Origin of the sequence: Tropicibacter sp. S64, from assembly GCF_049803835.1 — a bacterium.
Lineage (GTDB): Bacteria > Pseudomonadota > Alphaproteobacteria > Rhodobacterales > Rhodobacteraceae > Pacificoceanicola.
The window spans coordinates 168,721-224,419 of record NZ_JBNAGK010000008.1 but is presented as its reverse complement, the minus strand read 5'-3'; the positions used below and the strand labels follow the sequence as shown (position 1 = coordinate 224,419).

The 55,699-nt window shown below is 66.6% G+C and carries 52 protein-coding genes and 2 pseudogenes (2 of these 54 running past the window's edge); 36 read left to right on the top strand and 18 right to left on the bottom strand.

Going from position 1 to position 55,699, the window contains the following annotated elements; all coding sequences use genetic code 11:
* The 8 genes from tolQ to ftsH all read left to right on the top strand — a co-directional run.
* Positions 1-68, top strand: the end of a protein-coding gene (gene tolQ, locus ACP159_RS14520; RefSeq protein ID WP_425100452.1) for a protein TolQ. 628 nt of this gene lie to the left of the window's left edge; the window shows 68 of its 696 coding nt (coding positions 629-696); its start codon lies beyond the left edge, outside the window; it ends in the stop codon at positions 66-68.
* A gap of 3 nt (positions 69-71) precedes the next feature.
* A complete protein-coding gene (tolR, locus tag ACP159_RS14515; protein ID WP_425100451.1) occupies positions 72-554 on the top strand; it encodes a protein TolR in 483 nt (160 codons plus the stop codon).
* A gap of 8 nt (positions 555-562) precedes the next feature.
* On the top strand, positions 563-1,738 hold the full coding sequence (locus tag ACP159_RS14510) for a cell envelope biogenesis protein TolA (protein WP_425100450.1): 1,176 nt from the start codon (positions 563-565) through the stop codon (positions 1,736-1,738).
* A gap of 140 nt (positions 1,739-1,878) precedes the next feature.
* Entirely contained in the window at positions 1,879-3,207 is a 1,329-nt protein-coding gene (tolB, locus tag ACP159_RS14505) for a Tol-Pal system beta propeller repeat protein TolB (RefSeq protein WP_425100485.1), read from the top strand.
* Positions 3,208-3,282: 75 nt separating this feature from the next.
* Complete coding sequence (gene pal, locus ACP159_RS14500; RefSeq protein ID WP_425100449.1) at positions 3,283-3,807, top strand: peptidoglycan-associated lipoprotein Pal; 525 nt, start codon at positions 3,283-3,285, stop codon at positions 3,805-3,807.
* A gap of 2 nt (positions 3,808-3,809) precedes the next feature.
* Entirely contained in the window at positions 3,810-4,643 is an 834-nt protein-coding gene (locus ACP159_RS14495; protein WP_425100448.1) for a tetratricopeptide repeat protein, read from the top strand.
* Between the two features lie 7 nt (positions 4,644-4,650).
* The gene (gene tilS, locus ACP159_RS14490) at positions 4,651-6,006 is read left to right on the top strand and encodes a tRNA lysidine(34) synthetase TilS (RefSeq protein ID WP_425100447.1); all 1,356 of its coding nucleotides are present in this window, start codon (positions 4,651-4,653) and stop codon (positions 6,004-6,006) included.
* A 76-nt stretch (positions 6,007-6,082) separates the two neighbouring features.
* On the top strand, positions 6,083-7,999 hold the full coding sequence (ftsH, locus tag ACP159_RS14485) for an ATP-dependent zinc metalloprotease FtsH (protein ID WP_425100446.1): 1,917 nt from the start codon (positions 6,083-6,085) through the stop codon (positions 7,997-7,999).
* Positions 8,000-8,150: 151 nt separating this feature from the next.
* On the opposite strand, the gene ACP159_RS14480 is transcribed toward ftsH, so the two are convergent.
* Complete coding sequence (locus tag ACP159_RS14480) at positions 8,151-8,357, bottom strand: SlyX family protein (RefSeq protein WP_425100445.1); 207 nt, start codon at positions 8,355-8,357, stop codon at positions 8,151-8,153.
* Between the two features lie 131 nt (positions 8,358-8,488).
* On the opposite strand from ACP159_RS14480, the gene hisS reads away from it, so the two are divergent.
* From hisS to folD, 7 genes are all read left to right on the top strand, one after another.
* Positions 8,489-9,961 carry a histidine--tRNA ligase gene (gene hisS, locus ACP159_RS14475; protein ID WP_425100444.1) on the top strand — a complete coding sequence of 491 codons (1,473 nt, stop codon included), beginning with the start codon at positions 8,489-8,491 and terminating at the stop codon, positions 9,959-9,961.
* The gene (locus tag ACP159_RS14470) at positions 9,958-11,040 is read left to right on the top strand and encodes an ATP phosphoribosyltransferase regulatory subunit (RefSeq protein ID WP_425100443.1); all 1,083 of its coding nucleotides are present in this window, start codon (positions 9,958-9,960) and stop codon (positions 11,038-11,040) included. Before hisS ends, ACP159_RS14470 begins: the two co-directional genes overlap by 4 nt.
* The gene (gene hisG / locus ACP159_RS14465) at positions 11,037-11,732 is read left to right on the top strand and encodes an ATP phosphoribosyltransferase (protein WP_425100442.1); all 696 of its coding nucleotides are present in this window, start codon (positions 11,037-11,039) and stop codon (positions 11,730-11,732) included. The genes ACP159_RS14470 and hisG overlap by 4 nt, the downstream gene beginning before the upstream one ends.
* A 330-nt stretch (positions 11,733-12,062) precedes the next feature.
* Positions 12,063-12,857, top strand: coding sequence for a methyltransferase domain-containing protein (locus tag ACP159_RS14460; protein ID WP_425100441.1), 795 nt, complete (start codon positions 12,063-12,065; stop codon positions 12,855-12,857).
* A 27-nt stretch (positions 12,858-12,884) separates the two neighbouring features.
* Positions 12,885-13,472, top strand: a complete 588-nt coding sequence (locus ACP159_RS14455) for an MOSC domain-containing protein (RefSeq protein ID WP_425100440.1) — start codon at positions 12,885-12,887, stop codon at positions 13,470-13,472.
* A 183-nt stretch (positions 13,473-13,655) separates the two neighbouring features.
* Positions 13,656-15,332 (top strand): formate--tetrahydrofolate ligase, encoded by a 1,677-nt coding sequence (locus ACP159_RS14450; protein WP_425100439.1) that lies wholly within the window; start codon positions 13,656-13,658, stop codon positions 15,330-15,332.
* A gap of 178 nt (positions 15,333-15,510) precedes the next feature.
* Complete coding sequence (gene folD, locus ACP159_RS14445) at positions 15,511-16,410, top strand: bifunctional methylenetetrahydrofolate dehydrogenase/methenyltetrahydrofolate cyclohydrolase FolD (RefSeq protein WP_425100438.1); 900 nt, start codon at positions 15,511-15,513, stop codon at positions 16,408-16,410.
* 163 nt (positions 16,411-16,573) lie between these two features.
* Here the strand turns inward: folD and ACP159_RS14440 are convergent, their stop codons facing one another.
* From ACP159_RS14440 to ACP159_RS14425, 4 genes are all read right to left on the bottom strand, one after another.
* A complete protein-coding gene (locus ACP159_RS14440) occupies positions 16,574-16,978 on the bottom strand; it encodes a PaaI family thioesterase (protein ID WP_425100437.1) in 405 nt (134 codons plus the stop codon).
* Between the two features lie 140 nt (positions 16,979-17,118).
* Positions 17,119-17,778 carry a ligase-associated DNA damage response endonuclease PdeM gene (gene pdeM / locus ACP159_RS14435; protein WP_425100436.1) on the bottom strand — a complete coding sequence of 220 codons (660 nt, stop codon included), beginning with the start codon at positions 17,776-17,778 and terminating at the stop codon, positions 17,119-17,121.
* 39 nt (positions 17,779-17,817) lie between these two features.
* Positions 17,818-18,285 (bottom strand): DUF1203 domain-containing protein, encoded by a 468-nt coding sequence (locus tag ACP159_RS14430; RefSeq protein WP_425100435.1) that lies wholly within the window; start codon positions 18,283-18,285, stop codon positions 17,818-17,820.
* Between the two features lie 81 nt (positions 18,286-18,366).
* Positions 18,367-20,775, bottom strand: a complete 2,409-nt coding sequence (locus tag ACP159_RS14425) for a ligase-associated DNA damage response DEXH box helicase (RefSeq protein ID WP_425100434.1) — start codon at positions 20,773-20,775, stop codon at positions 18,367-18,369.
* 181 nt (positions 20,776-20,956) lie between these two features.
* On the opposite strand from ACP159_RS14425, the gene ACP159_RS14420 reads away from it, so the two are divergent.
* Together ACP159_RS14420 and ACP159_RS14415 are read left to right on the top strand one after the other, a co-directional pair.
* Entirely contained in the window at positions 20,957-22,033 is a 1,077-nt protein-coding gene (locus tag ACP159_RS14420; protein ID WP_425100433.1) for a CaiB/BaiF CoA transferase family protein, read from the top strand.
* Positions 22,030-22,701, top strand: coding sequence for a nitroreductase (locus tag ACP159_RS14415; RefSeq protein WP_425100432.1), 672 nt, complete (start codon positions 22,030-22,032; stop codon positions 22,699-22,701). The genes ACP159_RS14420 and ACP159_RS14415 overlap by 4 nt, the downstream gene beginning before the upstream one ends.
* Here the strand turns inward: ACP159_RS14415 and ACP159_RS14410 are convergent, their stop codons facing one another.
* Positions 22,702-23,637 carry an aldo/keto reductase gene (locus ACP159_RS14410; protein ID WP_425100431.1) on the bottom strand — a complete coding sequence of 312 codons (936 nt, stop codon included), beginning with the start codon at positions 23,635-23,637 and terminating at the stop codon, positions 22,702-22,704.
* On the opposite strand from ACP159_RS14410, the gene ACP159_RS14405 reads away from it, so the two are divergent.
* Positions 23,636-24,355: a vWA domain-containing protein gene (locus tag ACP159_RS14405; protein ID WP_425100430.1), complete on the top strand. Its 720-nt coding sequence runs from the start codon at positions 23,636-23,638 to the stop codon at positions 24,353-24,355. The two genes, ACP159_RS14410 and ACP159_RS14405, sit on opposite strands and share 2 nt — an antisense overlap.
* A gap of 53 nt (positions 24,356-24,408) precedes the next feature.
* Here ACP159_RS14405 and yghU read toward each other — a convergent pair whose 3' ends face one another.
* Entirely contained in the window at positions 24,409-25,266 is an 858-nt protein-coding gene (yghU, locus tag ACP159_RS14400) for a glutathione-dependent disulfide-bond oxidoreductase (protein ID WP_425100429.1), read from the bottom strand.
* Here yghU and ACP159_RS14395 point away from each other — a divergent pair.
* Positions 25,265-25,831, top strand: coding sequence for a YdcF family protein (locus ACP159_RS14395; protein ID WP_425100428.1), 567 nt, complete (start codon positions 25,265-25,267; stop codon positions 25,829-25,831). The two genes, yghU and ACP159_RS14395, sit on opposite strands and share 2 nt — an antisense overlap.
* A gap of 43 nt (positions 25,832-25,874) precedes the next feature.
* Here ACP159_RS14395 and ACP159_RS14390 read toward each other — a convergent pair whose 3' ends face one another.
* Positions 25,875-26,306, bottom strand: coding sequence for a DUF1489 family protein (locus ACP159_RS14390; protein WP_425100427.1), 432 nt, complete (start codon positions 26,304-26,306; stop codon positions 25,875-25,877).
* A 134-nt stretch (positions 26,307-26,440) separates the two neighbouring features.
* On the opposite strand from ACP159_RS14390, the gene ACP159_RS14385 reads away from it, so the two are divergent.
* On the top strand, positions 26,441-28,939 hold the full coding sequence (locus tag ACP159_RS14385; protein WP_425100426.1) for an adenosylcobalamin-dependent ribonucleoside-diphosphate reductase: 2,499 nt from the start codon (positions 26,441-26,443) through the stop codon (positions 28,937-28,939).
* Positions 28,940-28,983: 44 nt separating this feature from the next.
* On the opposite strand, the pseudogene ACP159_RS14380 reads toward ACP159_RS14385, so the two are convergent.
* From ACP159_RS14380 to ACP159_RS14360, 5 genes and pseudogenes are all read right to left on the bottom strand, one after another.
* A pseudogene (locus ACP159_RS14380) lies at positions 28,984-29,463 on the bottom strand (IS481 family transposase); the annotation flags it as partial.
* A 188-nt stretch (positions 29,464-29,651) separates the two neighbouring features.
* A pseudogene (locus ACP159_RS14375) lies at positions 29,652-29,855 on the bottom strand (hypothetical protein); the annotation flags it as partial.
* A 217-nt stretch (positions 29,856-30,072) separates the two neighbouring features.
* Positions 30,073-31,089 carry a LacI family DNA-binding transcriptional regulator gene (locus ACP159_RS14370; RefSeq protein WP_425100425.1) on the bottom strand — a complete coding sequence of 339 codons (1,017 nt, stop codon included), beginning with the start codon at positions 31,087-31,089 and terminating at the stop codon, positions 30,073-30,075.
* A gap of 66 nt (positions 31,090-31,155) precedes the next feature.
* A complete protein-coding gene (locus ACP159_RS14365; protein WP_425100424.1) occupies positions 31,156-32,145 on the bottom strand; it encodes an ABC transporter permease in 990 nt (329 codons plus the stop codon).
* A gap of 10 nt (positions 32,146-32,155) precedes the next feature.
* On the bottom strand, positions 32,156-32,896 hold the full coding sequence (locus ACP159_RS14360; RefSeq protein ID WP_425100423.1) for an ATP-binding cassette domain-containing protein: 741 nt from the start codon (positions 32,894-32,896) through the stop codon (positions 32,156-32,158).
* Positions 32,897-33,043: 147 nt separating this feature from the next.
* Here ACP159_RS14360 and ACP159_RS14355 point away from each other — a divergent pair, with 147 nt between their 5' ends.
* The 5 genes from ACP159_RS14355 (at position 33,044) to ACP159_RS14335 (ending at position 38,794) form a co-directional block, all read left to right on the top strand.
* On the top strand, positions 33,044-34,024 hold the full coding sequence (locus ACP159_RS14355) for an NAD-dependent epimerase/dehydratase family protein (RefSeq protein ID WP_425100422.1): 981 nt from the start codon (positions 33,044-33,046) through the stop codon (positions 34,022-34,024).
* A 43-nt stretch (positions 34,025-34,067) separates the two neighbouring features.
* Complete coding sequence (locus ACP159_RS14350) at positions 34,068-35,060, top strand: substrate-binding domain-containing protein (RefSeq protein WP_425100421.1); 993 nt, start codon at positions 34,068-34,070, stop codon at positions 35,058-35,060.
* A gap of 145 nt (positions 35,061-35,205) precedes the next feature.
* Complete coding sequence (locus ACP159_RS14345; RefSeq protein ID WP_425100420.1) at positions 35,206-36,150, top strand: sugar-binding protein; 945 nt, start codon at positions 35,206-35,208, stop codon at positions 36,148-36,150.
* Between the two features lie 87 nt (positions 36,151-36,237).
* Complete coding sequence (locus ACP159_RS14340; protein WP_425100419.1) at positions 36,238-37,728, top strand: sugar ABC transporter ATP-binding protein; 1,491 nt, start codon at positions 36,238-36,240, stop codon at positions 37,726-37,728.
* A 25-nt stretch (positions 37,729-37,753) separates the two neighbouring features.
* Positions 37,754-38,794 (top strand): ABC transporter permease, encoded by a 1,041-nt coding sequence (locus ACP159_RS14335; RefSeq protein ID WP_425100418.1) that lies wholly within the window; start codon positions 37,754-37,756, stop codon positions 38,792-38,794.
* A 111-nt stretch (positions 38,795-38,905) separates the two neighbouring features.
* Here the strand turns inward: ACP159_RS14335 and ACP159_RS14330 are convergent, their stop codons facing one another.
* On the bottom strand, positions 38,906-39,100 hold the full coding sequence (locus ACP159_RS14330) for a heavy-metal-associated domain-containing protein (RefSeq protein WP_425100417.1): 195 nt from the start codon (positions 39,098-39,100) through the stop codon (positions 38,906-38,908).
* 160 nt (positions 39,101-39,260) lie between these two features.
* Between ACP159_RS14330 and ACP159_RS14325 the strand changes: the two genes are divergently transcribed.
* The 3 genes from ACP159_RS14325 to ACP159_RS14315 all read left to right on the top strand — a co-directional run bounded on the left by ACP159_RS14325 (position 39,261) and on the right by ACP159_RS14315 (position 43,521).
* Positions 39,261-41,771: a heavy metal translocating P-type ATPase gene (locus ACP159_RS14325; RefSeq protein ID WP_425100416.1), complete on the top strand. Its 2,511-nt coding sequence runs from the start codon at positions 39,261-39,263 to the stop codon at positions 41,769-41,771.
* 16 nt (positions 41,772-41,787) lie between these two features.
* On the top strand, positions 41,788-42,192 hold the full coding sequence (gene cueR / locus ACP159_RS14320; protein WP_425100415.1) for a Cu(I)-responsive transcriptional regulator: 405 nt from the start codon (positions 41,788-41,790) through the stop codon (positions 42,190-42,192).
* 87 nt (positions 42,193-42,279) lie between these two features.
* On the top strand, positions 42,280-43,521 hold the full coding sequence (locus ACP159_RS14315) for an aminopeptidase (protein WP_425100414.1): 1,242 nt from the start codon (positions 42,280-42,282) through the stop codon (positions 43,519-43,521).
* Here ACP159_RS14315 and ACP159_RS14310 read toward each other — a convergent pair.
* The gene (locus ACP159_RS14310; RefSeq protein WP_425100413.1) at positions 43,518-43,952 is read right to left on the bottom strand and encodes an RbsD/FucU family protein; all 435 of its coding nucleotides are present in this window, start codon (positions 43,950-43,952) and stop codon (positions 43,518-43,520) included. The genes ACP159_RS14315 and ACP159_RS14310 overlap by 4 nt on opposite strands.
* 380 nt (positions 43,953-44,332) lie before the next feature.
* Here ACP159_RS14310 and ACP159_RS14305 point away from each other — a divergent pair, with 380 nt between their 5' ends.
* Positions 44,333-44,809, top strand: coding sequence for a DUF2938 domain-containing protein (locus ACP159_RS14305; RefSeq protein WP_425100412.1), 477 nt, complete (start codon positions 44,333-44,335; stop codon positions 44,807-44,809).
* Positions 44,810-44,956: 147 nt separating this feature from the next.
* Here the strand turns inward: ACP159_RS14305 and ACP159_RS14300 are convergent, their stop codons facing one another.
* Positions 44,957-45,163 carry a cold-shock protein gene (locus ACP159_RS14300; protein WP_425100411.1) on the bottom strand — a complete coding sequence of 69 codons (207 nt, stop codon included), beginning with the start codon at positions 45,161-45,163 and terminating at the stop codon, positions 44,957-44,959.
* A 243-nt stretch (positions 45,164-45,406) separates the two neighbouring features.
* Entirely contained in the window at positions 45,407-46,357 is a 951-nt protein-coding gene (locus ACP159_RS14295) for a GlxA family transcriptional regulator (protein ID WP_425100410.1), read from the bottom strand.
* A gap of 75 nt (positions 46,358-46,432) precedes the next feature.
* On the opposite strand from ACP159_RS14295, the gene ACP159_RS14290 reads away from it, so the two are divergent.
* The 6 genes from ACP159_RS14290 to ACP159_RS14265 all read left to right on the top strand — a co-directional run bounded on the left by ACP159_RS14290 (position 46,433) and on the right by ACP159_RS14265 (position 53,515).
* A complete protein-coding gene (locus tag ACP159_RS14290) occupies positions 46,433-47,593 on the top strand; it encodes an acyl-CoA dehydrogenase family protein (protein WP_425100409.1) in 1,161 nt (386 codons plus the stop codon).
* Positions 47,593-49,614: an acetate--CoA ligase family protein gene (locus tag ACP159_RS14285; protein ID WP_425100408.1), complete on the top strand. Its 2,022-nt coding sequence runs from the start codon at positions 47,593-47,595 to the stop codon at positions 49,612-49,614. Before ACP159_RS14290 ends, ACP159_RS14285 begins: the two co-directional genes overlap by 1 nt.
* Entirely contained in the window at positions 49,611-50,396 is a 786-nt protein-coding gene (locus ACP159_RS14280) for a carnitinyl-CoA dehydratase (protein WP_425100407.1), read from the top strand. Before ACP159_RS14285 ends, ACP159_RS14280 begins: the two co-directional genes overlap by 4 nt.
* Before the next feature lie 61 nt (positions 50,397-50,457).
* Complete coding sequence (locus tag ACP159_RS14275; protein WP_425100406.1) at positions 50,458-51,369, top strand: 3-keto-5-aminohexanoate cleavage protein; 912 nt, start codon at positions 50,458-50,460, stop codon at positions 51,367-51,369.
* Positions 51,366-52,118 (top strand): SDR family oxidoreductase, encoded by a 753-nt coding sequence (locus tag ACP159_RS14270; protein ID WP_425100405.1) that lies wholly within the window; start codon positions 51,366-51,368, stop codon positions 52,116-52,118. Before ACP159_RS14275 ends, ACP159_RS14270 begins: the two co-directional genes overlap by 4 nt.
* The gene (locus ACP159_RS14265) at positions 52,115-53,515 is read left to right on the top strand and encodes a carnitine 3-dehydrogenase (RefSeq protein WP_425100404.1); all 1,401 of its coding nucleotides are present in this window, start codon (positions 52,115-52,117) and stop codon (positions 53,513-53,515) included. Before ACP159_RS14270 ends, ACP159_RS14265 begins: the two co-directional genes overlap by 4 nt.
* Positions 53,516-53,639: 124 nt before the next feature.
* Here ACP159_RS14265 and ACP159_RS14260 read toward each other — a convergent pair whose 3' ends face one another.
* On the bottom strand, positions 53,640-54,494 hold the full coding sequence (locus ACP159_RS14260; RefSeq protein WP_425100403.1) for a LysR family transcriptional regulator: 855 nt from the start codon (positions 54,492-54,494) through the stop codon (positions 53,640-53,642).
* 107 nt (positions 54,495-54,601) lie between these two features.
* Here ACP159_RS14260 and ACP159_RS14255 point away from each other — a divergent pair, with 107 nt between their 5' ends.
* Positions 54,602-55,699 carry the 5' portion of a GcvT family protein gene (locus ACP159_RS14255; protein WP_425100402.1) on the top strand. The gene runs 1,350 nt beyond the window's last position, so only the first 1,098 of its 2,448 coding nucleotides appear in the window; it begins with the start codon at positions 54,602-54,604; its stop codon lies beyond the right edge, outside the window.

Here is a 55,699-nt window from a genome sequence, read left to right as displayed (position 1 = left end):
TCCTCGGCGGCTACGAGGCCTTCGCCGATGAGTTCTCCACCATCCTCTCGCGCCAGCTGGACAGCTGAGCCATGGGTGCTGGGGTCATCAAATCCGGGGGCGGGGGCGGAAGCCGCCGCAGGCGTCGCCGCAGGAGCGGGGGCAGCCAGCCGATGTCCGAGATCAACGTCACGCCCTTCGTGGACGTGATGCTGGTGCTGCTGATCATCTTCATGGTGGCCGCGCCCTTGCTCACGGTCGGGGTGCCGGTTGAACTGCCGAAGACAGCCGCGCAGGCCTTGCCGCAGGAGACGGAGGAGCCGCTGACGGTGACCATCGCCGCCGATGGCTCGGTGCTGCTGCAGTCGACGCAGATCGAGCGCGGCGAACTGGTGTCGCGGCTGCGGGCGATTGCCGCCGAGCGCAGCGATGACCGGGTGTATCTGCGCGCCGATGGCGTGGTGCCCTATGAAGAGGTGGCGCAGGTGATGGGCGCGCTGAACGCGGGCGGGTTCTCGTCGATCGGTCTTGTCACCGACATCGGTGGACCGGCCCTGAACGGCTCGGGTCAATAGGGCGCGACGTGACGACGGGTCAGTCCATATCCGCCGGGGCACACGGCCTTCTGCTGCTGTGGCTGCTGGTCGGCGGCGTGTTCAGCGCCGATCCTCCGGACGTGGAAGTCGCGGATGTGTCGATCATTTCCGAAGCCGAATTCGCGGCGCTGACGCAGCCTGCGGCGCCGGGTCTGTCGGAGCCTGCGCCGGAGCCGGAGCCTCAGCCGGACCCCGAGCCTCAGCCGGTACCGGAGCCTGAACCGGAGCCGACGCCGCCCGCGCCTGAACCGGAACCCGCGCCTGTACCCGAGCCGGAGCCGGTTCCCGTGCCGGACCCGGAGCCTGCACCTGTGCCGGAGCCGACCCCGGCGCCACAGCCGGAGCCCGCGCCGACGCCGGTGGAACCGGCGCCGCCCGTGGCTGCCTTGCCGCCTGTTCTGGCGCCGAACGAATCCCCGCGTCCGAAGCCGCGCCCGGCGCAGCGCGTCGCGCCGGAGCCGGTGGCGCCGCCGGAGCCGGACACAACCGTGGCGGAGGAGGTTCAGCGGGCCGCCGATCCGGATGCGCAATCGCCCGAACAGGCGGAAGCGCAACAGGAGGCCACCGCACCCGAAGAAGCCGCGACGGAGATCGTGACCGAAGCCGAGGAGCCTGCGGGATCGCGGGCCCCGACGGCAAGCGTGCGGCCCAAGACGCGGCCTGCCAATGCCCGGCCAGCCGCCCCGGCGGAGGAGACGCCGACGCAGACCGCCGAGCCGAAGCCCGAGACCAGGCCCGCGCCGAAACCGGCCGAGGAGGACACCGCCGACGCGGTGGCCGCCGCTCTGGCCGAGGCGCTGTCAGGTGGCAGCGAGCCGGACGCCCCCGCCGGGCCGCCGCTGACGCGCGGCGAGCGCGAGGGGCTGCGGCTGGCGGTGCAGAAGTGCTGGCAGGTGGACGTGGGTAGCCAGGCGGCGAACGTGACGGTGACCGTTGGCTTCGAGTTGGGACAGGACGGCAAGGTGATCGGTTCGGACATCCGCATGCTGGCGGCGAGCGGCGGCAGCGGCGCGGCGGTCGAGACGGCGTTTCAGGCGGCGCGTCGCGCGGTGCTGCGCTGCCAGGTCGAGGGCCGCGACGGCTATGACCTGCCGGCGGAGAAATACGACCAGTGGAAAGAGATCGAGATGACCTTCAACCCGGCGGAGATGCGGCTGAGATGAGCAGAGATTTGCCCAAATTCCCCGTGACCCGTGGTGTGACAGGTGTTTTGCAATTCGTTAATGGTGCATATGGTGACGCGGGCAGGCCCGAAAGCGGGTTTTGGAGGCGGCAAGACGCCTTCGGGAAGGGAAACGGAATGATTTTGCGGATTGTCAGCGTGGTGACCCTGGCTTTGGCCATAGTCGTCGCCTCTCATTCGACGGTGTCGGCGCAGACCGGGCCACTCCGGATCGAGATCACCGAGGGCGTGGTCGAGCCGATGCCCTACGCGGTGCCGAAATTCGTGGCCGAGTCTCCGGATGCGGCGCAATTTGCCGAGGACATCAGCCGCGTGGTGGCCGACGACCTGACCGGCACCGGCCTGTTCCGCGAGATCCCACGCGACGCCCATATCTCCACCATCGCCAGTTTCGGCGCGCCGGTGCAGTTTGCCGACTGGAAGGCGATCAACGCGCAGGCGCTGATCACCGGGGCGGTGAGCCTCGACGGATCGGGCCGCGTGATCGTCAAGTTCCGGGTCTGGGACGTCTTCGCCGGAACCGAGTTGGGCGACGGCATGCAGTTCACTGCCACGACGGACGGCTGGCGGCGGCTGGCGCACAAGGTGGCGGACCAGGTCTATTCCCGGCTGACCGGCGAGCAGCCCTATTTCGACAGCCGCGTGGTCTTTGTCTCCGAGACCGGGCCGAAGAACGCCCGGGCCAAGCGCCTGGCGATCATGGATTACGACGGCGCGAACGTGCAGTACCTGACCGGATCGGATGCCATCGTGCTGGCCCCGCGGTTCTCGCCCAACGGCGACCGGGTGCTGTACACCTCCTATGCCACCGGATCGCCGCGTATCCACGTGCTGAACGTGGGCGACGTGCAGAGCCGGGTTTTCCAGGCGGATCAGGGGGTGATGAGCTTCGCGCCGCGCTTCTCGCCGAACGGGCAGACGGTGATCTACTCGCTGACCAATGGCTCCAACACCGACATCTGGGCGATGGACATCGGTTCGGGCGCGGTGCGGCAGCTGACCTTCACCCCGGCGATCGAGACCGCCCCGAGCTATTCGCCGGACGGCAGCCAGATCGTTTTCGAAAGCGACCGCAGCGGCTCGCAGCAGCTGTATGTCATGCCGGCGCAGGGCGGCGAGGCGACGCGGATCAGTTTTGGCGAGGGCCGCTACGGCACGCCCGTCTGGTCGCCGCGCGGCGACCAGATCGCCTTCACCAAGCAGAACGCGGGGCGGTTCCACATCGGCGTGATGAAAACCGACGGCTCCGAGGAGCGCCTGCTCACGGCCTCGTTCCTTGACGAGGGCCCGACCTGGGCGCCGAATGGCCGTGTCGTGATGTTCGCCCGCGAGACGCAGGGAGCGGACGGGGCCTCGGCGCTCTACTCGGTGGATATCTCGGGGCGCAACCTCAAGCGGGTGCGCACGCCGGCGGGCGGCTCGGACCCGAGCTGGGGACCGCTGCAGTAAGCCCGGAGCTTTGAAACGGCCGGCGGCTGTGGTAGCCTGCCGGGCAAAACACACAAGAATGAGCAGGACAGACAGATGACACACATGACCAAGGCGATATTGCTGATCGCGGCGCTGGCCGTATCGGCCTGTACCAACCCGAACCGCTTCGGCGCGGGCGATGGCGCGAACGGCGCGGGCGCCAACGGCGGCATCACCTCCGACATCATCCCCGGCAGCGCCAACGACCCGCGCTCCCCGGCGTACTTCAGCCAGACCGTGGGCGACCGCGTGTTCTTTGCCGTCGACCAGTCGACGCTGTCGCCGGAGGCGCAGGCGACGCTGAACGCGCAGGCGCAATGGCTGATGACCAACTCCGATTACCTCGCGGTGATCGAGGGCCACGCGGACGAACAGGGCACCCGCGAGTACAACATCGCCCTCGGCGCACGCCGCGCCAACGCGGTGATGGAGTACCTGACCTCCAAGGGCGTCTCGCCGACCCGGTTGAAGTTCATCTCCTACGGCAAGGAACGCCCGGTCGAGGTGTGCTCGGTCGAGGCCTGTTACGCCAAGAACCGCCGCGCGGTGACCGTGATCTCGATGGGCTCGGGGGTCTGACAATGCTGCGCCGCGCTGCCTTTGCCGTTGCGCTGATGCTGGTGGCGGGGACCGCCCCGGCACAGCAGGCCGAGACCCTTGCCGACATCCGGCAGGACATCGCGCTGATGCAGGGCGAGCTGGCGCGGCTGAAACAGGAGCTGAACACCACCGGCATGGGGTCCGTGCAGGTGGGCGGCTCCGTGCTGGACCGGGTGAACGCCATCGAGGCGGAACTGGTCCGCATGACGTCGAAGACGGAGCAGTTGCAGAACCGCATCGACACCATCGTCAGCGACGGCACCAATCGTCTCGGGGACCTGGAATTCCGGGTCTGCGAGGTGCAGCCGGGCTGTGACATCGGCAACATTGCCGCGACGCGGCCTCTCGGCGGCGAGGCGGTGGCAGCGACCCCCGCACCGGCCACGCAGGCGCCGGTTTCGGACGGTCTTCCGCCGCATCAGGGCGAGCTGGCGGTGGGGGAGGAGGCCGATTTCCGCGCCGCGCAGAAAGCGTTGAGCGACGGCGATTACACCGGCGCGGCGCAGCTGTTCGCCAAGTTCCGCGACATCTATCCCGGCGGCCCGCTGGAAGCGGCGGCGCTGGTGGGCGAGGGCAAGGCGCTGGACGCGCAGGGCGACACCCGCGAGGCCGCGCGGCGGTATCTGAACGCCTATTCCGGATTTCCGGAGGATGCGGTTGCGCCGGAGGCGCTGTGGCTGCTGGGGGTCTCGCTTGGCAAGCTGGGCAGCGCACCGGAGGCCTGCGTGACGCTGGGCGAGGTGGCCGGTCGGTATCCGGCGTCTGACTACGTGCAGAAAGCCTCGGCGAGCCGGTCGGACCTTGGCTGCCAGTGACGCTGGAATGAGCGCGGCGGCGGAGTCGCTCGACCAGCGCTTCGCCGATGCCATGGGCCAGCTTCTCGGCCCGGATTTCCCCACAGACATCGCGCTCGCCGTCTCCGGCGGCGGCGACAGCATGGCGATGCTGACGCTGGCGCACAACTGGACGCGGCGCTGGGGCGTCAAACTCTGGGTGGTGACGGTGGATCACGCCCTGCGCCCGGAGAGCGCGGATGAGGCGCGGATGGTGGCCGAGGACTGCGCCGCCCTGGGCCATCCCCATGCCACGTTGCGTTGGGACTGGGACGGAAAGGGCAATGTGCAGGCGGAGGCGCGGCGCGCAAGGCTGGCGCTGATCGACCAGTGGCGCGGGTCCCTGCGGCATGTGCTCATGGCGCACACCCGCGACGACCTGGCAGAGACCTTCCTGATGCGGCTCAAGCGTGGCTCCGGCATCGACGGGCTGGCCGCCATGCGGCCGGCGCGTCCGGTGTCGCGGCAACCGCGCGTGCCGGGAAAGCTGAGCGGCGCGACGCCGCCGCACCGCCAGACCGGCGACACCGGCTTCACCATCCTGCGCCCCTGCCTCGGGATGCGGCGCACGGAGCTGCGACACTACCTGACCACGCTCAAGGGGCGCTGGGTCGACGATCCGTCGAACGAGGATCACGGATACGAGCGGGTGCGGATGCGGAGCCTGCTGGCGGAACTCGCCCCGAACGGGCTTGGCGTCGACACCATCGCCAAGACCGCCGCGCGCATGGCCCGTAGCCGCGAGGTCCTGCAACGCCGCGCGGCAGAGGTCTGGGACCAGATCGGGCAGGAGACCCGGGCGCTGGACGTGCCGACGGGCGAGATCGTCTTCGACCGCGACGGGTTCTTTGCCATCGAGCCGGACACCCAGCGCCGCTTGCTTGCCGCGGCGCTTCACTATGTCGCCTCCGCCGATTACGCGCCGCGCGCGGACGCGGTGGAGCAGGCGCTCGACCTGCTGTTTTCCGGCGGGGTGACCACGCTGCACGGTTGCGAGTTGCGCTGCGAGAAGACGCAGGTGCATGTCTTCCGCGAGTACCGCGCCGTACGGGATCGTATCGAACCGGCCGACGGCGAGACGCTCTGGGATGACCGCTGGCGGGTTTTCCCCCAGGATATGAGGCGTTTGAGCGTCCGCGCCCTGGGCGATGCCGGCTGGCAGCAGATCCCTGTCCGCACACCCGGGACGCCGCCGCACCTGACCGCCCGCAGCCTGCCGTCACTCTGGGATGGCAACAAGCTCGTCGCCTGCGCCGCGATGGGCTTCGGACCGACGCACGCCGTGCAGCTTCTGCCGATGCGCCAGGGCGTGCCGGATTTCCGCGGATTTCTTCTTTCGCATTGAACCGGCGCTCATGATGTCTATGTTACGCTGAAACGCGCCCGCTCAGGCGTTTTTCCGTATTTGAAGGAGTTTCCCCTTGGGTAATGCTCGCAATATCGCCTTCTGGGTCGTGCTGTTCCTGCTGATCCTGGCGCTGTTCAACCTGTTTCAGGGCGGTGGTTCGACCCTGCAAAGCCGCGAGGCCAGCTACTCTGATTTTGTCCGCGCGGTGGACGACAATTCGGTGAGCAACGTGGTGATCGACGGCGAGCAGGTGCGCTTCCGCACCAACGACGGGCAGGACTTCGTGACCATCAAGCCCGAGGATGCCGAAGTCACCAAGATGCTGATCGAAAAGGATATTCCGGTCCGTGCCGAGCAGCAGGAGCAGTCCGGCTTCCAGTCGTTCCTGCTGTCTCTGCTGCCCTTCCTGCTGTTGATCGGGGTCTGGATCTATTTCATGAACCGCATGCAGGGCGGCGGCAAAGGTGGCGCGATGGGCTTCGGCAAGTCCAAGGCCAAGCTGCTGACCGAGAAGCATGGCCGCGTGACGTTTGACGACGTGGCGGGCATCGACGAGGCCAAGGAAGAGCTCGAGGAGATCGTCGAATTCCTGCGCAATCCGCAGAAATTCAGCCGTCTTGGCGGCAAGATCCCCAAAGGCGCGCTGCTTGTGGGCCCTCCGGGCACCGGTAAGACGCTGCTGGCGCGTGCCATCGCGGGCGAGGCGGGCGTGCCCTTCTTCACCATCTCCGGTTCCGACTTCGTCGAGATGTTCGTCGGCGTCGGCGCGAGCCGTGTCCGTGACATGTTCGAGCAGGCGAAGAAGAACGCGCCCTGCATTGTCTTCATCGACGAGATCGACGCCGTGGGCCGCGCCCGAGGTCAAGGCTATGGCGGTGGCAACGACGAGCGCGAGCAGACGCTGAACCAGCTGCTGGTCGAGATGGACGGTTTCGAGGCCAACGAGGGTGTCATCATCGTCGCGGCCACCAACCGCCGCGACGTTCTGGACCCGGCGCTGCTGCGTCCCGGCCGTTTCGATCGTCAGGTTACCGTGCCGAACCCGGACATCAAGGGCCGCGAGAAGATCCTCGGCGTGCATGCCCGCAAGACCCCGCTCGGCCCGGATGTCGACCTGCGCATCATCGCACGCGGTACCCCCGGCTTCTCTGGTGCGGAACTGGCGAATCTCGTGAACGAGGCGGCGCTGATGGCGGCGCGCGTGGGCCGCCGTTTCGTGACGATGGAGGATTTCGAACAGGCCAAGGACAAGGTCATGATGGGCGCGGAGCGCCGCTCCATGGTGCTGACCGACGACCAGAAGGAAAAGACCGCCTATCACGAAGCCGGTCACGCGGTTGTCGGCCTGACGCTGCCGCAGTGCGATCCGGTCTACAAGGCGACGATCATCCCGCGCGGCGGTGCCCTCGGCATGGTGGTCTCGCTGCCGGAGATCGACCGTCTGAACTGGCACAAGTCCGAGTGTGAGGAAAAGCTGGCGATGACCATGGCGGGCAAGGCCGCCGAGATCATCAAGTACGGCGAAGGCAATGTCTCGAACGGCCCGGCAGGCGACATCCAGCAGGCTTCCGGTCTGGCGCGGGCGATGGTGCTGCGCTGGGGCATGTCGGACAAGGTCGGCAACATCGACTATTCCGAGGCGCATGAGGGCTATTCCGGCAACACCGCGGGCCTGTCCGTGTCGGCGCATACGAAGGAGCTGATCGAAGATGAGGTGAAGCGCTTCATCCAGGAGGCCTACGAACGCGCGTTCCAGATCCTGACCGACCGCAAGGAGGACTGGGAGCGCCTGGCGCAGGGACTTCTGGAGTACGAGACGCTGACCGGCGAGGAGATCGTGCGGGTGATGCGTGGCGAGGCCCCGAATGCCGGTGACGACGACGATGGCACCGGCGCGGCGGAGGAAACCCCGAGCATCACCGCCATCCCGAAGACCAAGCCGAAGACGAAGCCGAAGGACGGCGGTCTGGAGCCGGAACCGATGGCGTAAGCGGCCGTTTCGATGACAAAGCAAAGGCCGGCCCGGATGGGTCGGCCTTTTTCGTTGTTGGGCAATGCGGTGCGGGCCTGTGTAGGGTGGGTTTCCAACCCACCCTTGCGGAGCGGTGGGTTGGAAACCCACCCTACCGCGGTGATCTGCGTCAGTAGTGCGGCGGCCTCTCGTCGGCGAAATACGCGCCGCCCCCGGCATCCGCCTCCCGCGTGGCCTCGCGCTGCATCAGCATGGCAACCTGCCGCGTCAGGCGCTCCAGATCGCCCGCCTGCCGCGCAACGACGTCCGAGAGGTCTTCCACCATGCGTTCGAGATGCGCGATGCGTTCCTGAAGGGCTTCGGTCTGGTCAGTCATGGCGGGCCTCCGGTGGCGTCTGTTTCCGACCTAGGCGCATCGGCCGCCGCCGTCCAGCCCGCACCTTGCTTGCCCCCGGCAGTCCAAATGGGTAGAGGGAGCGCGACACGTCCAGTGCGGGAACCAGACCCATGGCCAAAGAGAAGAAAGCCCCCCGTCCCAAGGCCCAGACGCCGAAGGGATTCCGCGATTATTTCGGCGCGGAGGTCACTGAGCGCACCGAGATGCTGCGGGCCATCGCGGAGGTCTATCATCGCTACGGCTTCGACGCGCTGGAATCCTCGGGGGTTGAGACCGTCGAGGCCCTGGGCAAGTTCCTGCCCGATGTGGACCGCCCGAACGAGGGGGTCTTTGCCTGGCAGGATGAGGACGAGCAGTGGATGGCGCTGCGCTACGACCTGACCGCGCCTTTGGCCCGGGTCTATGCCCAGCACCGCAACGACCTGCCGCTGCCCTACCGGCGCTATGCCATGGGCCCGGTCTGGCGAAACGAGAAGCCGGGACCGGGGCGTTACCGGCAGTTCTACCAGTGCGACGCGGACACCGTTGGCGCGGCAAGCGCGGCGGCGGATGCGGAAATCTGCGCCATGCTGTCGGACACGTTGGAGACCGTGGGCATTCCGCGCGGCGACTACCTGATCCGGGTGAACAACCGGAAGGTTCTGAACGGGGTTCTGGAAACCATGGGCCTCGTGGGTGAGGCGCAGGCTGCGGATGTGCTCCGGACCATCGACAAGTTCGACAAGGTCGGGGAGAGCGGCGTGCGCGAGCTTTTGGGCAAGGGCCGCCTGGACGCCTCCGGTGCCTATATCGACGGGGTTGGCCTCACCGACGATCAGGCCGCACCGGTGTTGGCGTTCCTGACGTCGAAAGGCGCGGATGCAGCGAAGACGCTGGCGAACCTGCGGGATGCCATCGGTGCATCGCAGATCGGCGCGACCGGGGTGGACGAGCTAGAAGAGATCGCCGAGCTGCTGAACGCACAAGGATATGGCCCCGAGCGCATCGACATCGACCCGTCCGTGGTGCGGGGCCTCGGGTATTACACCGGGCCGGTCTACGAGGCGGAACTGACCTTTGAAATCCTCGACGAGAAGGGCCGCAAACGGCAGTTCGGCTCCGTCTCCGGCGGTGGGCGCTATGACGATCTGGTCAAGCGGTTCACCGGGCAGGAGGTGCCTGCCACGGGCGTGTCCATCGGCGTTGACCGTCTGCTGGCGGCGCTGCGCGAGAAGGGGCGTATCCAGTCCCATGCGCAGGGGCCGGTGGTTGTGACCGTGATGGACAAGGCCCGTATGGCTGATTACCAGGCGATGGTCGCGGAACTGCGCAACGCCGGTATCCGGGCGGAGGTCTATCTCGGCAATCCGAAGAACTTCGGCAACCAGCTGAAATACGCGGACAAGCGTGAAAGCCCGGTGGCGGTGATCGAAGGCGGCGACGAGAAGGCGAAGGGGGTTGTGCAGATCAAGGACCTGATCCTTGGCGCGAAACTGGCCGCCGATGCCTCGCTCGAGGAGTGGAAGGACCATCCGAGCCAGTACGAGGTGCCGCGCGGCGATCTCGTTGCCAAGGTGCGGCAGCTTCTGGACCTGCACAAATGAGCCTTTCCGCGATCAAGGCGAAGGCGGCCAGCCTTCTGGCCGGATTCGAGGCTCTGGGCGCCATGCCCGTGGATTGCGCCATCCTGCAACCGGCCGAAACCCTGCTTGACCTCTACGGCGAGGACATCCGCACGCGGGCCTATGTCACCCATGACCCGGCGCTCGGCGAGGTGATGCTGCGCCCGGATTTCACCGTGCCGGTGGTCGAGATGCACATGGCGGAGGGCGCGGAGCCGGCGCGGTATACCTATGCGGGAGAGGTGTTCCGGCGGCAGGAGACGCATCCTGACCGGGCGTCGGAGTATTTCCAGGTGGGGTTCGAGGTTTTCGACCGGACCGATCCGGAGGCCGCCGACGCGGAGGTTTTCGTCCGGTTTGCGGAGATCCTCGCGCCTTATGGCCTGCGGGCCGTGACGGGTGATATCGGCATCCTGACGGCGGCGGTTGCCGGGCTGAACACCTCGGATGCCCGCCGCTCCGCCCTGATGCGGCACATCTGGCGGCCCCGGCGGTTCCGGGCACTGATGGACCGCTATTCCGGCAAGACGCCGATGCCCGCGACCCGCGCCGCGCTGCTGGAACGGGACGATCCGCTGGCGGGCTGTGCGCCGGTGATCGGCCTGCGCTCGGAGGCGGAGATCGCCGCCCGCATCGAGGCCTTGCGGGCCGACGCAGCCGAGCCGTTCATCGCGGCGGAGGAAGTGGCGCTGATCGACGCGCTGCTGAAGGTATCGGAGACCTGCCCCTTCGCGCTCGAACACCTGCGGGACCTTGCCGTGGACATGCCCGCGATTGCGACCGCGGTCGAGCGCCTTGGCCGGCGCTGCGACGCGCTGGAGGCGCGGGGGATCGACATCGGCACGCTGGCCTTCGAGGCGAGCTACGGGCGCAGTTCGATGGAGTATTACGACGGCTTCGTCTTTGGCTTCCTGGCGCCGGGACGACCGGACTGGCCTTCGGTCTCCTCGGGCGGGCGCTATGACGCGCTGACCCGGCAGCTGGGACGTGGGCGCGAGATCCCGGCGGTGGGCGGGGTGCTGCGGCCGGGCTTGCTTGTCGCGATGGAGGCGGCGCAATGACGATCAAGCTGGGCGTGCCGTCCAAGGGGCGGCTGATGGAGAAGACCTTCGACTGGTTCGGGGCGCGGGGCGTCGGCCTTGCCCGGACCGGCTCGGAGCGGGAGTATTCCGGCGCGGTGACCGGGGTGGAGGGCGTCGAACTGGTGCTGCTCTCGGCGGGAGAGATCCCGCGAGAGCTGGCGGCGGGGCGCATCCATCTGGGGGTCACGGGGACGGACCTCGTGCACGAGAAGCTGGTGCAGTGGGAGCAGAAGGTGCAGCCGCTGGCGGAACTGGGCTTCGGCCATGCGGACCTGATCATCGCCGTGCCCGCGGCCTGGGTGGACGTGGACACGCTGGACGATCTCGATGCCGCGGCCTCGGCGTTCCGGGCGGCGCATGGCTTCCGGATGCGGATTGCGACGAAGTATCACCGTCTGGTGCGGGCCTATCTGCACGAGGGCGGTGTGGCGGATTACCAGTTGGTCGACAGCCAAGGCGCGACGGAGGGAACCGTGCGGAACCTGACGGCGGAGGCGGTGGCGGACATCACCTCCACGGGGGAGACCTTGCGGGCGAACCACCTGAAGGTGCTGAGCGAGGAGCCGGTGCTGCGTTCGCAAGCGACGTTGTTCAAGTCGCGGGTGGCGCAGAAGACCGACGACGAGCGCCGCGCCCTCGAGACGTTGTGCGACATGCTCAAGGTGGGGTGAGCCCCGGTCCGCGAAGCGGCAAACTCTCCGGTGGAGAGTTTGAGGGGCGAACGGGCGGAGCCCCGGGGTTGCCCCGGTCCGGCGCAGCCGGCAAACTCTCCGGTATGAGATGCGCCCGCAAAAGCAAGGCTATTGCAGCATCGAACGTGCGCAGCACGGTTTGAGGGGCGAACGGGCGGGGCCCCGGGGTTGCCCGGTCCGTCGCGGTCCCGGGACTGCGACGCGCTGAGAGTCCTGTCACGGCGATGTTTCCCCGCTTCTCGCTTGCACGCTCTGCCGCCTTGGCATTCAGTAAAGTGCAAACGCTCCCCGACTTTCAGGAACCGCCCGATGACCACCCAGACCGATTGGAATCCCGGCCTCTACGCGGAATACGCGGGGCTCAGGCTGCGGCCTGCGCTGGACCTGCTGGCGCGGGTGCCAAAGGTGCCGGACAACGCCACGACCTATGACCTTGGATGCGGCAACGGGCCGGCGGGGCCGGTCCTGCGGACGCGGCTCGGGGCGGGTCGGCTGGTGGGCGTCGACACCTCGCCCGCGATGCTGAAGAAGGCGCTGGACACCGGGGCCTATGACGCGCTGATCGAGGGCGATATCGCCGACTGGGCGCCGGTGCCCGAAGCGCCCGCCGGGCTGATCTTTTCCAACGCAGCGCTGCAGTGGCTGAAAGGGCACGAGACGCTTCTGCCGCGGCTGGCGGGACTGCTGGCCCCCGGCGGCACGTTGGCGGTGCAGGTGCCGCATCAGAACCGCGCGCCCTCGCACCGGCTCTGGCTGAGTCTCGCGGATGAGCTGTTCCCCGGGCGGATCGACCACGACAGCCTTCCCGCCGTGCTGCTGCCCGCCGAGTATCATCATCTGCTGCGCGGGCTTGGCGCGTTCGATCTTTGGGAAACCGAGTATTACCAGCCGCTGCCGCCGAGCGAGGAAGGCCACCCGGTGCGGCGGTTCTCGGAGAGCACCTTTGCGCGGCCGATCCTGTCCGCGCTGGAGCCGGACGAACAAGCCACGCTGATCGCCGCCTATGAAGAGGTCATTGGCAAGGCCTATCCGTCCGGTCCGGATGGCGGCGTGCTGTTTCCGTTCCGCCGGATGTTCTTTACCCTCACCACGGATGCGGGGTGAAACCCCGCCCTACCAACCGGAGCGCCCATGCCTGCCCTGATTGCCACCGATTACACCGCTGAAGTCACCTGGCTCGGCGTCGTCACCACCATGGACCGCGAGGAACTGCTGTCGGAGGTGCGGGACGCGCTCGATCTGCGCTTCGACGGCATCGCGGGGTCGGTGCATGGCGGGCTGACGCGGGCGTCCTGTAGCCGGGTGAAGACGCAATATCCGAAGGGGACGGAGATCCGCAACGAGCGGCAGCTCAGCATCGTCTCCGAGGAGGAACTCGCCGTCATCGCCGGGACCATGGGGGTGGATGCGCTCGATCCGGCGCGGCTCGGGGCGTCCATGGTCATTCGCGGTATCCGCGATTTCAGCCATGTGCCGCCGTCCTCCCGGCTGCAGGCACCCTCCGGCGCGACGGTCGCCATCGACATGCTCAACCAGCCCTGCCAGTTCCCCGCGAAGAGCCTGCGGCATGTGCTTGGCGATCCAGCCAAGGGGTTCAAGCCTGCGGCGGAGGGGCATAGGGGTGTAACTGCCTGGGTGGCGCGCGAAGGGCGTGTTGCGGTGGGGGACATCCTCACGCTGCACATCCCCGGGCAGAGGCACTGGCAGCCGCACGGCTGAGCGCTGTCCTGTCTCATCAGCGCGACCGGCGTTTCCGAAAGGCGCAATTCCGCGCCTGCCCGGAACGTCCCGCGCCGCACATTGCGCGAGAAAGGTCGGATTCGCAGAGACATCGGGAGAAACGGGCGGGTAAGCCTTCGCGTGAACACCGCCCAACCCCTACCCAACAGGACTGCACCCAGAATGGCCTTCAAGACCGACATCGAAATCGCCCGCGAAGCCACCAAGCTGCCGATCAAGGAGATCGGCGAAAAGCTCGGCATCGCCTACGAGAACCTCGTCCCCTACGGCCATGACAAGGCGAAGGTGAACCAGGATTTCATCAACTCCGTCAAAGATCGCCCGAATGGCAAGCTGATCCTCGTCACCGCGATCAACCCGACGCCGGCGGGCGAGGGCAAGACCACGACCACCGTGGGCCTCGGCGACGGTCTGAACCGCATCGGCAAGAAAGCGGCGGTCTGTATCCGCGAAGCCTCGCTCGGACCGAACTTCGGCATGAAGGGTGGCGCGGCTGGCGGCGGCAAGTCGCAGATCGTACCGATGGAGGACATGAACCTCCATTTCACCGGCGACTTCCATGCCATCACCGCCGCGCACAACCTGCTCTCGGCGATGATCGACAACCACATCTACTGGGGCAACGAGCTGCAGATCGACGAGCGCCGCGTGACCTGGCGCCGGGTGCTCGACATGAACGACCGCGCGCTGCGTGACGTTGTGACCTCACTCGGCGGCGTCGCCAACGGCTTCCCGCGCCAGACCGGCTTCGACATCACCGTGGCTTCCGAGGTCATGGCGATCCTGTGCCTGTCCAACGATCTCGAGGACCTCGAAAAGCGTCTTGGCGACATGATCGTGGCCTACCGCCGCGACCGCTCGCCGATCTATTGCCGCGACATCAAGGCGGACGGCGCGATGACCGTTCTGCTGAAGGACGCGATGCAGCCGAACCTCGTCCAGACGCTTGAGAACAACCCGGCCTTCGTGCACGGCGGCCCGTTCGCCAACATCGCGCATGGCTGCAACTCCGTCATCGCGACCACGACGGCGCTCAAGCTGGCCGACTACGTGGTGACCGAAGCCGGCTTCGGCGCGGACCTCGGGGCCGAGAAGTTCATGAACATCAAGTGCCGCAAGGCCGGGCTGGCGCCCGACTGCGTGGTGCTGGTCGCCACGGTGCGCGCGATGAAGATGAACGGCGGCGTTGCCAAAGCCGACCTCGGCGAGGAGAACGTCGACGCGGTGAAGGCGGGCTGCGCCAACCTCGGCCGTCACATCGGCAACCTCAAGCAGTTCGGCGTGCCGGTGGTCGTGGCGATCAACCACTTCGTCAAGGACACCGAGGCGGAGATCCAGGCGGTCAAGGATTACGTCAAGGGCCAGGGCTCCGAAGCAATCCTGTCGCGGCACTGGGAGCTCGGCTCGGAAGGCTCGCAGGAGCTGGCAACCCGCGTGGCACAGATCGCCGACAGCGGCGTGAGCCAGTTCGCGCCGCTCTACGCCGACGACATGCCGCTCTTCAAGAAGATCGAGCGCATCGCGAAGTCGATCTACCACGCGGACGAGGTGCTGGCGGACGGCAAGATCCGCACGCAGCTCAAGGAATGGGAAGACGCGGGCTTCGGCAACCTGCCGATCTGCATGGCGAAGACGCAGTACAGCTTCACCACCGACCCGAACCGCCGCGGCGCACCGACCGGCCACTCGGTGCCGATCCGCGAAGTGCGGCTCTCGGCGGGCGCGGGCTTTGTCGTGGTGATCTGCGGCGAGATCATGACCATGCCGGGCCTGCCGCGCGTGCCCGCGTCGGAGACGATCCGCCTCAACGACGCAGGGCTGATCGAAGGCCTGTTCTGACGAACACGGGCCGGGACGGGCAGGCGCTCGTCCCGGCTTTTTCAAATCCGGAACATCGCCCCGCCCACCGTCCCGCCTCGCGCGCTTGATCGGCGTTGCGTGGGCGGGTAGGTCGGATCGCGACATTTGGACAGAGACGAAGCAGGGGCGCGCTCCCCGGCAAGGAAGGAATGAACGCATGACGGCAACGGTGATCGACGGAAAGGCCTTCGCGGAGTCCGTGCGCGAGAAGGTGGCGGGCCATGTGGCGCGGCTCAAGGACGCGCATGGCATCACCCCGGGCCTGGCGGTGGTGCTGGTCGGAGAGGACCCGGCCAGCGAGGTCTACGTGGCGGCCAAGCACAAGCAGACCGTCGAGGTCGGTATGGCCTCCTTCGAGCACAAACTGCCCGCGGATGTCTCCGAGGCAGACCTGTTCGCGCTGATCGACCGGCTGAACGCGGACCCGGCGGTGCATGGCATCCTGTGCCAGTTCCCGGTCCCGGATCATCTCGACGAACGGGCCGTGGTGGCCCGGATCGACCCGGCCAAGGATGTGGACGGTCTCAGCGTGGTGAACGCCGGGCTGCTGGCCAGCGGCGAGAAGGGGCTGGTGTCCTGCACGCCGCTGGGCTGCCTGATGCTGCTGCGCGACCGGATCGCCGATATGTCCGGGATGGAGGCCGTGGTCGTCGGGCGCTCCAACCTCTTCGGAAAGCCGATGGCGCAGCTCTTGCTGCAGCAGAACTGCACCGTGACCATCGCCCACTCGCGCACCCGCGATCTGGCGGCGGTGTGCCAGCGGGCGGACATTCTCGTCGCGGCGGTCGGCCGGGCCGGGATGGTCAAGGCCGAATGGGTGAAGCCGGGCGCCACGGTGATCGACGTCGGCATCACCCGGGTCCCGCACCCGGACAAACCCGGCAAGACGCAGCTGCTGGGCGATGTGGACTTTGCCGGCGCCCGCGAGGTTGCGGGGGCGATTACCCCGGTTCCGGGTGGCGTGGGTCCGATGACCATTGCCTGCCTGCTCGCCAACACGCTCACCGCCTGCTGCCGTGCCCACGGGTTGCCGGAACCGGAAGGTCTGACCGTCTGAACCCTGCGGGACGTCGCGGAGCGATGCGGCGTCCCCTGTTTCTTCTCTTTGGAAAATACTCCCGGGGAGAGGCCCGCAGGGTCTCGTGGGGGCGGAGCCCCCGAGGGCGCGGCTCCGGCAGGAGACGCGCCCTTTGTCGACGCCCGCAGGGCGGCGAAACCCCTCAGACCGGCACGGGCACCATCGTCCCGGTCAGCAGCGCCACCTGTTTTTCCGCGCCGTCGCGCAGCGCGAAAACCTCCGCGGTGACCACCACCAATCGCCGCCCCGGCTTCACCACGCGCCCGCGTGCCACCAGACGCTCCCCGATCGCGGGTGACAGCAGGTGGATCTTGATCTCCGAAGTCACCACCTCGAACCCCTCCGGGATCACGCTCAGCGCGGCGTAGCCCGCCGCCGTGTCGCCGAGGGCGAAACTCAGCGCCGCGTGGCCGAAGCCCTGCTGCTGCGAGGTCCCGGGCGTGATCGGCGCGGAAAGGGTGACGGCCCCGGGCTGCACCGCGTCGATCCGCGCGCCAAGCGTGGCCATCATGCCCTGCCGGGCGAAACTCTGCTGTATCCGGTCCATGCCGCCATACGCGCACGCCGCCGCGCCCTTGGCAAGCCTGCAGCGTCCCGCCATTTACCTGAAACAACCTGCGCCAAAAATGTCCCGATCGCACCGCAGGTGCGACGGGTATTTGTAGCGCAGGTTCAAGGCGGGGCGCTTTATCGCGGCATCGGGATCGCCACGACCCGCGCCCCCGTCAGGATCGCCTGAGCCCCGTCGCCCATCAGTCCCGCCAGCGGCGCCCGGCTGCAGCACAGCCCGCCGGTATAGGACCCGAACGCGGGCAGGATCAGCCGCGTCGCATCGACGAGGAAACAGGGCCGCGACAGGCTCCGCCCGCGCAGCGCAAGCCGGGCCTTGGGGTGGTAATGCCCGGACACCTCGCCGGGCGTTTCGCCCGCGACATGCCGGAAGGTGAGCGGTCCGAGGACCACCGCCTCCCGATGCGCCCCTCCGAGCGCCACCGGGCCGGGATCGTGGTTGCCCTCGATCCAGGTCCAGTCCCGCCCGGCCTGCAGCCGCGTGATCCAGAGCCGCTCTTCTTCGGGCAGGGCACTCTCGATTTCCGGCGCATCGAAGCTGTCGCCGAGGCAGATCACCCGCCGTGCCCCCGTCGCCTCGATGTCGCGCTCCAGCCGCTGCAGCGTGTCGCGGCCTTCGTAGGGCGGCAGCTGTGCGCCGCCGACGGCCGACAGGCGGGCGCTTTTGCCCAGATGCAGGTCCGACACCACCAGCAGGCGCTCCTCCGGCCAGAACAGGGCACCGGAGGGCAAGGCGACCAGCGCCGCGCCGTGGAAACTGAAGGCATGGGTGTTCATGCCTTGTTCCTTGCCACGGCTGAGGCGGCGCGGCAAGGGTCAGGTGCGCGTCACCCGGGCGGCGTAGCATCCGGGCTTGGCGTAGTGCAGGTGCACGACATCCACCGAACGGTCGTCGAATACCTTGGGCAAAGCATCAGCCAGGGCCGTACCCTCCAGCACCTCCGCCACGACCATCATGCCATCGGTGTCGAACCCGCGCAGCGAGATCAGGCGCCGCTGCAGGACGTCCGGCACCGCGCCGCGCGGCGGCTGTGCCTGCACCGCGGTCTCGCGCACGTAGATCGCGTGGAACGCGCGATAGGGCGAGGCGACATCCAGGTGGCAGTGGTTCACGAGCAGCACCGTCTCGCCGACCTCCGCATCGGCGAGGCTCACGCGGCAGGGCACGCCGGGATGTTCGTTGACGGTCATCCGGCGGGCATTCCGCGCGGCCAGCGCGGTGTCGTCGAGGGTAAAGAGCGGCGCGAATTGCGCTGCGGGAAGGGCGTGGATCTGGAAAGGCATGTGGGTCGGCTCCTGACGTGTTGTCCGCCCACCTGAGCCTGTCGCGCCGCCCGGTTCAGCCCGTTTCCTGCGCAATCCGTATCACCCGACACCGGCCAGCCCGCTTTCCTTCAGAAGCCGCGTGACCTCCTCGTCCAGCAGTCGCTCATCCGCGCCGCCGTTCACCGGCACCCGCCCCGGTTCCAGGAACAGCGGAGCCGACAGCGGCGAAATCCGGGTCAGAGGCACATGGTCGATCCGGTCGCCAACCCGGGCGCACATCTCCCGGATACGGGAGAAATCCACCAGGCCCCGCATCGCCTCCATGCGCGTCACACGCATCATCAGGTGTTCGGGATCGTATTTCAGAAGCGTGTCATAGAGGATGTCGGAGGACATGGTCGCCTGCCGCCCGGTCTTCTTTTGGCCGCCCAGGCGCCGCTCGATCAGCCCGGCGATGGTCGCCGAGGCCCGGAAGGTGCGCTTCATGACGGCGTTTCCCGCGAGCCAGCCGTCCAGTCCCGCTTCCAGCGCTTCCAGGTCGAACAGCCCGGCAGGGTGCCCCACCGCATCCAGTCCCCAGATCAACGTCGCGTAGTCTGTGCTGACGAATCCCATGGGCGCGAGGCCCAGTTCCTCCATGCGCTTCGTCAGCAGCAGACCCAATGTCTGCTGCGCATTCCGCCCGGCAAAGCCATAGACGACCATGTTCTCGCGTCCGTCATGCAGGAAGGTCTCGATCAGCAGACGCCCGGGCACCGGCAGCTTGCTCACGTCCGACTGCAGCCGCAGCCAGTCCGCCGTATGTCCCGGGAGCCGCCCGAAGTCGCGCGCCTGAAACATCCGCAGGATGCGTTCGGAGAGCTGTGTGGAAGTGGAGAACTTCGTGCCGTTGAACACCGCGATCTTGGGCTTCTTCGCCACGTCCCGCGTCACCTCCACCACCATTTCGCGCAGCCGGTCATAGCGCACGATCTGCCCGCCGATCAGGAAGGTGTCACCCGGCGTCAGGCTGGCGGCAAAGCTCTCCTCCACCTCGCCTAAAGGCGCCCCGCCACGCCCCTTCCAGCGCACTTTCAGGGTGTCGACGTCCTGAATGGTGCCGATGTTCTGGCGGATGCGCAGGGCGGAGCGCGGGTCACGCAGCTGCCACAGTCCGTCCGGGCGCTGCAGCAGCCGCTTCCACTGATCATAGGCGCGCAGCGCATAGCCGCCGGTGGCGCAGAAATCGAGGCAGGCGTCGAAGGTCGCCCGGTCGAGCGCGGCGTAAGGTCCGGCGCTGCGCATCTCGTCGTAGAGGTCCGATGCCTCGAACGGGCCGGAGCAGGCCGCGATCAGGATATGCTGGCACAACACGTCCAGCGGCCCGGGCCCGCGCGGCTCGCCATCCAGATCCCGGGCCTTGACCGCTTCCAGCGCCGCCACGCATTCGACCACCTCGAAGCGGTTCGCCGGCACCAGCAGCGCCTTCGATGGCGCGTTGTAGCGATGGTTCGCCCGCCCGATCCGCTGGACGAGCCGCTTGACGTTCTTCGGCGCGCCGACCTGGATCACGAGGTCCACGTCCCCCCAGTCGATGCCGAGATCGAGCGAGCCCGTGCAGACGATGGCCCTGAGCTGCCCGGCGACCATCGCTGCCTCGACCTTCTCCCGTTGCTGCCGGTCGAGCGATCCGTGATGGATGCCGATGGGCAGCGCGTCCTCGTTGGCGAGCCAGAGGTTGTGAAAGAAGATTTCCGCCTGCGCCCGGGTGTTGTGGAAGATCAGCGTCGTCCGGTGCTGCTTTACCGCCTCCAGCACGGCGGGAATGGCATAGGCGGCCCCGCCTCCGGACCAGGGCGGCGGCGCGTCCACCTCCAGCATGGCGATATCCGGCTCGGGGCCGGGATCGGCGAGGATGATCTCGCAGGGATCGGGATGCCGGGCAAGAAAGGACGCCAGCGCCGGCGGGTCCTCGACCGTCGCCGAAAGCCCGACACGCCGCAGCCCGGGACACAGCCTTTGCAGCCGCGCCAGCGCCAGCATGAGCTGATCGCCGCGCTTGCTCTCCGCCAAGGCGTGAATCTCGTCGACCACCACCCGTCGCAGACCGGCAAACATTCGCGGCGCATCCTCGTAGCTCACCAGCAGGGCCAGCGATTCCGGCGTCGTCAGCAGGATATGCGGCGGATCGGCCCGCTGCCGCCGCTTCTGGGTGTAGGAGGTATCGCCGGTGCGATCCTCCACCCGGATCGGCAGGCCCGCCTCCTCGATGGGTATGCGCAGGTTGCGCCGGATATCCGCCGCCAAAGCCTTCAAAGGCGAGACATACAGCGTATGCAGGCCATCGAACCCGCCATCTGCCAGTTCGCATAAGCTCGGCAGGAACCCCGCCAGGGTCTTGCCGCCCCCGGTCGGCGCAATCAGCAGGAGCGACGGATCCTCTGCCCGCGCCAGCATGGCAAGCTGATGCGGATGCACGGACCAGCCGCGACTGTCGAACCAGTCCTGAAGGGAAGCGGGCAATTCCATGCCCCATAGATATCCCCGGCGGGACAAAAGCAAACGGTGCTGTTTTCTTCTCTTCGGCAAATACTCCGGGTCCGGGCGGAGCCCGCCAGAAAATTTTGCGAAGACAAAATTTTCCCCCGCCCGGCCTCACACCTTCCCATCCCCGCGATCTTCCGCTTCACTGCCCGGCGGGAGGACAGACATGCTGGGCGGTATCCGCATCATCGAATTCGAAGCGCTTGGCCCCGCGCCCTTCGCGGGCATGCTGCTGGCCGACCTCGGCGCGGAGGTCATCGTGGTGCATCGCAAGTCCGGCGCGGGCAATCCGGCGAAGCAACAGCAGAACCTGCTCGACCGGGGCAAGCGCTCCATCGCACTCGACCTCAAGGACCCGGCGGACCTGGCCACGGCGAAGGCGCTCATCCGGTCCGCCGATGCCCTCACCGAGGGCCTGCGCCCCGGGGTCATGGAGCGTCTTGGCCTTGGTCCGGCGGAGGCCCATGCCCTCAACCCGCGCCTTGTCTATGGTCGCATGACCGGCTGGGGCCAGACCGGGCCGCGCGCCCGGCAGGCGGGGCATGACCTCAATTACCTCGCCCTGACCGGGGCGCTGTTCTACGCGTCGCAGGATGGCCCGCCCTTTCCACCGCCGACGATGCTCGGCGACATCGGTGGCGGGGCGATGTACCTTGCGGTCGGCCTGCTCGCCGGGCTTCTGAACGCGCAGCGGAACGGAAAGGGCACCGTGGTCGACGCCGCCATCGTCGACGGGGCCAGCCACATGATGGCCTTGTTGCTCTCCATGGGGCCGCTGTTCGACACCGCCCGCCGGGGCGCGTCCCTGCTCGACGGCCCGCACTGGTCGCGCTGCTATACCTGCGCCGATGGCCGCGCCATCGCCGTGCAATGCCTCGAGCCGCAGTTCCACGCCCTGTTTCTGGACATCCTTGGTCTGACCGGCGATCCGGCCTTCGCCGCACCTTACGACCCGGCCACATGGCCGGATGCAACGCTGCGGCTTGCCAGACTTTTCGCGGAAAAGTCTTCCCACCATTGGGCCGCGCTGTTCGACGGCAGCGACGCCTGCGTCGCCCGCGTGCTGACGCCGGAGGAGGCGCAGGCTGACCCGCATATTGCCGCCCGTGGCATCTGGCAAGGCGGGGCGCCGGCCCCCGCGCCGCGTTTCGACGGGGAGCGCGGGGCGAGCGGACCTGTCCCGACCCACGGGGAGCACACCGACGCCATCCTCAAAGACCTCTCCGACAAGGGCTTTCTATGACCACCGATGCCGACACCCTCGCCGCGCTGCTCGCACGCCGTCACTCCTGCCGCGCCTTCCGCCCGGACCCTGTCCCGCGTGCCGATGTCGAGGCGGCGCTGGTCGTGGCGCAGCGGGTGCCCAGCTGGTGCAATTCTCAGCCGTGGATGACCCACGTCTGCGGCCCGGAGGAAACGGACCGGCTGCGCGCTGCGTTGACCGAGCATATCAGCATCGCCCCGCACAGCCCCGACATTGCTTTTCCCGAAGCCTACGAAGGCGCCTACAAGGAGCGTCGCAGCACCTGCGGCTGGCAGCTGTACGATGCGGTCGGCGTGACGAAAGGCGACCGCGCCGGCTCCGCCGCCGAGATGCGCAAGAACTTCGCCTTCTTCGGCGCGCCGCATTTCCTGCTGATCACCACGCCGAAGAAGCTCGGCGCCTATGGCGTGCTCGACTGTGGCGCTTATCTCACCGCGCTGTTGCTTGCCTTCGAAGCCCGCGGCATTGCCTCCGTGCCGCAGGCCGCGGTCGCGGGGTTCTCGCCGTTCATGCGGGACTGGTTCGCCATACCGGACGACCGCGACGTGCTGGTCGGGGCCTCCTTTGGCTATTCGGACCGCGATCACCCGGCCAACAGCTTCCGCACCGACCGCGCCCCGTTGAGCGAGGTCGTCGACTGGCGTTGACTATGCCTCTTCGAGCCGGTCCGTCGCGGGCGGCGGCTTGGCGCTCAGGGCGCTGATCCGCGCGTAGAGATCATCGTCCATCTCGTAATGCATCGCCGCCAGAGACGGTGCCAGCTGCGACGGCTTGCTTGCCGACAGGATAGGCACCGGCGCGGCGATTCCCCTGGCTACCCAGGCCACCGCGAGTGTCGCCGGGTTGCTGCCGACCTCCTGTGCCAATTTGTGCAGCGCCCGGGCCGTGTCGTGCATCGCCTCGACACCGTATCGCCGGGCGTAGCGGTCGTCCTCGATCAGCCTGCCCTCGCTTTCGCCAAGCGCATATTTCCCGGTCAGCAGCCCGCCGCCCAGGGGCGAATAGGGCACCGGCCGGATGCCTTCGCTTGCGCACATCGGCAGAAGTTCCACTTCCGCCTGCCGCTTCACGAGGTTGTACATCGGCTGGATCACGTCGATCCGCGTGCCGAAGCCCGCCGCCACCGCTTGCGCCTTCATCACCTGCCAGGCGGCATAGTTCGACACGCCGATGTAGCGGACGATGCCCTTGGTCTGGAGCTCGGATAGCGCCTCGAATGTCTCCTCCAGCGGGGTCTCGTCATCCCAGCGGTGCATGTAGAGCAGGTCGATCACGTCCATCGACATCCGCGTGCGGCTGTCCTCGACGGAGGACAGGATTGACTCGCGGGAGGCTCCGCCGGAATAGCTGGCCTTGGTGGCGATCAACAGATCGTCCCGCTCCAACTGTGCGAACCGCCCCAGCAGGCGCTCCGATTCGCCCTCCGTGTAGACATGCGCCGTGTCGAAGAACGAGACACCCGCCGCGCGGCAGGCTTCGAACATGGTGCGGCTCTGGACGGAATCCGCCTTGCCTCCGAACTGCATTGCGCCGAAACAGAAGGGGAGGGGTGTCTTTCCGGAAATCGTGGTAAGCTGGGTCATGCATCGCAAACTGACACGTCCCGTTCAAAAAGCAAGCGCCGCCTTGGGCGCCGTTTTCCTGTTCGCCTCGGCTCTCGCCGCGCCCGCTGGGTCGGAGTGCAGCACGGATGCCATGATCGTCTTCGACGGCTCCGGCAGCATGGCCGAGATGGGCTTCAACAAGATCGGCGAGCCGCGAATCTTCGAGGCGCGCGAGGCGCTGCACAGCGTGCTGCCGCAGATTGCCGCCATGCGCCGTCTCGGGCTGGTGGTCTACGGCCCCGGCGGCGATGGCGAATGCAAGAGTACCGAGTTGTATTTCGGCCCTCGGCCCAATGCCGCCCCGCCGATCACGGCCGCCGTCGACGCGCTCGACCCGACCGGCAGCACGCCGCTGACCGAAGGGGTGCGCCTGGCGGCGGAGGCCCTGAAGTATCGCGAGCGGCCCGGGGCCATCGTGCTGGTGACCGACGGTGACGAGACCTGCGGCGGCGCACCCTGCCAACTGGCGGCCCAGCTTGCGGCGGAGGGTCTGGACCTGACGGTGCACGTGATCGGCTTCAAGGTGCGTCCGACGCGGTTCAGCTGGGACGGCGCGCGGGATACGGAAGCGGTGAGCAACGCCGCCTGTCTCGCGGAGGCGACCGGCGGCGAATATCTTGGCGTCGAGTCGGTGGAGGAATTGATCGGCGCGCTGCGGGTGACTTTGGGCTGTCCGGTCTTCGGCGCACTGGACTGAGACTGCCGCGCGGCGCTGCGTAGGGCGGGGCTTTGCCCCGCACCCTGTCCGGCTCAGGCGCCGCCGATCTTGTCCTGCGTCTTCGTCTCGAAATCGCCGGCGTCATGGCGTTCGTGCAGTTGCTCCGCCGGATCGCCGCTTGTCTTGTTGACGATGCGCCCGCGTTGCACCGCCGGCCGGGCCGCGATCTCCTCGGCCCACCGCAGCACGTTGGTGTAGATGCCGACGTCGAGGAACTCTCCCGCGTTGTAGCTTTCGCCAAAGACCGTCCGCCCGTACCATGGCCAGATCGCGATATCGGCGATGGTGTATTCGTCTCCGCTCATGAAGCGGTTGTCCGCCAGGTGGCGGTCCAGCACGTCCAACTGCCGCTTCACCTCCATGGCAAAGCGGTTGATCGGATACTCCATCGGGTAGGGCGCATAGGCGTAGAAATGCCCGAAGCCGCCGCCCAGATACGGCGCGCTGCCCATCTGCCACATCAGCCAGGACAGCATTTCGGGCCGGTTGTCCTTGCTCAGGAAGGCGTCGAACTTCTCCGCAAGGTGCATCAGGATCGCGCCGGATTCGAACACCCGGACCGGGCTGTCGCCGCTGTAATCCATCAGGGCCGGGATCTTGGAATTGGGGTTCACCTCGACGAAGCCGGACCCGAACTGGTCGCCGTCGCCGATCTTGATGAGCCAGGCATCGTATTCGGCGTCATGGCCCTGCGCCAGAAGCTCTTCCAGAAGGATCGTCACCTTCTGCCCGTTCGGCGTTGCCAGAGAATACAACTGGAGCGGGTGTTTGCCGCGCGGCAGGTCCTTGTCATGCGTTGCGCCGGCGATGGGGCGGTTGAGCGAGGCCCATTGGCCGCCGTTCTCCTTGTCCCAGATCCATTTCTTCGGCGGTGTGTACTGTTCGGTCATGTCGGATGTCCTCATTCGCGTCTGCCGCCACCCTAACCGGACCTGCGGGGATTTCCAGTGGCTGGAAGCGGCGGCCGGGCTGTGCTTTCCTGCACAGATGAACAAACCCGTCGCCCTCATACTCGGTGCCGCCGTCTGGTCCGGCGGCAGACCCTCCATCACCTTGAAAAGGCGGGCAGAACATGGCGCGAGGCTATGGTTGGCGGGGCATGTGTCCGGGATCGTCGCCTGCGGCGGTGTCGGGCATTATCCGCCCAGCGAGGCGGAGGTTATTTCCAAGGTCTGTCAAGAGCTTGGCGTGCCGGAGGTCGCGGTTCTGCAGGAGAAGCGCTCGACCACGACGGAGGAAAACCTGCGCTTCGCGCTGGTGCTGTTGAACACGCCCGATGTCATCATCGTGACAGACCGCTATCACGCCCCGCGTGCCAGGTTGATCGCCCGCAGGCTCGGCCTGAACGCCACCACCGACTGCCCGCCGATCCCCCAAGGGCGCCGGAAGCACGTTGTCCGGCAGACGCTCAGGGAGGTTCCGGCCTACCTTTGGTACTGGCTGCGCAAGCGTTGATCGACGCGCAGCGCAGCCCCGGGATTGTCCCGGGGCCTGCCGGTCAGAGCACGCCGATCTCTGCCAGCGCCCCGGCCAGCTCCGGGGGCAAAGGCTCTTCCGCCTGCCGCGCCTTGCCAAGGTCCACCGGCGCATCCGAGGGGTTCAGGTAGCGCCAGCCCTGGAACGGCCGTTTCGGCGCGGTGGCCGTGCGGATCAGGGTCGGTTCCAGAGCGATGGCGCAGCGTTCCACCCCGTCTTCTCCCGTCACCCGGTCGAGCCGCAGCACCTTCTGCCGACACTGGATCAGCCCCTTGATCACCCAGTAGATCGACCCGCCGTTCAGCACTTCCGCCCCGCGCTTCGGCCACATGCGTGTCACATGCCGGGGCAGCCCGTCGGCAAAGCGCGTGCGGTGACCGTCCTGCCAGGCGGCAAGATCCTCGACACTTTCTGTGCCGACGCTGAGCTTTACGAGGTGTACGAATTTATCCACAGATTCTTCCCCAATCCACGCGACATATGGTATAGCTTTGAGTCTCGTCTTCAAGCTGTTGCGCAATTGCGCCTTCAATGCCGTTGGTACCTTCTCTATGGTGCCCGTCTGGACAGACCAAGGATTCGCCCACCATGACCCGCTTTGCCGCCCCCATCGCCGAACAGATCTGGGATATGAAATACCGGCTCAAGGAGGCGGATGGCACCCCAATCGACACCACCGTCGAGGACAGCTGGCGGCGAATCGCGCGGGCGCTGGCCTCGGTCGAAAAGGACAAGAAGGGCTACGAGGAGAAATTCTACCGCGCCCTTGAGGACTTCAAGTACCTCCCCGCCGGGCGCATCACCGCGGGCGCGGGCACCAATCGCTCCGTGACCCTGTTCAACTGCTTCGTCATGGGGACGATCCCGGACAGCATGGGTGGCATCTTCGACATGCTGAAAGAGGCCGCGCTGACCATGCAGCAGGGCGGCGGCATCGGCTATGACTTCTCCACGATCCGGCCCAAGGGGGCCCCGGTGCAGGGCGTTGCCGCCGACGCCTCCGGCCCGCTGTCCTTCATGGACGTCTGGGACGCCATGTGCCGCACCATCATGTCTGCCGGCTCGCGCCGCGGCGCGATGATGGCGACGATGCGCTGCGATCACCCGGACGTGGAGCAGTTCATCGCGGCGAAGTCCGACTCCGCCCGCCTGCGCATGTTCAACCTCTCCGTTCTGATCACCGATCCCTTCATGGAAGCGGTGAAGGCGGACAAGTCCTGGGATCTCCAGTTCGACGGCGTGGTCTACAAGACCGTCGAGGCGCGCAAGCTCTGGAACACCATCATGCAGGCGACCTACGACTACGCCGAGCCCGGCGTGATCTTCATCGACCGCATCAACAAGGCGAACAATCTCAATTACATCGAGACCATCGCGGCGACGAACCCCTGCGGTGAGCAGCCCCTGCCGCCCTACGGCGCCTGCCTGCTTGGCTCGATCAACATGGCGCGTCTGGTGTCCATGCCATTCACCGAGGCGGCGCATATCGAGGACACGCATCTCGACGAGTTGGTCGCCACCGCGATCCGCATGATGGACAACGTCGTGGATGCGTCGAAGTTTCCCTTGGAAGCGCAGCGTCTGGAAGCCCAGAACAAGCGCCGCATCGGCCTTGGCGTGACCGGCCTTGCGGATGCGCTCCTGATGAAGGGTCTGAAGTACGGCACGCCCGAAGCCGCCGCCCAGACCGAGGACTGGCTCAAGCGTATCGCCCGGGCGTCCTACCTCGCCTCCGTCGAACTGGCCAAGGAAAAGGGCGCCTTCCCGCTCTTCGACGCGGAGAAGTATCTCGCCTCCGGCAACATGATGCAGATGGATGACGATGTCCGCGAGGCCATCCGCACCCATGGCATCCGCAACGCCCTCGTCACCTCCATCGCACCGACCGGCACCATTTCCCTCTACGCCGGGAACGTCTCCTCCGGCATCGAGCCGGTGTTTGCGTACAGCTACACCCGCAAGGTTCTCCAGAAGGACGGCACCCGCACCGAGGAAGAGGTCGTCGACTACGCGGTGCAGCTCTACCGCGACATCCACGGCGAGGAAGCGGCGCTGCCGGACTACTTCGTGAATGCCCAGACCCTGGAGCCGCTGGCGCACGTTCGCATGCAGGCCGCCGCGCAGAAATGGATCGACTCGTCTATTTCCAAGACGATCAACTGTCCGGAGGACATCTCCTTCGAGGACTTCAAGGAAGTCTATCTCGCGGCCTACGAGAGCGGCTGCAAGGGCTGCACGACCTACCGCCCGAACGATGTGACGGGGTCGGTTCTGAGCGTTTCCGAGGACAAGAAGCCTGCCTCTGGCGACTTCCGGAAATCCCTTGTCTCCTTGATCGAAGCTCGCGGAACGACCATGCGCCAGGTTTCGCTCGATGCGGGCCTCAGCCACGGTTACCTGCACGGGATCATCAAGGACGGGAAGGAGCCTACCCTCGACCGCCTTGCCAAGATCGCGGAGGTCTTGCGTGTTCCGTTAAACGAAATCGTGGGAGCTGGAGTTTCGGCCCCCGAAGTCCTCGCGACTACCGACGACGAGCCCCAGACCCCGCATGGCGATGTCATCTACATGGCCGAGCCGCTGGACCGTCCGGAGCATCTCGAAGGCAACACCTACAAGCTCAAGTGGCCGGATTCGGAGCACGCGATCTACCTGACGATCAACGATATTGTCGTCGCCGGCCACCGCCGCCCCTTCGAGGTTTTCATCAACTCCAAGAACATGGAGCATTACGCCTGGACGCTGGCCCTGACCCGGATGATCTCCGCCGTCTTCCGCCGTGGCGGGGATGTGTCCTTTGTCGTCGAGGAACTCAAGGCCGTCTTCGACCCGCGCGGCGGGGCCTGGGTCAAGGGCAAATACATCCCGTCGATCCTCGCGGCCATCGGCGGCGTGATCGAACAGCATCTGGTCGCGACGGGCTTCGTCGAAAGCGAAGGGATGGGCCTCAAGTCCGACCCGAAAGCCAGCGTCGTCTCCCTTGACACCCCCCGCGGCAAAGCCTGCCCCTCCTGCGGCCAATACGACATGCACATGCAGGAAGGCTGCATGACCTGCGCCTCGTGTGGACATTCGAAGTGCGGATGAGTTTTGGCCGGGTGGGTAATTGTTATCCTGACCGCCAATTGGTGGTTCAGTCGCAGCGTGAGGTGGGTTGGATCGGCATTGAATCGTTCCGACTCTGAAGTCCAGATCTTGCAGATGTATTCGGACGACGTGAGGCCTTGCAGCGGTTTCAATCGACGTGCGTAATTGTAAGTTGAAATGCAGTCTGTGACGTGCGTTTCAAGCTAAGAATGCGTGTCGTTGCGGTCGCGCTTGACCGCCGCCTCTTTGGTTGTCCGGTTCATGCGCTCAACCTGGCTTTTCGTCCATAGGTGGTTCACCCTTGTCAGGCGGTGGTCGATTTCAATCGCGCGGCAGACGCGGTCAAAGATATGCTCCAACGCCGATACGTCCTGCTTGCGATTGGTGAACTGGATGCCGTTTTCGGTGAGAACCGTGTGGATATTGTAGGTCACTGCCGCGATGAGATTGCGCAGGAACTGGGCTGCAATCTTCTTGCCCGCCTTCTCATCCAGCACGACATAGGCAAACTTTGAGCTTCGGTCCCATCGCAGCGTCTTGAACGCTGTAGCGCTTGCGCGACTTGGCGACTGTCTTGACGTTGATGCCCAGTTCCCGGCTCAGCGCCGCGTTCGAAGTTTTCGATCGCTGTATGAGAGCCCGGGCGGCGTGCATGGTCTTGGCGCTCCCGCAAAAAATTTGTCCCATACAGCATCCTTGTGATGGTCACAGATCAGTAGTCCGTCACATGCTGGGGCCAAACATCTCGGGTCAGGATGCATAACCAGTAGATGACGAGGGCGTCGAGGGCGATGGCCGAAAGGAAGACTTGCGGGCACCACTCATATCGGGTGGCCACGCGCCTGAGGTCCTTGAGTCTTCTGAACATGATCTCGATTTGATTGCGCCGCTTGTATCGGCGTTTGTCGTAATTGACCGTCCTCCTTTGTGGATCATCGCAGACCCACCTTGGCACATCGATGCCGTGGGGGGGCGGTCACATCATCGGAGCCCTGCATGGGTCTTCCCCTTAATTCAAAGGTGGAAAATTCCAGTATGCACTGGCACGGATAACGCGGGGAAGGGCGATGGCGGAGAGGGGTTCAGGTCCCGGCGCGCGGTGCCCCCGGCCACCCGGGCCGGGAGGCGTGCGTTCAACCAGCCGGCCGGACCGATCCACGGACAACCAACGGGCATTCCGCCTTGATCTGGTGATGACCGGGGGTCAGGCCGCCGGCCATGTCTATCAGCATCTCCGCCGCCATGGCGCCCAGTTCGAAATGCGGCAGCACCAGCGTCGTCAGCGGTGGTCGCATGAACTGGGCGATTTCGCGATCGTCGAAGCCCACCACGGAGATGTCGTCGGGGATGCGCAGGCCCAGCTCCTTGAGGGCGTCGTAGCAGCCGAGCGCCATCATGTCGTTGCAGCAGAATATCCCGTCCGGCGGGTCATCCAGGGCCATCAGGTGCCGCGCGCCGTCGTAGCCCGCCGAGGGCTCCCAGTTGCCGGGAAAAACCAGCGCCGGATCGAAGGCGATGTCGGCGGTGGACAGCGCCTGGCGGTAGCCGCGCAGGCGGTCCCGGGTGGCGTCGATGCCGTCCTGGCCGGTGATGATCGCCACGCGGCGACATCCCCGTTCGATCAGGTGCGCCGTGGCGGCGCGGCCAGCAACCAGTTCTCCGGGAAGAACCGAGGGCAGCTTGTGGCGTGCGTCGTAGCAGTTCACGAGGACGGTTGGCAGGTCGTAGAACGCAGCGGGCGGCTTGACCTGGCGGGTCAGCATCGTGGCGTAGATCAACCCCAGCATGGGACGGCCGGTCAGTTGTTCGAGCACCGGGTTCTCGCGGTCGCCCTGGCCGCGCATGACGGACATCGAGACGTTGATGCCGTATTCCAGCGCCTTGGCCCGCGCCCCTTCGAAGATCAGCGGTGTCCACGGGTCGGTGGCGACCTCGTCCGCGACGAACTCGATCAGGCTTGCGGTGGCCGGGACCGCGGTTTCCTTCTGGCCGCGCCGCACCAGCGTGTATCCCAGTTCCTCGGCAGCGAGCCGCACCTTTTCGCGTGTTGCATCGCTCAGCCTCGCCCCGGCGCTGCCGTTCAGCACCAGGGATACCGTGGCTTGCGATACGCCGGCCCGCGCGGCGACATCCATCATGGTCGGTCGCAAGGGACACTCCTTTTTCGACTTGTCCCTGCCTTAGTCGAAAACCGGCAGGGAATGCCACCCTTATGCCTATCTTTGCATGTGTCTGATCCGGTCAAACGAAACGGCGACCACGATGAAGGTGCCGATGAACATGCCCTGCCAGAAGGTCGAGATGCCAAGCAGGATCAGGGAATTCCGAATCACCTCGATCAGAAGGGCTCCGACAACCGCGCCCAACGGCGAGCCTTCGCCCCCGTTCAGGTTGGCCCCGCCGATCACCGCCGCCGCGATCACGGTCAGTTCCATGGCGTTGCCCAGGTTGGTCGTCACGCTGCCCAGCCATCCGGCCATCAGGATCCCGGCGACCCCGGCGGTCAGCGAAGAGAACATGTAGATCGAGACCTTGATCGGCTTCACGGCGATGCCGGTCAGCGTCGCGGCCTGCTCGTTCGAGCCGATGGCAAACACGTATTGCCCCCAGCGCGTCCAGCGGTAGACGAACGCCATCAGCCCGGCCAGCGCGATCAGCATGTAGAGAGGATGTGGCAGACCCAGCGTTGAGCCGCCCCCGACCCATAGCAGCAGATCGTGATCCGGCCCGAAGTTGTAGATCATCTTGTTGTTGGACAGGACCATGGCTGCAGACCGGGCCGCCGACAGCATGCCCAGCGTGATGACGAAGGGCGGCATCCCGGCGTAGGCGATCAGCACGCCGTTCAGCGCACCCACGGCCATGGCCACCAGCAGGGCCGCCGGAGCGGCGATCCAGAACGGGCTTCCGCCCTCCATCAGGACGGAGATCACCATCGCCGAGAGCACCACGACCGACCCGACCGACAGGTCGATCCCGCCGGAGGCAATGACGGTGGTCATGCCGATGGCGATGATCCCGACGAAGGCAAAGTTGCGGGTGACGTTGAACAGGTTGCGCTCGGTGGCGAAGGCGTCGGTGGACAGGGACAGGGCGACGCAAGCGATCACGGCAGCGACGAAGACCCAGAAGACCTGGTGACTGCGCAGGCGCGACAGGGTGCTGCGGTGCTGGGACTGGCCGATGGCCTGTTGCAATGACGACATCGTGGTCTCCTCAGGCGTATTCGATGGCGCCGGTGATCAGGCCGGTCACTTCTTCGGGGGAACTCTGGCTCGCGGGCTTGCTGGCAACAAGCGAGCCGCGCCGCAAGACGGCAATGCTGTCGGACACGGCAAAGACGTCGGGCATCCGGTGGCTGATCAGGATCACGCTGATGCCCTGGTCGCGCAACTGGCGAATCAGGTCGAGGACTTCGGCAACCTGCCGGACGGAGATTGCGGCGGTCGGCTCGTCCAGCAGCACGATGCGCGGATGCGACAACAGCGTGCGGGCGATCGCCACGGCCTGACGCTGGCCACCTGACATGCGCCGCACCAGGTCGCGCGGGCGCGTCTCGGACTTCAGGCGCTCGAACAGCGTGGCGGCGACGCGGTTCATCTCGCCGTAGTTGATGACCTTCAGCGGCCCCATCCGGCGCGTCGGTTCGCGGCCGAGAAAGACGTTGGAGGCCGCCGTCAGGTGATCGCAGAGCGCGAGATCCTGGTAGACAACTTCGATTCCCACCCGCCGGGCATCGAGAGGTTTGCCGAAATCGACCACCTGGTCGTCCAGCCGAATCTCTCCCGAGGTGGGGCGAAAGTTGCCGGCGATGATCTTTACCAGCGTCGACTTGCCCGCGCCGTTGTCGCCCATCAGGCCCATGACCTCACCGGGCCGGATCTCCAGCGATATGTCGTCCAGAGCCCGTATCGCTCCGAAATGTCGGGATATTCCGGTCAGTTTCAACCGAGACATCGTTCTCCTCCCTCGCCGGATTTTTCCGGTCCTTGGTGCTGACGCCATGGCGCCAGGATGTTGCTTATAGGATTAGCACCTTGACGTGATAATATTAGTAATGCCTATTATTGGCCCAAGTGCAACATGATGCAGTCAGGGTAGGCGATGCGGTTTCTGCTGACAGGCGTAACGGGAAAGGTGGGCGCCAGCCTGCTGCCCGCTTTGCTGGCGGAGCCGCGGCTCGCCGGGGCCAGTGTCACGGCGCTGTGCAACAACCGCGTCATCCCGGAAACGGATCGGGTCACGGTCGTGCGGGGATCGCTGGCCGACCCCGGCGTGCTGGGCCGGGCCATGGCCGGTGTCACCCATGTCGTGCACATGGCCGCCGTCAAGGAATCGCCCGATCTTTTCATCGACGTGGCGATTCGCGGCATGTTTCACCTTCTGGAAGCGGCGCGCCTGTCGGATACCGTGCGGCAGGTCGTCCTGATCGGCGGCGATTGCGCGGTCGGCCACGCCTTCCAACCGTTTGACGGGCCGGTGACCGAGGCCGCCCCGCGCAAGGCCTATCCCGGCGTCTACGCGCTGACGAAGGTGATCGAAGAGGTGATGCTGGAGACCTACCAGCACCAATACGGGCTGAACGGCTGTATCCTGCGGGCGCCATGGATCATGGAAAAGGACGACTTCCGTTTCGCCATGACCTTTGGGCCGGAACAGTTCGGCGGGCCGGATTGGGCGCAGTATCTCGACCCCGAGCAAATCGCCCGGGCGCAGGCGGAGAACCTGGTGCCGCTCGTGCTCGACCGCGACGGCCAGCCGTTGAAACGCAACTTCGTGCATGTCGACGATCTCGTCGCCGCGATTCTCGCCGCGATCGACAATCCGGCGGCCGAGCGGCAGCTGTTCAACATCGCGATGACACAGCCGGTCTGTTACGGCGCCATGGCCGCCTACCTGCACCGCACACGCGGCCTGGAGGCGATCCGGGTGCCCACGGACATGATCGGCAATTTGCTGGACAACGCCCATGCGCGTCAGCGCCTGGGCTGGTCCCCGACCGTGGGGCTGGAGGACTTGATCGAACGAGCGTGGCGCCATGAACGCCCCGCCAATGAGCCAAGGAAGGTCTGGTACCCGGGCTGACCGGGCCGGACGACACGTTCACATCCAATGGGAGGACTGCACAGTGAACAGGAAATTGGGACTTCTGGCGACGGCGGCCATGGTGGCCGGGCTGGCCAGCATGGCGCAGGCGCAGGACAAGAAGACGCTTGCCATCGTGGTCAAGGGGCTCGACAATCCCTTCTTCGAACAGATCAACCTGGGCTGTCAGGAGTGGGCAAAGAACAACCCCGACAGCGAGTACGAGTGCCTGTATACCGGTCCGGCGTCTTCGGCGGACGAGGCGGGCGAGGTGCAGATTGTCGATGACCTGCTGACGCGCGGCGTGGCGGCCATCGCCATCTCGCCATCGAACGCTCCGGCGATGGCGAACCGCGTGCGTGCCATCGCGCCCAGCGTGCCGGTGATGACGGTCGATGCGGACTTCCTCGAACAGGACCGCGACATCCGGGCCACCTATCTCGGCACCGACAACTACCTGATGGGCGTCAAGATGGCCGAGGAGGCCATGAAGCTGAAGGCCGAGGGCGGTTCGGTCTGTCTGCAGCTGGGCAACGTGGCAGCGGACAACATCAACGCCCGGGCGCAGGGCTTCCGCGACACGGCGGGCGGCGAGAAGGGCATCGACCGGCTCAGTGGCCAGAACGGCTGGACCGAGATCGAGGGCTGCCCGGTCTTCACCAACGACCAGGCCGATCTCGCGAACCAGCAGATGTCGGATGTCTTCATCGCCAATCCCGACCTTGATGCCTTCATCCTGATTGGCGGCTGGGCGCAGTTCGCGCCGCAGGCGTACACGCAGGTGACGGATCAGGTGATGGACAAGCTGAAGTCGAAAGAGCTGATCATCATTGCCGGTGACACCCTGCCGCCGCAGACCAAGGCGTTCCGGGAGGGTCGCAGCCATGCGCAGGTCGGCCAGCGGCCGTTCGAGATGGGCCTCAGGTCGCCGGACGTGATGATCCAGCTGATCAACGGGGAAACGGTCGAGGACCCGCTGTTCACCGGGCTGGACGTCTGCAACCAGGACGATCCGGGCTTCTGCAAGGATAACTGACCCGCCAATGCGGCCCGCGCGCGTTCGCGGGCCGCACGTGACCCGACATGCCGGTCGACCGCCTGCCGCAGTCCATGCGGAGGACAGGCGACCTGTGCCTGACGCCCGCAGAGGCGGGCCACCATTGAAAGATCTGGGAGGAACGATGAACAAAGCACTGACCCTGGCCGTCGCGACGGCCTCCCTGATTGCGACCGGAGCGGTCGCGCAGGAAAAACCGAAACTGGCCTTCGTGGTGAATGCCGCGTCGGACTTCTGGAAACTCGCCGAGGCGGGCGTGAAGGCCGCGCAGGCCGAGTTGCCGGGTTACGAGTTGCAGTTCCGCTACCCGGCGCAGGGCACGGCGGCGTTGCAGAACGCGCTGATGGATGACCTCGTGGCCGCCGGCACCGACGCCATCATGATCTCGTCGGTGGACCCGAAGACCTCGATCGACGCGTTCAACCGCGTCGCCGCGCAGGTGCCGCTGTTCACCACGGATTCCGATGCGCCGGACAGCGACCGCATCGCCTATCTCGGCTCGTCCAACACCGATGCCGGGGTGCAGGCGGGGGAGATCGCCGTGGCGGCCATGCCGGACGGCGGCAAGTGCATGGGCTTCGTCGGCTTCCTCGGCGCGGACAACGCGGTGGAACGCATCGCGGGCTTCCGCCAGGCGGTTGAAGGCTCGGGGATCGAACTGGTCGACGTGCGCGGCGACGACGTGGACTTTGCCCGCGCCCGCTCGAATGTCGACGACGTTCTGGCCGCCGATCCGGATATCACCTGCATGGTCGGCTTCTACAGCTACAACCCGCCCAAGATCTACGAATCTCTGCAGGCCAATGGCAAGCTGGGCGCGATCACGGTCATCGCCTTCGACGAGGATCCGGTGACGCTGGGCGCGGTGCGCGAAGGCTCCTTTGCCGGGACCGTCGTGCAGGATCCCTACCAGTGGGGCTACCAGGGCATGCACCTGATGGCCGATTACCTGGAGGGTGACATGAGCGGTGTTCCCGAAAACGGCCTGATCATCGTGCCGACAAAGAAGATCGACAAGGACAATGTCGATACCTTCGAGGCGGAACTGAAGGCACGGATCAACGGCTGACCGACAAGCGGTTACCTCCCGCTTGCAAGGACTGCGGGCCTGACCTCCTCATCTTGGGTCCGCAGTCCGACCGGCAAAGGAATACATATGGCGCAGCCCATCACCCTGGCCTTGTCCGGCATCACCAAGGTCTATCCCGGCGCCGTGGCGCTGAACGGTGTTTCGCTTGAGGTCACCGGCGGCGAGATCGTCGGGCTGATCGGCGAGAACGGCGCGGGCAAGTCGACCCTCATGAAGGTGCTCGGCGGCACGGTCCGTCCGGATGGCGGGCGGATCACGGTCGACGGAGAGGCGCACGACGGGCTGACACCGCGCGCGGCGCAGGCGTCCGGCATCGCGCTGGTGCATCAGGAACTGAACACCTTTTCCAACCTCGACGTGGCCGGGAACATCCTGTTGGGCCGCGAGCCGCGTCGCGGATTGTTTCGGCTGATGGATCGCGCTGCGATGGCGCGTGAGGTGCAGCCGTACCTCGACATGCTGGGTGCGCGGTTCCGACCCGGCGACAGCGCCGCCGATCTGTCGCTCGCCGACCAGCAATTGCTGGAGATCGCCCGCGCCCTCTCGATGCGGGCACGGCTCGTGGTGCTCGACGAGCCGACATCCAGCCTGACGCTTTCGGAAACCGAGCGGTTGATCGCCGTCATGCGCGATCTGCGGGCGCAGGGCGTGGCGGTCCTGTTCATCACCCATCGACTGGACGAGATCCGGCAGGTCTGCGACCGGGTTGTCGTGCTGCGCGACGGCAACAACGCCGGCGCCCTGAACAAAGCCGAAATCACCCGCGACCGGATGGTCGAAATGATGGTCGGCCGCAGGATCGGACGCCATGCGGGCCACCGGACACATGCGGCGGGCAGACCGGTTCTGGAGATCGAGGCGCTGCGCACGCGGGCCTATCCCCATGCGCCGGTTTCGCTGTCCGTCAAGTCGGGCGAAATTCTAGGGTTGGCGGGACTGGTGGGTGCGGGTCGTTCGGAACTGGCCCGGACGGTCTTCGGGATCGACGCGAAACTTGGCGGAACGATCCGGCTCGATGGCATGCCGCTTCGCGACGGCGTGGCGGCGGCCATCGCGTCCGGTGTCTGTCTGGTGCCCGAGAACCGCAAGGAAGAGGGGCTAATTCTCGATTTCCCCGTGGTCGAGAATGTCTCGCTGCCGAACCTTGCCGGCCTGAGCAGGCGCGGCCTTGTCGACCGGCGGGCCGAGGCTGCGATGGGGGACACCGCCCGCGCACGGCTGGGGATCAAGACCGCCAGCCTGCAGACCGCGGTGGGCGCCCTGTCCGGCGGCAACCAGCAGAAGGTCGTACTGGCGAAATGGCTTGCGATGAACCCGCGCGTCATCATCCTCGACGAGCCGACGCGCGGCATCGACGTGGGCGCCAAGGGCGAGGTCTATGCGCTGATGCGCGCGCTGGCCGGGCAGGGGGTCGCGATCCTGATGATCTCCAGCGACATGGAAGAGGTGATCGGCGTCTCGGACCGCGTGGCGGTGATGCGCGAAGGGGGCGTGACCGGCATCCTGCCGCAGGATGCCCTCAGCGAGCAGGCCATTCTCGGCCTGGCGGTTTCATAGGATCCCAGCGGAAGGAAACAAAGACGTGCAGAAGAAGGATATCGGCCTCGCGGTTCTCGTTCTGGCCGTGGCCGCGGTGGTCGCGGCCATCAACCCAAGGTTCCTGTCGCCGATCAACCTGGCCAACACCGCGAACCTGATCGGTTTGTTCGGGCTATTCTCCATCGCCGAGGCCTTCGTCATCGTGACGGCCGGGATCGAGCTCTCCGTCGGATCGGTCATTGCGCTGCTGGGCGTGTTGTTCGTCGACATGGTGGTCGTTCAGGGTGTGCCCTGGCCGATCGCATTGGTGATCGTGCTTTGTCTCGCCGCCGTGATCGGTGTGCTCCATGGGCTTCTGATCACCCGGCTGCGCCTGCAACCCTTTGTCGTCACGCTCTGCGGCCTGCTGATCTATCGCGGCATCGCGCGGTTCTACACCGCCGACGGCACCGCCGGGTTTTCCTTTGGCGCGAATTATCCCAGTCTCGAATGGGTCTTTTCCGGACGGACGTCGGGCGTGCCGCATTCCATCGTTGCCTTCGGCCTTGTCGCGGTGGTGTCATGGTTCGTGCTGCACCGGTCCGTCTTTGGTCGTCACCTTCTGGCGGTGGGCAAGAACGAGGAGGCGGCGCGGTTCTCCGGGATCAACACCACACGGGTCATCATCACCGCCTATGTGATCTGCGCCATGCTGACCGGGCTGTCGGCGGTGTTCTTCGCCATGTACACGCGATCCATCCATCCGGCCTCTCATGGCAGTTTCTATGAACTCTATGCCATCGCGGCGGCGGTTCTGGGTGGTTTCTCTCTGCGCGGCGGCGAGGGGTCCATCGTCGGGGTGGTTCTGGGGGTGGTTCTGTTGCAGGTGCTGCAGAACCTTGTGAACCTGCTCGGTATTCCGTCCTCGCTGAACTTTGCCGTCATGGGCGGAGTCATTCTGCTGGGGGCCATCGCCGACACGCAATTCGCCCGCTACCGCGCGGCACGACAACAGGCGGCGGCTTTCGCTGCGCTGGAGGGCAAGGCAGTCCCGGAGGCGACGCCCGCTGAACCGTCACCAGGGCGTGTACCCGGGGCGCATTGACCGGCCGCGACGCGGCACCGGGAAGGCCAGGTCCCCGAAGAGTCGGTGACGGGCCGGCCGCGCGCCCGGCAGGCCCGTGCCCCTATGCCAAGCTGACGCCCCCTTACGCTCTCACGCGGCAGTTGCTTCGTAGCCGGCGCTCCTGATGGCGTCGGACAACAGGTCGGCGCTCAGGGCGCTGTCGATGTGCACCGTATGCGTCCCCAGATCGCAGGTCACCCGCGCCGCCGGGTCCGCCGCCTTGACGGATTTCTCGATGGCCGACGTGCAGTGGCCGCAGCTCATGTCAGGTACTTTGAAGTCCATGGTCACACCTTTCCGGGTCTTGACTGCCCGCGAGATAGAGGTTCCAGCAGGGGGAAGGTCAAGGGTCGGCCCGGCTCACGGGAAACTTTTTCAAAACCCTTGACCCTCCAGTGACTGGAACCCCTATATCCCCGTCAACACCGAGCCGAAGGAGACCGCCATGTCCGCCCCGATTCCCCTGACCCTGTCCGTCGAAGGCATGTCCTGCGCCTCCTGCGTAGGCCGCGTCGACCGTGGCCTGTCGGCGCTGGACGGCGTCGAAGACGTTGCCGTCAACCTTGCGTCGGAAAGTGCACGGATGACCCTGGACTCGCCGGATCGGGCAAACGCCGTGGTTGCCGCGCTGCGCGAGCTTGGTTATCCGGCGCGGACCGGGCGCGTGACGCTGAACATCGAGTCCATGTCCTGCGCATCCTGTGTCGGGCGGGTCGACAAGGCACTGGCGGCGGTGCCCGGCGTGCTGGAGGTCAATGTCAACCTCGCGTCGGAGACCGCCACCGTGGCCTTTGCGGAAGGGGCGGTGACACCGGCAGACCTGGTGTCAGCCAGCACGCAGGCGGGGTATCCCGCGCGGCTGTCCGGACCAGCCGACACCGAGGACCGCAGCACCCGCAAGGCCAACGAGGCGCGCGATCTGTCGCGTCGCATGGCTTTTGCCGCCGCGCTGGCCCTGCCGGTGTTCGTCGTGGAGATGGGCGGACACGCCTTTCCCGCCTTTCACCACTGGATCAATGCCACAATCGGTCAGCAGACCAGCTGGGTGCTGCAGTTCATCCTGACCTCCATCGTTCTTATCGGGCCGGGGCAGATGTTCTATCGCAAGGGTATCCCCGCGCTGCTCAAGGGGGCGCCGGACATGAACAGTCTCGTCGCTGTCGGCACCGGCGCGGCGTATCTCTATTCGGTCGTGGCAACCTTCCTGCCGGGTCTGCTCCCGGACGACCTGCGCGCAGTCTATTTCGAGGCCGCGGCGGTGATCGTCGTGCTGATCCTGCTCGGCCGGTTCCTCGAAGCGCGGGCGAAGGGGCGGACGGGGGCCGCCATCGAGTCGCTGCTCGGCCTGCAGGTCAGGACTGCCCATGTGCTGCGGGGCGGCGAGACCGTCGAAGTCCCGGTCGAAAATCTGGTGCAGGGAGACATCGTGCTTGTCCGTCCGGGTGAACGCATCGCGGTCGATGGCGAGGTGACGGAAGGCTCCAGCCGGGTCGATGAAAGCATGCTGACCGGCGAGCCGATCCCCGCCGCGAAGGCTTTGGGCGACGCCGTGACCGGCGGTACGGTCAACGGAACCGGCAGCCTGCAGATCCGGGCAAGCCGCGTCGGGCAGGACACCACGCTGGCGCAGATCATCCGAATGGTCGAAGAGGCGCAGGGGGCCAAGCTGCCGATTCAGGGCCTCGTCGACCGCATCACCTTGTGGTTTGTCCCCGCGGTGATGAGCTTTGCCGTGCTGACGGTGCTGGTCTGGCTGGTCGTCGGGCCGCAGCCTGCGCTGACCATGGCGCTGGTGGCCGGGGTGTCCGTGCTGATCATCGCCTGTCCCTGCGCCATGGGCCTCGCGACGCCGACCTCGATCATGGTGGGCACCGGGCGTGCCGCCGAACTCGGGGTGTTGTTCCGCAAAGGCGATGCGCTTCAGGCGCTGGACGGCGTGCAGGTTGTCGCGCTCGACAAGACCGGCACCGTGACCGAGGGGCGCCCCGAACTGACCGATCTGGAGCTGGCACCGGGCTTCGACCGCGCAACCGTCCTGCCGATGATCGCCGCCGTCGAGGCCCGGTCCGAGCATCCGGTGGCGGAAGCTATTGTCCGTGCGGCCCGTGCGGAGGCGGCGGTGCTGCCGGCGATTGCCGGGTTCACCTCCGTCACCGGCTATGGTGTGCGGGCCGAGGTGGACGGGACCGACGTGCTGATCGGCGCTGACCGCTACATGACTCAGGAAGGCGTGAATGTGTCCAGCCTCGCGGATCGCGAGGCCGATCTCGCCAACCGGGGCCGTACCGCGCTGTATGCCGCCATCGGCGGGCGGGTCGCGGCGGTCATCGGCGTCGCCGATCCGGTCAAACCTGCCAGCAAGGCCGCGATTGCCGCCCTGCGTGCCAAGGGGCTGACCGTCGCGATGATCACCGGCGACAAGCAGGCCACCGCCGAGGTCATCGCCCGCGAGACCGGAATCGACCACGTTGTCGCGGGCGTCCTGCCGGATGGCAAGGTCGCGGCGCTCGACGCGCTGCGCTCGGACGGAAAGTCCGTGGCTTTCGTCGGGGACGGGATCAACGATGCGCCGGCGCTGGCCCATGCGGATGTGGGGATTGCCATTGGCACGGGCACCGATGTGGCCATCGAATCCGCCGACGTGGTGCTGATGTCGGGCGACCTGCGCGGGGTGGTGAATGCCTTCGAGGTCTCCACCCGCACGATGCGCAACATCCGCGAAAACCTGTTCTGGGCCTTCGCCTACAACACCGCGCTGATCCCTGTGGCGGCGGGGGCGCTCTACCCGATCTGGGGCGTGCTGCTGTCGCCGATGCTGGCGGCCGGGGCCATGGCGCTGTCGTCGGTCTTCGTGCTGACCAACGCCCTGCGTCTGCGGCGGATCGCACCGGCGCTGCCCGAACAAGCGGGCCGGAGGGGTCCGCATGCCGACCCTGTCGCCACCCCGGCCGAATGAAGCAAAGGAGATTGCCATGAACATCGGAGACGTGGCCCGCCTGTCCGGGTTGCCGCCCAAGACGATCCGGTATTACGAGGACATCGACCTCGTGCGCCCGCTGCGCAGCGAGAACGGCTATCGCAGTTTCCGCCAGCAGGACGTGCACAAGCTGGCCTTTCTCGGGCGGGCGCGGGCGTTGGGGTTCACCATCGAAAACTGCCGGACCCTGCTGGCGCTCTACGAGGACGAGAACCGGGAGAGCATGCAGGTCAAGGCGGTGGCCGAAGAGCATCTGCGGCAGATCGACGACAAGATCGCCCAGCTGCAATCCATGCGGGCGACGCTGGATCAACTGGTCCATGCCTGCGCCGGGGATCACCGTCCGGACTGCCCGATCCTGCAGGACCTGGCGCGAGAAACCCCGGACGCGGAGGCCTGACGCGCGGTACGGAATCCAGGTCCGGGGCGCTTGGGGGCCGATGCTTTGGGCCTTTTCATTTCCCGCGCGGGCTGCCAGCATGCCGCCATGACACAGGATCTCATCGACCCCCGCGCCCTGGACCGCCTTGCCGAGGTGGCCGTTTCCGTTGGCCTGAATCTGCAGCAAGGTCAGGATCTTATCCTGACCGCGCCGGTGGCGGCGCTGCCTCTCGTGCGGCGCATCGCAGCCGCGGCCTACCGGGCCGGGGCGGGGGTTGTGACGCCGATCTTCTCCGACGAGGAACTGACGCTGGCGCGGTATCGCAACGCGCAGAAAGAGAGTTTCGACAAAGCGCCGACCTGGCTGCTGGAAGGCATGGCGGCGGGGTTCGCGGGCGGCGCGGCGCGGATGGCGATTGTCGGGGACGACCCGATGCTGCTGGCCGAGGAAGACCCGGAGAAGGTGGGGCGGGCGGGGAAGGCGAATTCCATCGCCTACCGGCCGGCGCTCGACCATATCGCCAACTTCCGGATCAATTGGAACATCATCAGCTATCCCACAGCCTCCTGGGCCAAGAGGATTTTCCCGGACCTGCCGGAGGACGAGGCGGTGCGACGGCTGGCCGATGCCATCTTCGCGGCCTCGCGGGTGCTCGGGGAGGATCCGGTGGCCGAATGGAAAGCGCATAACGCGGCCCTCGCGGAACGAACCAAGTGGTTGAATGCACAGCGGTTCGATGCGCTGCACTTCACCGGGCCGGGGACCGATCTGCGGGTTGGCCTCGCCGAGGATCACGAGTGGATGGGCGGCGCGTCGAAGGCGCAGAACGGGGTGGTCTGCAACCCGAACATGCCGACCGAAGAGGTCTTTACCACGCCCCATGCGGCGCGGGTGGAAGGCACGGTCCGATCCACCAAACCCTTGTCCCATCAGGGAAGTTTGATCGACGGCATCGAGGTGCGCTTCGAAGGCGGGAGGATCGTGGAGGCGAAGGCGTCGAAGGGCGAGCAGGTTCTGCTGAAACTCCTGGACACCGACGAGGGCGCGCGGCGGCTGGGTGAGGTGGCGCTGGTGCCGCATTCCTCGCCGATCTCGCAGTCGGGCCTGCTGTTCTACAACACGCTCTACGACGAGAACGCGGCCTGTCATATCGCGCTAGGTCAATGTTATTCCAAGTGTTTTCTCGATGGCGCCTCGCTCTCCCAAGACGAGGTGAAGGCGAAGGGCGGCAATGCCTCGTTGATCCACGTCGACTGGATGATCGGCGGGGCCGAGACGGATATCGACGGGGTGAAACCCGACGGGAGCCGGGTTCCGGTGTTCCGCAAGGGCGAATGGGCGCGTTAACTCGGCGGAATCACACCCTTTTTCAGGATGATGTTGCCGTAGAGCCGACCCTCGCCGGTCTGGATCGCGGCAAAGCAGCCGCGGGCTCGATCGTAGAAGGCAAAGCGTTCGAGGCTTGCAATCGGCGCGGGGTTGTCGGCGGTTCGGTCGATAATGTCCTGGAATTGCGCGACAATGTCCGGAACGGCCTCGGGATCGCCGACCACCTGCATGGTCAGGGCCGGATCGGTCACGAAACTGTCGAGCGGCATCAGCGTCAAGACCGCGTCGAGCACATCCGTCGCGCTGATGCCGTCCAGGCGGTGAACGCGGGAACACATTGAAGCTGCGGGAAAATTCGCGTCGCCGATGACGATCTCGTCGCCATGTCCCATGGCGCGGAGCGTGTGCAGAAGATCGGGCGAGAGAATGGCGGGAATGTTGCGTAACATGAGGTCCTCCTTGGCCAGAGAAGACGCCGGGGCGGGGATTTGTGCAAGAGGGATGAACGACCCGTGCGGTCCGTTCATTTCCGGCCTCTTACGCCGAATCCGGCCCGGCGTTCGGGCGCGCCTGCCGGATCGGGGCAGGTTTGGTACAAAACCTGCCGAGTTTCGTACAGATTACACCCCGCCGCCGGAGGCGCTTTCGGGCGCGAATTCCGGGTTTGGTACGATTCGGGCCGAATTTCGTACAGATTGACTCTGGCCGGGCGCCGCGCGGGCATGGTCCCCAGGTTTGGCGAAATAAATGGTTAAACAGGCCGGTTTCGCGACGTTGTGTCTCGCCCCGGATCGCGTCAGAGTGCGCCGCAAAAGAAGGGGAACGGGACATGGGACTGGTCTTTGTCGGGATCGTGATGGGGCTGTTCGGGACAGCGGCAATGGACCTCTGGGCGCTGCTGCTGGCCCGGGTCGCCGGGCAAGGGCTGCCGAACTGGGGCAACGTCGGGCGCTGGGTCGGACATCTGCCGCGCGGCACGGTGTTTCACGATAGCATCGCCGAAGCGGAGCCGGTGCCCGGCGAGGTCGGGATCGGCTGGGCGTTTCACTATGCGGTGGGCATCGTCTACGGCGTGATCTTCGCGGTCCTAGCCGGTGGCGACTGGCTGGCGCATCCGGCGTTCCTGCCGCTCTGGATCTTCGCGCTGGTGACCATCGCCGCGGGCTGGTTCCTGCTGCATCCGGGGATGGGACTGGGCCGGGCGCTGTCGAAGACCGACAACCCGTGGAAGGGGCGGATCATGGGGCTGATCGCGCATACGGTGTTCGGGATCGGCATGTGGCTGCCGGTGGTGGCGCTGTTCTGAGCGCGGGATTTCCCCACGCCTGCCTCTCCCCCACCCTGACCCTCCCCAAGGGGGAGGGAACGCCCCCCTGAAACGAGAAAAGCGCCCCTCGCGGGGCGCTTTCCCTTGTGCCTCTGTCATCGGGCGAGGGAACGCCCGGCAGAGAAGTCAGAGCAGCTCGAGGTTCGACGCGCTCTCACGGCCGTCGCGGCCGGACTGCAGCTCGTACTGAACCTTCTGGTTGTCTGCGAGGCCGGTCAGGCCGGACCGCTCGACGGCGGAAATGTGGACGAAGATGTCCTTGCCGCCGTTATCGGGCGCGATGAAGCCGTAGCCTTTGGTGGTGTTGAACCATTTCACGGTGCCAGTGGCCATATCCGTGGTCTCCTTGTTGTTGCCGCTCGCGGAGGTGCAGCGGCCCGGCGTAGGTCAGAGCAGAATCGAGCTCTGTCGCCGTTGAAGGGAGACAGGGTAGGCGATCGTGGTAACGTAGCAGGCTCAGCATATCGCAGATTTGGTGATTCTGGGCAAGGGCGATTGCGTTAACGTTGTGTTGAGTGTTGGCGCTAAACCGGCTGAATTTCTGTGAATGTTGGCGGGGTGGGTTGGAAACCCACCCTACCGCTTTGCCCGGAACGCGCTGGGCGGGGCGTCGTATTCGGCGGTGAAGGCGCGGGTCATGGCGGCGGCATTGGCGTAGCCGCAGCGCAGGGCAATCTCCGCAATCGTCCAGGTTGATTGCTGGGCATGGCGGCGGGCGGCGGCGAGGCGCAGGCGCTTGTAGACCGTGGCAGGCGGCGCCCCGAGTTCGGCTCGGAAGGCGCGGGCGAGGGTGCGTTGCGAGGTCTGGCAGCGGGCCGCGAGGGTTTCGATGGGCAGCGGCGCTTCGAGATTGGCGGACATCAGCGCGAGACAGCGCTCGACCAGCGGGGAGGTCGCCTCACGGGTGAGCCGGGCCTGCGGGGCTTCACGGGTCTGGTGGAGGAAGAAGGCGGAGACTTCGAGTTTGAGCGCGGCGCCGTGCGACTGGCGGATCAGTTCGAGCGCGAAGTCGAAGGCGGTCATGGCGCCGCCGCAGGTCATGCGGTTGCCGTCGATGACGTAGCGCTCGGCGCGGGTGTCGAGATGCGGGAAGGCCTCGGAAAAGGCGGTCAGCTCGTCCCAGTGAATCGTCGCGGCCCGCCCGTCGAGAAGCCCGGCATGGGCCATGAGCCAGGCCCCGGTGTCGAAGCCGACCATCACGGCAAAGCGGCGGGCTGCGGCGGTGAGGGCGCGGGCTGTCGCGGCGGTGGCGTGGCGTGGTGCGTCATAGCTCGACAGGACGAAGAGGAAGGCGCCGGAGGGGGCGTCGCGCAGGCGGCCGTGGGGGAGGACGGGCAGGCCGGAGGAGGACATGACCTCGCCGCCGTCGAGAGTGACGAAGCGCCAGCGGTACGCTTCGCGGCGGAGGATCTCGTTGGCGGCGCGGAGTGGCTCAACCGCATTGGCGAGGCAATGGTTGGAGAAGCGCGGGAAAAGCAGGATGGTGACATCCTGCGTCCCGGGCGCGGCGGTTTTCCAGTTCTGCATGATATTTGTCTATTTCTGCATCATGGGGCCGGTCAAGAGGGCTACCACTTCGGGAAAAGGCCGCGGAGGGATGGGATGCAGTTCGGACTGACCAGCGAACAGGAGATGATCGTCTCCACGGTGCGGGACTTCGTGGAGACGGAGATCTACCCGCATGAGGCGGCGGTGGAGCGGGCCGGGCAGGTGCCCCGGGAGCTGGGCGAGGCGATCAAGCGCAAGTGCATCGACCTCGGCTTCTATGCCTGCAATTTTCCGGAGGAGGTCGGCGGCGCGGGGCTGAGCCATCTCGATTTCACGCTGGTGGAGCGGGAACTGGGGCGCGGGTCCATGGCGCTGACGCATTTCTTTGGCCGGCCGCAGAACATCCTGATGGCCTGCAACGCGGAGCAGCGGGAGCGGTATCTGCTGCCGGCGGTGCGGGGCGAGCGGATGGACGCGCTGGCAATGACGGAGCCGGATGCGGGCTCGGACGTGCGCGGCATGAAGTGTTCGGCGCGGCGCGAGGGGGGCGATTGGGTGGTCAATGGCTCCAAGCATTTCATCTCCGGGGCGGAGCACGCAGACTTCTTCATCGTCTTTGTGGCGACGGGGGAGGATGACACGCCGAAGGGGCCGAAGAAGCGGATCACCACCTTCCTCGTGGATCGCGGCACGCCGGGGTTCGAGGTGCGGGACGGGTATCGCTCGGTCAGCCACAAGGGGTACAAGAATTGCATCCTGTCGTTCGATGAATGTCGCCTGTCCGATGCGCAGGTTCTGGGTGAGGTCGATGGTGGCTTTGCGGTGATGAACGAATGGCTCTATGCGACGCGGCTGACGGTGGCGGCGTTCTGCGTGGGGCGGGCGCGGCGGTGTTTCGACATGGCCTTGGCCTATGCGGCTGAACGGAAGCAGTTCGGGCAGGCGATTGGCAAGTTCCAGGGGGTCGGTTTCCAGATCGCCGACATGATCACGGAGATCGACGCCGCCGACTGGCTGACGCTGGCGGCGGCCTGGCGGCTGGATCAGGGGTTGCCGTCGAACCGGGAGATCGCCTCCGCCAAGCTCTATGCCTCGGAGATGCTGGCGCGGGTGACGGATACCACCTTGCAGATTTTCGGCGGCATGGGGCTGATGGACGACTTCCCCATCGAGCGTTTCTGGCGGGATGCGCGGGTTGAGCGGATCTGGGACGGCACCTCGGAGATTCAGCGGCACATCATCAGCCGGGACCTCCTGCGTCCGCTGGGGGCGTGATGGAGCGTTTGCTCAGGCCCCGGTCAATTGCGGTGATCGGCGGCGGCGCGTGGTGCGCGAATGTGGTGGAGCAATGCCGCCGGATCGGCTTTGCCGGGCCGGTCTGGCCGGTGCATCCGACGCGTTCCGAGATCGCGGGGGAGCGTGTTTACACCGATGTGGACGCCCTGCCGGACGCGCCCGATGCGGCCTTTGTCGGGGTCAATCGCGACGCCACGCTGGACGTTGTTGCGCGGCTGGCAAGGCGCGGCGCCGGGGGCGCGGTCTGCTTTGCCTCCGGGTTCCGCGAGGCGCAGAGCGAGCTGGCCGACGGGGCGGACAAGCAGGAGGCGCTGCTCGCGGCGGCGGGAGACATGCCGATCCTCGGGCCGAATTGCTATGGCTTTCTGAATTATCTCGACGGGGCGGCGTTGTGGCCGGATCAGCATGGCGGGGTGCGGGTGGAGCGGGGCGTGGCGATTGTCACGCAATCGTCCAACATCGCGCTGAACCTGACCATGCAGCGGCGCGGGCTGCCGCTGGCCTATGCCGTGACGGTGGGCAATCAGGCGCAGCAGGGGCTGTGGGATGTGGCGCGGGCGCTGGTCCGTGATGCGCGGGTGACGGCGATTGGGTTGCATGTGGAGGGCGTGGGCGATCTGCGCCGTCTGGAGGCCTTCGCGGCGGAGGCGCGGGCCTTGGGCAAGCCGGTAGTGGTGCTGAAGGTGGGCCGGTCCGAGCAGGCGCGGGTCGCGGCGGTCTCGCATACGGCGTCCCTGGCGGGGGGAGCGGCGGGGTCGGATGCGTTGTTCACGCGGTTGGGGATCGGGCAGGTCAGCGGGCTTGCGGAGATGCTGGAGGCGCTGAAGCTCCTGCATGTGGCGGGGCCGTTGCGCTCCGGGCGGATCGCCTCGATGTCCTGTTCCGGCGGCGAGGCCGGGCTGATGGCCGATCTGGCGGTGGGCCGGGGGGTGGCGTTTCCGGATATGGATGCCGGGCAGCGGGACGGATTGCGGGCTGCTTTGGGGCCCAAGGTCGCTCTGGCCAACCCTTTGGATTATCATACCTATATCTGGGGCGATGAGGCGGCTTTGACGGCGGCCTTCGGGGCGATGATGGCCGGGGACCTTGCCATGGGTTGCGTCGTGCTGGACTTCCCGCGTGGGGATCGCTGCAGCGCGGCGGACTGGGAGCCGGTGATCGCGGCGGTCGCAGCGGTGCGGGAGCAGACGGGCAAGCCGATGGCGCTCGTCGGGTCCATTCCGGAGGCGATTTCGGAAGAGATGGCGATGCGGCTGGTCGGCATGGAATTGGTGCCGTTCTTGGGCATGGCGGAGGCGATTGCGGCCATGGAGGTCGCGGCCTTCATCGGGGGAATTGCCGGAGCGGCGGAGCCTGTGTGCCTGCCGGTGCCGGGCGCGTCCGGCTGGCCGCTCAGCGAGGCGTTGGCGAAGGGGATTCTGGCCGGGTTCGGCGTGGATGTGCCTTTGTCGGAGCGGGTGTCGGGGTCCGAGGCGGCGAGCGCGGCTTCGGCGCGGCTGGGCTTCCCGGTGGTGCTGAAAGGCGAGGGCGTCGCGCACAAGACGGAGGCCGGGGCGGTTGTGCTCGGACTGATGTCGGAAGAGGCCGTGAGCGCAGCGGCGGAGACCATGGGGAGCGAGAGTTTCCTCGTGGAGGAGATGATCACCGGCGCGGTGGCGGAACTGCTGGTCGGCGTGGTGGCCGATCCGCACGGCTATGTGCTGACACTGGGCGCGGGCGGCACGCTGGCGGAACTGCTGGGCGATACCGTCTCGCTGCTGGTGCCCGCGTCGCGGGAGGCGGTGTCGGCGGCGCTGGATGGGTTGCGGATCGGTCCCGTGTTGCGCGGCTATCGCGGCAAGCCGGGGGTGGACAGGGACCGGTTGCTTGACGCCATCATGGCGGTGCAGGCGTTCGTTGAAGCGGAGCGGCCGTTGGAGGTGGAGATCAACCCGCTGATCTGCACGCAGACACGGGCGATTGCGGCGGATGCGTTGATCCGGATGGAGGGAAAGACATGAGCGAAGGTCCGATCAGGGTGGAGCGGCGCGGTCCTGTGCTGGAGGTGACGCTGGACCGACCAAAGGCGAATGCCATTGATCTCAAGACAAGCCGGATCATGGGGGAGGTTTTCACGGACTTCCGCGACGATCCGGATTTGCGCGTGGCCATCGTGACGGGTGCGGGGAAGAAGTTCTTCTGCCCCGGCTGGGACCTGAAGGCGGCCGCGGACGGGGACGCGGTGGACGGCGATTATGGCGTCGGCGGCTTTGGCGGGTTGCAGGAGCTGCGCGGGCTGAACAAGCCGGTGATCGCGGCGGTCAATGGGATTTGCTGCGGCGGCGGGCTGGAGCTGGCCTTGTCGGCGGACATTATCCTTGCGGCGGATCATGCGACCTTTGCTCTGCCGGAGATCCGGTCGGGGACCGTGGCGGATGCGGCGTCGATCAAGCTGCCGAAGCGGATACCCTATCACATCGCCATGGAGATGCTGCTGACCGGGCGCTGGCTCGACGCGGAGGAGGCGGCGCGGTGGGGATTGGTGAACCGGGTGCTGCCGGGGGAGGGCTTGATGGCGGCGGCGCGGGCTTTGGCGGATGAGCTGGCCTCGGGCCCGCCGCTGGTTTTCGCGGCGATCAAGGAGATCGTGCGGGAGGCGGAGGACATGAAGTTTCAGGACGCGTTGAACCGCATCACCCGCAGCCAGTTCGCCACGGTCGAGACGCTGTACAGATCCGAGGACCAGAAGGAAGGCGCCCGCGCCTTCGCCGAGAAACGCGATCCCGTTTGGAAAGGACAATAGCGGTGTCAGCAAAAGTGGGAACCGGTTTTGCGCCCGGACACTGCGTTAGAGAGGGAATACCATGCCATTGACCATGAACCGCGAGGTTTTCATCACCTGTGCCGTGACCGGATCGGGCGGCACGCAGGACCGCAGCCCGCATGTGCCGCGCTCGCCCGAGCAGATCGCCAACAGCGCCATTGACGCCGCGAAGGCCGGGGCGGCGGTGGTGCATTGTCATGTGCGCGATCCCGAGACCGGCGCACCCCGGCGCGATGTGGCGCTCTACCGAGAGGTGACGGAGCGCATTCGCGATGCGGAGGTGGACGTGGTGCTGAACCTGACCGCCGGGATGGGCGGAGACATGGTGTTCGGGCCGGTGGAACAGCCCCTGCCGGTGCAGGTTCGCGGCACGGACATGGTCGGCGCGACGGAGCGCATGGCGCATATCGTGGAGTGCCTGCCGGAGATCTGCACGCTCGATTGCGGGACGATGAACTTCGCCGAGGCCGATTATGTCATGACCAACACGCCCGGGATGCTGCGGGCGATGGGCGGGATGATGACGGCGCTGGGGGTGAAGCCGGAGATCGAGGCCTTCGACACCGGCCATCTGTGGTTCGCCAAGGAGTTGGTGAAGGAGGGCGTGCTCGCCCCGAAGGCGCTGGTGCAGCTGTGCATGGGGGTGCCCTGGGGCGCGCCGAACGACCTCAACACGCTGATGGCGATGGTGAACAACGTGCCGGAGGACTGGACGTGGTCGGCGTTTTCGCTGGGGCGGGACCAGATGCCTTATGTGGCGGCGGCGGTGCTGGCCGGGGGCAATGTGCGGGTCGGTCTGGAGGACAACCTCTGGCTGGACAAGGGCGTGCTGGCGACGAACGCGCAGCTGGTCGAGCGGGCGGTGACGATTGTCGAGAATATGGGGGCGCGGGTGATCGGGCCGGAGGCGGTGCGGGAGCGGCTGGGTCTGGTCAAGCGGGCGCCGAAGTGACTCATCAGGGCAAGCGCGTGGTGATCACCGCCGGGGGTGCGGGGATCGGGGCTTGTCTGGTGCGCCGGTTCCTCGCCGAGGGGGCGCGGGTGACCTATTGCGATCTGGACCCGGGCGATGTGCCGGAGGGCGCGTTGGGTCTGGCGGCGGATGTGACGGACGAGGCCGCGATGGGCGCGTTTCTGGCTGCGGCCGAGGCGCAGCTCGGCGGCGTCGACATCCTGTGCGCCAATGCGGGCACCGGCGGGCCGGTGGCGCCGCTGGCGGAGATGGATTTCGCCGCGTGGAAGACCTGCCTCGCCACCAATCTCGACGGGGCGTTCCTTGCGTGCCGCTGGGCGGCGCGGTTGATGGCGGCGCAGGGCAGCGGCGCGATCGTGCTGACCTCCTCGACCTCCGGGCAATGGGGCGTGCCGACCCGCGCGCCTTATGTGACGGCGAAATGGGGCATTCTGGGGCTGATGAAGACCCTGGCCATGGAACTCGGGCCGAAAGGCGTGCGGGTCAACGCGATCTGCCCCGGCGCGGTGGAAGGCGAGCGCATGGAGCGGGTGCTGGCGCTGGAGGCCGCCGCAAAAGGCGTGCCGGTGGCGGCGATGCGGAGCCTTTACGCCGAAGGCACGAGCCTTCGGACCTGGGTGACGGCGGACGATCTGGCCGACACCGTGCTTTTTCTCACCTCGGCGCAGGGGGCCCGGATTTCCGGGCAGGCGCTGGCGATTGATGGACATACGGAGCGGATGACATGAAGGCAGCGATTGTTGGCGGCGGGGTGATTGGCGGCGGCTGGGCGGCGCGGTTCCTGCTGAACGGTTGGGACGTGGTGCTTTACGACCCGGACCCGGAGGCGGAGCGCAAGATCGGAGAGGTGCTGGCCAACGCGCGGCGGGCCTTGCCGGCGCTCTATGACAAGGCGTTGCCGCCGGAGGGGACTTTGACGGTCACGACCGACCTTGGCGCAGCGGTGGCGGACGCGGATTGGGTGCAGGAGAGCGTGCCGGAACGGCTCGACCTCAAGCATAAGGTTCTGGGAGAGATCACCCGGCTGGCCCCGGACAGCGCCGTGATCGGCTCGTCCACCTCCGGGTTCAAACCCTCGGAGCTGACGGCGCAGGGGGCGCGGGCCATCGTCGCGCATCCGTTCAACCCGGTGTACCTGCTGCCGCTGATCGAACTGGTGGGCGATGCGGCGGAGTGCGAACGGGCGGCGGAGGTGTTGCGCGGGATCGGGATGTTTCCGCTGCATGTGCGCAAGGAGATTGACGCGCATATCGCGGACCGTTTCCTCGAGGCGGTCTGGCGCGAGGCGCTGTGGCTGGTCAAGGACGGCATCGCCACGACGGAGGAGATCGACGAGGCGATCCGCATGGGTTTTGGTCTGCGCTGGGCGCAGATGGGCCTGTTCGAGACCTACCGGATTGCCGGGGGCGAGGCAGGCATGAAGCATTTCATGGCGCAGTTCGGGCCCTGCCTGACCTGGCCCTGGACCAAGCTGATGGACGTGCCGGAGTTCAACGACGACCTGGTGGACCTGATCGCCGGGCAATCGGACGCGCAGTCGGGGCATCGGTCGATCCGGGACCTGGAGCGGCTGCGGGACGACAATCTCGTCGGCATCCTGCGGGCGTTGAAGAAGAGCGGCAGCGGGGCCGGGGGGGTGATCCTTGGGCATGAGGCGGGGTTGCTGGAGCCGGAGCAGGGGGTGCTGCCGGTGACCGTGTCGCGGGTCATTCCACAGGGGTGGACCGACTACAACGGCCACATGAACGAGACGCATTACGTGGAACTGGGCTCGCAGGCGACGGACCGGTTCATGGCGATGATCGGCTGCGATGCGGCGTATATCGCGGCGGGGGGGAGTTACTTCACGATGGAGAACACCGTGCGGTATCTGGCGGAACTGAGGGCCGGGCAGAGCGTGACGGTGGACACGCAGGTGCTGCTCGGAGAGGGCAAGAAGCTGCGGCTGTTTCACCGGATCCGGGATGAGGACGGGACGTTGGCGGCGACGGTGGACAGCTTCATGGTGCATGTGAGCCTGGAGACGCGGCGCAGCTCTGCGCCATCGGAGGAGATCGCCGCGCGGCTTGCGGCGTTTGTGACGGCGCAGGCAGGGCTGGACTGGCCGGAGGGCGCACGGCGGTAGGGGTTCCCCCCACCCTGACCCTCCCCGGAGGGGAGGGGATGTGCCGCGCATGGATCGGGGGTTCCCTCCCCCTTGGGGAGGGTCAGGGTGGGGGCAAGACGGTCCCGGAGGGTCCTGCCTTCCGTCAGGGCCGCCCTGCCATCTGCCCTTGCAAAGTCTTCAGGATGCGGCGGAACGGCGCGCGGTGGCGGTTTCTCAGGTGAATCGAGACATAGACCGGCTGCGCGATGCGGGGGGCGTCCGGGATGAGGCGGGCCTGACCGGCGGCGGCGAGGTCCAGCGCGGTCTGGCGCAGAACGTAGGTGCTGCCGCCCAGGGCGACGAGCAGGCCCCGGATCACGGCGTTCTGGCCGCTGGACACCGCGCCGACCGAGAGGAACGGCAGCAGTTCGGCGTGGGAGGTGGAGAAGGCAGGGGCGTAGTTGGGCAGGATGTAGCTGTCCGGGCTGACCGCCGCGAGCGTCTCCGTCTCGGTCGAGACCATCTGGTAGTCCACCGCGCCGAGGCTTTCGAAGTGCAGGTCGGGGCCGGGTTTTGGGGTGAACAGAATGGCGAGGTCGAGCGTGCCGCTGGCGACGTCCGCGCACATCTGGCTGGAATAATCCGCCTCGACATAGAGCGCCGCCTCCGGCAGGGCGCTTTGCAGGGCGCTGACCCAGGACGCCACGCGATCCCCAAGGAGGTCGTGCTGGATTCCGACGCGCAGGGTGGTCGCCGCCTTGCCGCTTTCGCGCACCGCCTCGCGGGCGACGGTCCAGTTGCGGCGCAGGGTGCGGGCGTGCGGCTCGAAGCGCAGCCCCTGCGTGGTCAGCTCCGTCCCGGCGCGGCTGCGGCGCAGCAGGGTGCAGCCGAGGGCAGCTTCCAACGCACGGACCCGGCCGGAGACCGTGGACTGAGTCACGCCGAGCCGGCTGGCGGTGCGGTTGAAGCTGCGTGTCTCGCACAGGTCGAGGAAGGTATCGATCAGGTCGATGTTCATGGAATGCCCGTTAATCGGATTTTCCGATCAAAACATAGGTGCGAGGCGAATTGAACAAGCGATCGCACGGCGCGATAGTTTTTCCAGAAGGCAGAAGGAGCAAGGCCGTGGCAGGTATACCGGATCAGGCGCGGGTGGTGATCATCGGGGGCGGGGTTGTCGGGGTCTCGTCGCTGTATCATCTGGCGAAGGCGGGCTGGACCGATTGCGTGCTCCTGGAGAAGAACGAGCTGACGGCGGGTTCGACCTGGCACGCGGCGGGCAATGTGCCGACCTTCTCGACCTCCTGGTCGATCATGAACATGCAGCGCTATTCGACCGAGCTCTACCGTGGCCTCGGCGAGGCGGTCGATTACGCGATGAATTATCATGTGACCGGGTCCGTGCGGCTCGGGCATTCGGACGCGCGGATGATGGAGTTCGAGCGGGCGCGGGGGATGGGGCTGTACCAGGGCATGAACCTGGAGATCCTCTCGCCGGAGGAGATCCGGCAGCATTATCCGTTCATCGAGACGCATGACCTCAAGGGTGCCCTCTACGATCCGGCGGATGGCGACATCGACCCGGCGCAGCTGACGCAGGCGCTGGCGAAGGGGGCCCGGGACATGGGGGCGCGCATCCTGCGCTTTTGTCCCGCGACCGGGGTGAGCCGCGAGAACGGCGAGTGGATTGTCCATACCGCCCAAGGGGACATCCGCTGCGAGATCGTGGTGAACGCGGCGGGCTATTATGCGCAGCGGGTGGGCGAGTGGTTCAGGCCCTTTGGCGGGCGGACGGTGCCGATGATGGTGATGAGCCATCAGTACATGCTGTTCGAAGAGATCCCCGCGATCCGCGACTGGTCGAAGAAGGTGGGGCGCAAGTTGCCGCTGCTGCGCGACGTCGACACATCCTATTACCTGCGGCAGGAGAAGACCGGATTCAACCTTGGCCCTTACGAGCGGCCGTGCCGGGCGCATTGGGCCTCGCCGGATGATCCGATGCCCGAGGATTTCAGCTTCCAGCTTTACCCGGACGATCTCGACCGGCTGTCGTTCCAGATCGAGGATGCCATGGCGCGGGTGCCGCTGCTGGCAGAGGCGGGGATGTCGAAGGTCATCAACGGACCGATCCCCTACGCGCCGGACGGCAACCCCCTCATCGGGCCGATGCCCGGGGTGCCGAACGCCTTCGAGGCCTGCGTCTTTACCTTCGGCATCGCGCAG

What these genes read in the sequence shown, in the direction of transcription:
- tolR (WP_425100451.1), top strand. Translation starts at nt 72, where the DNA reads ATGGGTGCTGGGGTCATCAAATCCGGGGGCGGGGGCGGAAGCCGCCGC.
- pal (WP_425100449.1), top strand. Translation starts at nt 3,283, where the DNA reads ATGACACACATGACCAAGGCGATATTGCTGATCGCGGCGCTGGCCGTA.
- ACP159_RS14495 (WP_425100448.1), top strand. Translation starts at nt 3,810, where the DNA reads ATGCTGCGCCGCGCTGCCTTTGCCGTTGCGCTGATGCTGGTGGCGGGG.
- tilS (WP_425100447.1), top strand. Translation starts at nt 4,651, where the DNA reads ATGAGCGCGGCGGCGGAGTCGCTCGACCAGCGCTTCGCCGATGCCATG.
- ACP159_RS14480 (WP_425100445.1), bottom strand. Translation starts at nt 8,357, where the DNA reads ATGACTGACCAGACCGAAGCCCTTCAGGAACGCATCGCGCATCTCGAA.
- hisS (WP_425100444.1), top strand. Translation starts at nt 8,489, where the DNA reads ATGGCCAAAGAGAAGAAAGCCCCCCGTCCCAAGGCCCAGACGCCGAAG.
- ACP159_RS14470 (WP_425100443.1), top strand. Translation starts at nt 9,958, where the DNA reads ATGAGCCTTTCCGCGATCAAGGCGAAGGCGGCCAGCCTTCTGGCCGGA.
- hisG (WP_425100442.1), top strand. Translation starts at nt 11,037, where the DNA reads ATGACGATCAAGCTGGGCGTGCCGTCCAAGGGGCGGCTGATGGAGAAG.
- ACP159_RS14460 (WP_425100441.1), top strand. Translation starts at nt 12,063, where the DNA reads ATGACCACCCAGACCGATTGGAATCCCGGCCTCTACGCGGAATACGCG.
- ACP159_RS14455 (WP_425100440.1), top strand. Translation starts at nt 12,885, where the DNA reads ATGCCTGCCCTGATTGCCACCGATTACACCGCTGAAGTCACCTGGCTC.
- ACP159_RS14450 (WP_425100439.1), top strand. Translation starts at nt 13,656, where the DNA reads ATGGCCTTCAAGACCGACATCGAAATCGCCCGCGAAGCCACCAAGCTG.
- folD (WP_425100438.1), top strand. Translation starts at nt 15,511, where the DNA reads ATGACGGCAACGGTGATCGACGGAAAGGCCTTCGCGGAGTCCGTGCGC.
- ACP159_RS14440 (WP_425100437.1), bottom strand. Translation starts at nt 16,978, where the DNA reads ATGGACCGGATACAGCAGAGTTTCGCCCGGCAGGGCATGATGGCCACG.
- pdeM (WP_425100436.1), bottom strand. Translation starts at nt 17,778, where the DNA reads ATGAACACCCATGCCTTCAGTTTCCACGGCGCGGCGCTGGTCGCCTTG.
- ACP159_RS14430 (WP_425100435.1), bottom strand. Translation starts at nt 18,285, where the DNA reads ATGCCTTTCCAGATCCACGCCCTTCCCGCAGCGCAATTCGCGCCGCTC.
- ACP159_RS14425 (WP_425100434.1), bottom strand. Translation starts at nt 20,775, where the DNA reads ATGGAATTGCCCGCTTCCCTTCAGGACTGGTTCGACAGTCGCGGCTGG.
- ACP159_RS14420 (WP_425100433.1), top strand. Translation starts at nt 20,957, where the DNA reads ATGCTGGGCGGTATCCGCATCATCGAATTCGAAGCGCTTGGCCCCGCG.
- ACP159_RS14415 (WP_425100432.1), top strand. Translation starts at nt 22,030, where the DNA reads ATGACCACCGATGCCGACACCCTCGCCGCGCTGCTCGCACGCCGTCAC.
- ACP159_RS14405 (WP_425100430.1), top strand. Translation starts at nt 23,636, where the DNA reads ATGCATCGCAAACTGACACGTCCCGTTCAAAAAGCAAGCGCCGCCTTG.
- ACP159_RS14410 (WP_425100431.1), bottom strand. Translation starts at nt 23,637, where the DNA reads ATGACCCAGCTTACCACGATTTCCGGAAAGACACCCCTCCCCTTCTGT.
- ACP159_RS14395 (WP_425100428.1), top strand. Translation starts at nt 25,265, where the DNA reads ATGTCGGATGTCCTCATTCGCGTCTGCCGCCACCCTAACCGGACCTGC.
- yghU (WP_425100429.1), bottom strand. Translation starts at nt 25,266, where the DNA reads ATGACCGAACAGTACACACCGCCGAAGAAATGGATCTGGGACAAGGAG.
- ACP159_RS14385 (WP_425100426.1), top strand. Translation starts at nt 26,441, where the DNA reads ATGACCCGCTTTGCCGCCCCCATCGCCGAACAGATCTGGGATATGAAA.
- ACP159_RS14365 (WP_425100424.1), bottom strand. Translation starts at nt 32,145, where the DNA reads ATGTCGTCATTGCAACAGGCCATCGGCCAGTCCCAGCACCGCAGCACC.
- ACP159_RS14360 (WP_425100423.1), bottom strand. Translation starts at nt 32,896, where the DNA reads ATGTCTCGGTTGAAACTGACCGGAATATCCCGACATTTCGGAGCGATA.
- ACP159_RS14355 (WP_425100422.1), top strand. Translation starts at nt 33,044, where the DNA reads ATGCGGTTTCTGCTGACAGGCGTAACGGGAAAGGTGGGCGCCAGCCTG.
- ACP159_RS14345 (WP_425100420.1), top strand. Translation starts at nt 35,206, where the DNA reads ATGAACAAAGCACTGACCCTGGCCGTCGCGACGGCCTCCCTGATTGCG.
- ACP159_RS14340 (WP_425100419.1), top strand. Translation starts at nt 36,238, where the DNA reads ATGGCGCAGCCCATCACCCTGGCCTTGTCCGGCATCACCAAGGTCTAT.
- ACP159_RS14330 (WP_425100417.1), bottom strand. Translation starts at nt 39,100, where the DNA reads ATGGACTTCAAAGTACCTGACATGAGCTGCGGCCACTGCACGTCGGCC.
- ACP159_RS14325 (WP_425100416.1), top strand. Translation starts at nt 39,261, where the DNA reads ATGTCCGCCCCGATTCCCCTGACCCTGTCCGTCGAAGGCATGTCCTGC.
- cueR (WP_425100415.1), top strand. Translation starts at nt 41,788, where the DNA reads ATGAACATCGGAGACGTGGCCCGCCTGTCCGGGTTGCCGCCCAAGACG.
- ACP159_RS14315 (WP_425100414.1), top strand. Translation starts at nt 42,280, where the DNA reads ATGACACAGGATCTCATCGACCCCCGCGCCCTGGACCGCCTTGCCGAG.
- ACP159_RS14310 (WP_425100413.1), bottom strand. Translation starts at nt 43,952, where the DNA reads ATGTTACGCAACATTCCCGCCATTCTCTCGCCCGATCTTCTGCACACG.
- ACP159_RS14305 (WP_425100412.1), top strand. Translation starts at nt 44,333, where the DNA reads ATGGGACTGGTCTTTGTCGGGATCGTGATGGGGCTGTTCGGGACAGCG.
- ACP159_RS14300 (WP_425100411.1), bottom strand. Translation starts at nt 45,163, where the DNA reads ATGGCCACTGGCACCGTGAAATGGTTCAACACCACCAAAGGCTACGGC.
- ACP159_RS14295 (WP_425100410.1), bottom strand. Translation starts at nt 46,357, where the DNA reads ATGCAGAACTGGAAAACCGCCGCGCCCGGGACGCAGGATGTCACCATC.
- ACP159_RS14290 (WP_425100409.1), top strand. Translation starts at nt 46,433, where the DNA reads ATGCAGTTCGGACTGACCAGCGAACAGGAGATGATCGTCTCCACGGTG.
- ACP159_RS14285 (WP_425100408.1), top strand. Translation starts at nt 47,593, where the DNA reads ATGGAGCGTTTGCTCAGGCCCCGGTCAATTGCGGTGATCGGCGGCGGC.
- ACP159_RS14280 (WP_425100407.1), top strand. Translation starts at nt 49,611, where the DNA reads ATGAGCGAAGGTCCGATCAGGGTGGAGCGGCGCGGTCCTGTGCTGGAG.
- ACP159_RS14275 (WP_425100406.1), top strand. Translation starts at nt 50,458, where the DNA reads ATGCCATTGACCATGAACCGCGAGGTTTTCATCACCTGTGCCGTGACC.
- ACP159_RS14265 (WP_425100404.1), top strand. Translation starts at nt 52,115, where the DNA reads ATGAAGGCAGCGATTGTTGGCGGCGGGGTGATTGGCGGCGGCTGGGCG.
- ACP159_RS14260 (WP_425100403.1), bottom strand. Translation starts at nt 54,494, where the DNA reads ATGAACATCGACCTGATCGATACCTTCCTCGACCTGTGCGAGACACGC.